We start from the raw sequence: 56,390 nt of genomic DNA on the forward strand, positions 1-56,390 counted from the left end.
CGGCGGCGGCGTCGCCGGCGGCAGGCGCCGGGGCAGCGGCGGGCGCGGGAGCCGGCTCGGCAGCGGCAGGGGCGGGCGCCGGGCTCGGCGATGCGGCTGCGCCGCCGCCTTCACCGACCGTGGCGATCACGGCGCCGACCGCGACGGTGTCGCCGATCTTGACCAGCTGATCGCCCATCACGCCCGCGACGGGGGAGGGAACCTCGACCGAGACCTTGTCGGTCTCGAGGCTGGCGATCGGCTCGTCGAGCTTCACGGCGTCGCCGGGTTTCTTGAGCCATTCGCCGAGCGTCGCTTCGGTGATCGACTCACCCAGAACTGGAACCTTGACGTCTGCCATCTTGTCTACCCTCGTCATCCCGGCGGAAGCCGGGATCTCCTGGTGTGGTACTTCATCGCCCGAGATCCCGGCTTTCGCCGGGATGACGGGATATTACGACTTCCGGGTCCGGCGAATCTCTTCGCGGACGCTGTGGCCGAGCGCTTCGGCGACGAGCGCCCCCTGCTCGGCGGTGTGGCGCTTCATCAGGCCGGTGGCGGGCGATGCCGCCGCGGCGCGACCGGCATAGCGCGGGCGCTGCGGCTTGACCTTCGCGTCGATCAGGCACTGTTCGATGAACGGCTCGACGAAGAACCAATAGCCGTTGTTCTTCGGCTCTTCCTGCGCCCAGATCACCTCTTCGAGGTTGGTCATTCGCTTGAGGCGCACGGTGAGCGGCTCGCCCGGGAAGGGATAGAGCTGCTCGATCCTGACGATCGCGGTGTTCTTGTCGCCCGCCGCGTCGCGCGCCTCGATCAGGTCATAGGCGACCTTGCCGGTGCACAGCACGAGCCGCTTCACGTCGGCATCGGCCGGTGCGTTGGGGTCCGACAGGATGCGCTTGAAGTGGCTGTCGCCGAGGAAATCCTCGGCCTTCGACACCGCCATCTTGTGGCGGAGCAGCGACTTGGGCGTCATCTGCACCAGCGGCTTGCGGAAGTTGCGGTGCATCTGGCGGCGCAGCAGGTGGAAATAATTCGCCGGGGTGGTGATGTTGACCACCTGCATATTGTCCTGCGCGCACAGTTGGAGGAAGCGCTCGGGGCGCGCCGAGCTATGCTCGGGACCCTGGCCTTCATAGCCGTGCGGCAGCAGCATCACGAGCCCGTTGGCGCGCAGCCACTTGGCCTCGCCCGACGCGATGAACTGATCGATCATGATCTGCGCGCCGTTGACGAAATCGCCGAACTGCGCCTCCCACAGCACCAGCGCCTTGGGGTCGGCCGAGGCATAGCCATATTCGAAGCCGAGCACGCCGTACTCGGAGAGCGGGCTGTCGAGCACCTCGAACGATCCGTGCGGGATGGTCTGGAGCGGCACATATTTGTGCTCGTCCTTCTGATCGACCCAGACGGCGTGGCGCTGCGAGAAGGTGCCACGGCCCGAATCCTGACCCGAAAGACGGACGCCGAAGCCTTCGGAGAGCAGCGCGCCGAACGCCAGCGCCTCGCCGGTCGCCCAGTCGAAATTCTCGCCGGACCTGAACATCTCGCGCTTGGCGTCGAGCACGCGGCCGAGCGTCTTGTGGATCTCGAGATCGCCAGGGATCTCGGTCAGCGTGCGACCGAGGCTGTCGAACAGCTTCTTCTCGATGCCGGTATCGACGCTGCGCCGCGCGGTCTCGGGATCGGCCGGGGCGCCGAGGCCCGACCAGCGGCCGGCGAACCAGTCGGCCTTGTTGGGCAGATACGACTTGCCCGCCTCGAACTCGCCTTCGAGCAGATTGGTGAACTGGTGGGTCTTCTCGTCGACGAAGCCCTGATCGGCGACGCCCTCAGCGGCGAGACGCTTCGCATAGACCTCGCTCACCGGCGGATGCTGCTTGATCTTGGCGTACATCAGCGGCTGCGTGAAGCTGGGCTCGTCGCCTTCGTTATGGCCGAAGCGGCGATAGCACCACATGTCGATCACGACGTCGCGCTTGAACTTCTGGCGGAACTCGATCGCGACCTTGCACGCGAAGGTCACCGCCTCGGGATCGTCGCCGTTGACGTGCAGGATCGGCGCCTGGACGCCCTTGGCGACGTCCGACGGATAGGGCGAGGAACGCGCGAACTGCGGGCTCGTCGTGAAGCCGATCTGGTTGTTGATGACGAAGTGGATGCAGCCGCCGGTATTGTAGCCGCGGATGCCCGAGAAGCCGAGGCACTCCCAGACGATGCCCTGGCCGGCCATCGCGGCGTCGCCATGGATCAGGACCGGAAGCACCTGCTCATGCTCGGCGAGATCGCTGCGCAGCGTCTGCAGCGCGCGAACCTTGCCGAGGACGACCGGGTCGACCGCCTCGAGATGCGATGGGTTGGCGACCAGCGACATATGGACGCTGATCCCGTCAAACTCGCGGTCGGTGCTGGTGCCGAGGTGATACTTCACGTCGCCCGATCCGGCGACGTCGTCGGGATTGGCCGAGCCGCCGCCGAACTCGTGGAAGATCACGCGGAACGGCTTCGACATCACGTTGGCGAGGACGTTCAGACGGCCGCGATGGGCCATGCCATAGACGATCTCGCGGATGCCGAGCTGGCCACCATATTTGATCACCGCCTCGAGCGCGGGGATCATCGCTTCGCCGCCGTCGAGCCCGAAGCGCTTGGTGCCGACATATTTCTTGCCGAGGAAGCGTTCCCACTGCTCGGCTTCGATCACCTTGGAGAGGATCGCCTTCTTGCCGTCGGGCGTGAACTGGATCGCCTTGTCCTTGCCCTCCATCAGCTCCTGAAGGAAGCGGCGCTCCTCGACATCGGCGATGTGCATATATTCGAGGCCGACATTGCCGCAGTAATTGGCCTGCAGGATCGCGACGATCTCGCGCACGGTCGCCTTTTCGAGGCCGAGCACGCCGCCGAGATAGATCGGGCGATCGAGATCGGCGCCGGTGAAGCCGTGATATTCGGGCGTCATGTCGGCGGGCAGATCCTGCCGCGCGATGCCGAGCGGATCGAGATTGGCGGCGAGATGGCCGCGCACGCGATAGGTGCGGATCAGCAGCATCGCGCGGATCGAATCGCCCGCGGCCTTGACGATATCGGCTTCGGACGCCGCCGGCGCCGCAGCCTTGGGTGCCGGGGCGCCGCCCTTGGCGGGCTTGGGCGCGGGCTCCATCTGGGTCGGGTCGAGCCCGGCGGTGAGCGCGTCGGTCTCGGTCAGCGGCCAGCGCGGATTGGCCCAGCTCGGGCCCGAGGCGGTGTTGTCGAGGCCTTCGAAGAACTGGCGCCAGCCGGCTTCGACCGCATTGGGGTCGGCCTTGTAACGGCGATACAGCGTCTCGATGAAGGCGGGGCTCACCCCGCCGGCGATCTGCTCGAAATCCAGGCCTTCGTAGCCCATCATCTTCTTCCTTCTTTTCCCTCTCCCACCGGGAGAGGGAGGGGCCCGCTCGGCGAAGCCGAGTGGGAGGGTGAGGGTCGAAAGGTGGGGCTGCCCTCACCCTTCCGCCACCTTCGGTGGCTCCCTCCCGCTCCCGGCGGGAGCGGGATTTTTAACCCTTCAACACTTCGACCAGCGTCTCGCCGAGCAGCGAGGGGCTGGCCGAGACGCGGATGCCGGCAGCTTCCATCGCCGCGATCTTGCTCTCGGCATCGCCCTTCCCGCCCGACACGATCGCGCCGGCATGGCCCATGCGGCGGCCCGGAGGCGCGGTGCGGCCGGCGATGAAGCCCGCCATCGGCTTCTTGCGGCCCTTCTTCGCCTCGTCGATCAGGAACTGTGCGGCCTGCTCCTCGGCGTCGCCGCCGATCTCGCCGATCATGATGATCGACTGGGTCGCCTCGTCGGCGAGGAACAGCTCGAGCACGTCGATGAAGTTGGTGCCGTTGACGGGATCGCCGCCGATGCCGACCGCAGTGGTCTGGCCGAGCCCGGCATTGGTGGTCTGGAACACCGCCTCATAGGTGAGCGTGCCCGAGCGCGAGACGACGCCGACCGAGCCCCTGGAGAAGATGCTGCCGGGCATGATGCCGATCTTGCATTCGCCGGGGGTGAGAACGCCGGGGCAGTTCGGGCCGATCAGCCGCGACTTCGAGCCGGTCAGCGCGCGCTTGACGCGGACCATGTCGAGCACCGGGATGCCCTCGGTGATCGCGACGATCAGCGGGATCTCGGCGTCGATCGCCTCGAGGATCGAGTCCGCGGCGAAGGGCGGCGGGACGTAGATCACCGACGCGTCGGCGCCGGTCTTCGACTTGGCTTCGGCGACGGTGTCGAACACCGGCAGGCCGAGATGCTCGGTGCCGCCCTTGCCCGGCGTCACGCCGCCGACCATCTGCGTGCCGTATTCGAGCGCCGCCTTGGTGTGGAAGCTGCCGGTCTCACCGGTCATGCCCTGGGTGATGACCTTGGTGTTCTTGTTGACGAGGATGCTCATCGGTCCGCCGTTCCTTCTAAACCTGCTCACCCCGGCGAAGGCCGGGGCCCAGTCTGGAAGCGCTCAAGGTGTCGCGATGCGGTCGTAAAGATCTTCCCATTCGGGGTTCATCCCTTCGATCTCTCGCAACTTCCAAGCGCGCTGCCACTCCTTCATTGGCCGCTCGCGTTGACGCGCGGCTTCCAAACTCGAATGCGGCTCGTACCAGACGAGCAACTTGCACCCGTACTTCTTCGTGAACCCGTCGACCACGCCATTGCGGTGCTCCCAGGCACGCTTGGCAAGGTCGAACGCGGAGCCGGTGTAGAGCGTGCCATTTCGCCCGCTCGCCATGATGTAGACATAGCCCTTGTCTTCCATCGCGGCCGCTCCGCAACTGGGCCCCGGCCTTCGCCGGGGTGGAGTTCACTCCTTTAGATTGTCAATTCAGCGAGCTATCGATGCCCTTGCACGCCACGAGCAGTTCCTTGACAGCGTCGACCGAGACCGAAAGGTTGGCCTTGGCTTCGTCGTTCAGCTTGATCTCGACCACCTTCTCGACACCGCCGGCGCCGATGATCACGGGCACGCCGACATAGAGATCGTCGACGCCGTACTGGCCGGTCAGGTGCGCCGCGGCGGGCAGGACGCGCTTCTGGTCGTAGAGATAGCTCTCCGCCATCGCGATGCCCGAGGTCGCCGGCGCATAGAAGGCCGAGCCGGTCTTGAGCAGGCCGACGATCTCGCCGCCGCCCGAGCGGGTGCGCTGGACGATCGCGTCGATGCGCTCCTTCGTCGAGAAGCCCATCTCGATCAGGTCGGGGACGGGGATGCCCGAGACGGTCGAATATTCGATTACCGGGACCATCGTGTCGCCGTGGCCGCCGAGCACGAAGCTGGTGACGTCCTTGACCGAGACCTTGAACTCGTCGGCGAGGAAGTGGCTGAAGCGCGCCGAATCCAGCACGCCGGCCATGCCGACAACCTTCTGGTGGGGCAAACCCGAGAATTCGCGCAGCGCCCAGACCATCGCGTCGAGCGGGTTGGTGATGCAGATTACGAACGCGTCGGGGGCGTTGGCGGCGATACCTTCGCCGACCGCCTTCATCACCTTCAAATTGATGCCGAGCAGGTCGTCGCGGCTCATGCCCGGCTTGCGGGCGACGCCGGCGGTGACGATGATCACATCGGCACCGGCGATATCGGCATAGTCGTTCGAGCCGATGATCTTTGCGTCGAAGCCCTCGACCGGGCCGCACTGGCTGAGGTCGAGCGCCTTGCCCTGCGGCACGCCTTCGACGACGTCGAACAGGACGATGTCGCCAAGGCCCTTGAGTGCTGCGAGATGGGCGAGCGTGCCGCCGATGTTACCGGCGCCGATCAGCGCGATCTTCTTGCGGGCCATGGAATCTCCTTAGCGTAGTCAAGCAGCCGCAGACGCAACTGGGGCGCCCTGAAATCCGGGGCGGCTTAGACCCATGATAGGAGGGTCGCAACCCGGGAATCGCTGTAGATCCGGATTATCTTTGCGACTAATTCGCAAGTGCAATAAGCGACGCGCACGCCGGCGCGGGTCAGCGGTTGGACCCGGCGCGGCGGCGATATTCCTCCGCGAGCACATAGAACGCCTGTTTGCGTGCGCCGGTTTCCGAGATCAGTCCCTTGCGGTTCCAGCCCTGCTGGAACACCGGATGCTGGCGGCGCGGCGAGCGGAAATCCTTGAGCAGCCACGGGCTCATCCCGGCGAGGAAGGGCACCTTGGCAGCCATCGCCAGCGTCTGGCGGAAATACTCGGCCTGGAATTCCTCGCTGAACTTGTGCGGCCGGCTGGCGGCGTCGTGATAGCCGGCCTGGGCATCGGCGCCGAATTCAGAGAAGATCAGCGGCTTGTCCGTCGGCGAGCGCCATTCGAACCCGGGCAGATCGGCGAGCGGGTCCTGCGAGTACCAGCCGTTATAGGTGTTGATCGCCATCACATCGAGATCGGCGACCAGCGGGTCGTCGATGCTCATCACCTTGCCCTCGCGCTTGCTGAGCAAGGCCGCGGTGACCAGCCGGCTGTCGTCGAACCCGCGGACGTCGGCGATCAGCGTGCGCAGGAACGCATTGCGCGCGTCGCCGACCGGGGTTTCGTTGGCGACGCTCCACAAGGCGATCGAGGCGCGGTTGCGGTCGCGCAGGATGTTCTCGCGCAGCTGCGTGCGGGCGTCGGCGAGCGTCTTCGGGTTTTCCCAATTGACGCGCCAATAGACGGGAACCTCGCTCCACACGAGCAGTCCGAGCTCGTCGGCCATCCGCGTCATCACTTCGCTGTGCGGATAGTGCGCCAGGCGGACGAAGTTGCCGTTGAGGCCGAGCTTGATCTCGGTGAGCAATGCGCGGGCGGCGGCGGGGGTGATCGCGCGGATCGGATTGTTGCCGAGTTCCTCCTCGTGCATCGAGATGCCGCGCAGGAAAACGGGCTTGCCGTTGAGCAGGATCTGCGTGCCGCGGGTCTCGATCGTGCGAAAGCCGATACGGTCGCGAAGCACGTCGTCGCCCGACGCGGTCTCGACGTCGTAGAGCGTCGGCGCTTCGGGTGACCAGCGCTTGAGGGCGCGGGGGGCGGGGGCGCTGCCGGTCCATTGGCCGTCCTGACCGGTTCTGCCCGAGAGCGTGAGGCCGAGCGCGGGGATGCGGACGCTGAAATCGCGGTTCGACGCCTGACTGCCATAGATCCGGATATCGGCATGGATGCGCCCGTCGCGGCCGAGGCGAACCCATGCATTGTCGACGAAGGTCTCGGGCACGGTGATCAGCGTCACCGAACGCGTGATGCCGCCATAGGTCTCCCAATCGGTGACCGGCGGGGGAACGTCGTCGTCGGTGCGCGCGGAATCGACGCCGACGGTGATCTGGTTGCTGCCGTCGCGGAGCAACTCGGTCACGTCGAAGACGAAGGGGGTGAAGCCGCCGCGATGGTTGCCGACCGACTTGCCGTTGAGATAGACGTCGGCGGTATAATCCGCGGCGCCGAAGCGCAGGAACACGCGGGTGCCGGGCGCGGGCTTGCGCGCTTCGAAGTTACGCTGGTACCAGACGAGCCCCTGATAATAACGCATCTCGGCGGCGTGGCCGATCCAGCTGCCGGGAAGGTGGACCACCGGCGAGCGCTGCATGTCGAATTCGTAGAGCGCGCTCGGATTCTTCTCGAGCGCATCGGCCTGGTTGACCTCGCTCCAGCGCCGGCTGCTCTCGCCGGGCATGCCGCCATGGAAGCCGGCCTTGCCGTCGCGATAGGGATCGACCGACCAGTGCCACGCGCCATCGAGGCTCTGCGAGGGGCGCATGTCGGCGCCGGTGAGCAGCGCCTGGGCGAGCGCGGGAGGGGCGAGGAACAGCGCCAGCAAAACCAGCACGCGCGACAACAGCCTCATTATGCCCTCCTTTGTGCTCCGGCCTTCGCCGGGGCAATGCCGTCAGCCTAATGCTCGCCGTGGCCCTCGGCCAGATATTCGTCGGACGCCATTTCATGGAGCCGCGACGCGGTGCGCTCGAATTCGAAGGCGCCGTCGCCGGCGATGTAGAGATCGTCGGGCAGCGCATCGGCGGCGGCGAGCAGCTTGACCCGGTTCTCGTAGAGCGCGTCGACCAGCGTCACGAAGCGCGCCGCCTCGTTGCGGTTCTCGGGGCCCAGCCGCGGGATGCCGACGAGGATGACGGTGTGGAAACGGTGCGCGATGGCAAGATAGTCAGGCGCGCCGCGCGCCTCGCCGCACAGCTTTTTGAACGAGAAGACCGCGACGCCCTTCACGCAGCGCGGGACATGGATCGTGCGGCCGCCAGGTACGGGCAGATCGCAGGCGGGCACGCGCGCCGCATCCTCGACCGGATAGTCGGTGAGGCGGAAAAAGGCAGCGGAGAGCGTCGCGGTCGCCTCTGGGCCGTTGGGCACCAGCCAGGTCTTCATGCTGCCCAGCCGATCGAGCCGATAGTCGACCGGGCCGTTGAGCGTGAGCACGTCCATTCGGGCTTCGATCAGCGCGATGAAGGGCAGGAAGAGCTGGCGGTTGAGCCCGTCCTTGTAGAGGTCGCCCGGCGCGCGGTTCGACGTGGCGACGACGGTCAGGCCATGCCCCATCATCTCGATGAACAGCCGCGAGAGGATCATCGCGTCGGCGGGGTTGTTGACCACCATTTCGTCGAAAGCGAGCAGGCGGATGTCCTCTGCCATCGCCTCGGCGACCGCGACCACCGGATCGGCGGTGTTTTTCTGGCGCTCGAGGTTGAGCCGCTGGTGCACCTCGAGCATGAACTCGTGGAAATGGACGCGACGTTTGCGGCGAATGTCGACGCAGTCGAACAGCAGGTCCATCAGCATCGATTTGCCGCGACCGACGCCGCCCCACAGATAGACCCCGCGCGGCGGCTCGGGGGCGCGACCGAGCGCGCGCCACAGGATGCTGCCTTTCTTCGGCACGGCCTCGAGTTCCTCGGCGAGCCGATCGAGCCGCGCGGCGGCGGCGGCCTGTTCGGCATCGGCACGGAGTTCCCCCGCGGCGACCAGCGCATCGTAGCGGGCGAGGACCTTGCTCAACGCCGCCCCTCGTCATCCCCGCGAAAGCGGGGACCCATCTCGCGCGCGATCCCCAGGCGCACCGGATGCATTTCGCTGCGCCTTCCGGAGATGGGCCCCCGCTTTCGCGGGGGTGACGCAATACGGGAAAGGCGTGTCATTTGGCCGACGGTTTCCGGATCGTGCCGAGGAAGCTGGCGACCATCACCTCGTCCTGCACCACCACGCCGCGCAGGAAGAGCAGCCGGCCGGTCTCGCGGAGCAGCTCGACACGCGCCTCGGTCGCCACGCCGATCGCGCCGCCGGTGATGAACTGGATCGACATGTCGAGCGTCGACGCCGGCCCACTGAGCACGCCGAAGCTGCGACCCGCGGCGAACAGCGCCATGTCGATGAAGCCGGCCAGCGCGCCGCCATGGATATGGTCGCGCAGATTCGAATGTTCGTGGCGGAACGTCGTGCGGACGCGCGCGATCCGCTCCTCGCGCTTGACCGAGAGCGCGCCGATGAAGCTGTTGAAGCGGCCGGAGTCGAGGATCTGCCAGCGCTTCCAGCCCGGCAGATCGGGATCGTCGTCGTAGCGGAAATGCTGCTCGACGAACTCGCTCAAAGGGCGCGCTCGGCTTCCATCTTCTTGATCTCGGCGATCGCCTTGGCGGGATTGAGGCCCTTGGGGCAGACGTTCGCGCAGTTCATGATCGTGTGGCAGCGATAGAGGCGGAACGGATCCTCGAGCTGGTCGAGCCGCTCGCCGGTCATCTCGTCGCGGCTGTCAGCCAGCCAGCGATAGGCCTGGAGCAGGATCGCGGGCCCGAGGAACTTGTCGCTGTTCCACCAATAGCTCGGGCACGAGGTCGAGCAGCAGGCGCACAGGATGCACTCGTACAGGCCGTCGAGCTTCTCGCGGTCCTGCGGCGACTGGAGCCGCTCCTTGCCCGAAGGCGTGGTCGACACGGTCTGCAGCCACGGCTTGATCGAGCTGTACTGCGCGTAGAAATGGGTGAAGTCGGGAACGAGGTCCTTGATCACGTCCATGTGCGGCAACGGGGTGATGCGGATGTCGCCCTTGATGTCCTCGATCGCCGTGGTGCAGGCGAGGCCGTTGCGGCCGTCCATGTTCATCGAGCACGACCCGCAAATGCCCTCGCGGCACGAGCGGCGGAAGGTGAGCGAGCTGTCCTGCTCGGATTTGATCTTGATCAGCGCGTCGAGGACCATCGGGCCGCAATCGTCGAGATCGATCTCGAAATTGTCGTAGCGCGGGTTCTCCCCGCTACCGGGATCATAGCGGTAGATCTTGAACTTCTTGACCCGCCTTGCGGACGCGTCGGCCTTGTGGTCCTTGCCCTTGGTGATGCGGCTGTTCTTGGGCAGGCGAAAGTCGGCCATTCCTCGGAGTCCTTGAGCGACGGTGTTCGCTGCGCGGGCTATGCCTTTCGCAAACGCAGCGCAACCCCGTAGGATGCGCGCGCGTCAGGCTTTGTTGGCGAGCACCGTGGCGAGCAGCCCGGGAAAACGGGCATCGAAATCGGTGCAGCGCAGGCGGTTGATCCGTTCGCGCCCCTCGACCGAGGTCTCGATCAGCCCCGCGGCGCGGAGCACGTTCAGGTGATTGGAGATCGTGCTCTTGGGCGTGCCCTGCGCGCAGGCGGTGCTGGCGTTGAGGCAGGGGCATTCGACCAGCTTGGCGACGATGTCGAGCCGCACCGGATCGGCGAGCGCGTGCAGCGCGGCCGCGAGGCTGACGTCCTTGAGGTCGGGGTGCACCAAGCGATCCATGGCACCGATATAGAAACACTTCGTCGTTTCCATAGTTCGGGAATGTTGAACTATCCTTGCCGCTCCCCAAGTTGCGCTTCGTCCCGGCAGCCGGCGAAGCGATCGGCTGGGGACCGGAGATTTGAGCAATGTCGAAGAAGCTTCAGGGCAAGCGCGCGCTGGTCACCGGCGGGTCGCGCGGAATCGGCGCGGCGATCGCGAAGCGGCTGGCCGAGGACGGCGCCGATGTCGTGATCACCTATGCCGGCAATCATGATGGCGCGAGGGCCAGCGTCGCCGCGATCGAGGCGCAGGGCGTGAAGGGCAAGGCGATCCAGGCCGATGCCGCCGATCCCGCCGCAGTGAAGGCGGCGGTCGACGAAGCCGCGGCGACGCTGGGCGGTATCGACATCCTCGTCCACAATGCCGGCGTGGCGGGCTTTGTCGGGGTCGATCAGGAGAGCGTCGACAGCTTCCGCCGGGTGTTCGCGGTCAACGTCGACGGCGTGGTCGCGGGGACGGTGGCGGCGGTGCCGCATCTCGCCGATGGCGGGCGGGTGATCATCACCGGCAGCGTGATGGGCGACGCATCGATGTTCCCCGGCGCGGCGAGCTATGCTGCGAGCAAGTCGGCGGTGCAGGGCCTCGCCCGTGGCTGGGCGCGCGATCTCGCGCCGCGCGGCATCCTCGTCAACGTCATCCAGCCCGGGCCGATCGATACCGACATGAACCCCAAGGACGGCGAGATGGCCGCGCAGTTGCTGCCGACGATCCCGCTCGGCCGCTATGGCCGCGGCGAGGAAGTTGCCGCGCTCGCCGCGTTCCTCGCCAGCGACGACGCGTCGTACATCACCGGCACGACGATCGACGTCGACGGCGGAACCACCGCCTAGATCAGATCGAGCACGAGGCCGAGGTCGCGCGCCTCCTCGGCCTCGATATACCAGTTCGACGGCGCGCGCTCGCGGACCTCGTCGAAGCGGATCTTCGATCCGGCGACGAGGTCGCGAAATCCCTCCTCCTCGATCCGCACCGATTCCTCGATCTCGTGGAGATCGGCCTTGAGCCCCGCCACCACGCTGCGCAGCGGGCCCGAGAGATTGACGGTCTTGGTCAGGATCCGCTCATGGACCATGATCCGCGTGCCGCGGGTGAGGAAGCGCTTGTCGACCGGGAAGGTTGCCATGAAGGTGGCGCCTGCCGAATAGACCGCGACCTTGCCGAGGAAGAGCGTCTCGCGGCCGGTATAGTCACGCAGCAGGCGCAGCTCGTCGCCCATCAGCCGGGCGACTTCGGGATCGCCGCCCAGCGTCGACAGCGCGACGACCAGCGTCCCCTCGGCGGGCGCGTTGCCGAGTTGCTGGCGGAAGCTCTCGTACATGCCATGGTCCACCGTGCCGTGGAGCAGGATGTGCGGCTGGCTGAGCAGCGGATAGCGCGCGGCGCGATTTTCGGGCGTGTCGGTCATCGCCTGCGCAACCGTCACCGGCGTCCGCGGTTCCCGCAGTCAGGGCTTGAGCGCGTCGGTCGCCGGCGCGCCGACCGGAGCGGTAGCGGTTTTGGGCATCCGCGCCTCGAGCTGCGCGAGCCAGGCCTCGACGCCTTCGCCGACCGTCACTTGCGGATTCGACGCGGGCAGTCGGTTCGACATCTCCCAATCGCTGATCGTCTCGCGCGCCTCGACCAGCGCATCGCCGAGCGACTGGGGCTTGCGCAGCGCGTGGTTGACCAGCGCGTCGCCGAAGAACGTCCAGTCATTCTCGGCACGGCAGCCGAACGAAGTGCGATCCGAGGAGGCCGCGGTGAGCAGGGCAGTGTCGTCGCTGGTCAGGACGGGGACGAAAATACCCGAATAGCAGGCGCTGAGGATCAGCACGCGCTTCCGGATTCCGAGATCGTCAAGCAGCGCGGCGAAGCGGCGCGGAGTGATCAGCCCGAAACCCTCGTCGCCGTCATGATAGGCGATACCGACCTGCGCGCCGTGACTGGTGAGGTACAGGACGAGCACGTCCTCGCTTTTGTCCATCACCGCGGCGACGCGTGCCAGCGCGAGAGCGAGTGAACGCGGCGTGCCCATGGCCAGCGCGCTGGGGCCGCGGCCATCGGCGCCGGCAAGGACGATGCTCCGCCCGACGGCGTCGTAGCGGCGCGACAGCACCTTGCCCGCCTCGCGCGCCTCGCGCCCGAACACCGGATCGCTGTCGAGCGCGGCCGCGACGATATAGGCGTCGATCACACCCTTGCGCTGCGGCCGCAGCGCGGCGAGCGCCGCGGTCAGCCTGCGTTGCTGGTCGAGCTCCCAGCTCGCCGGACGTCCGCGTTCGAGATGCGGCCCGAGCGGGCTTCCGCCATCGGGCAAATTGGGCCAGTCGGTGGTGTGCCGCGGTGGATTGTCGCTTTGCCGGGCGCCCGACTGGCCCGCGGCCGAAGCGGTGATCGCTACGGGCAGCAGCAGGACCGCGAACACGCGCAGACCGACAGGCAATCGCATCAGCCACCCCTTCGCCGAACAGGGCTTCAATCTGGGGCGGTGGCGACAGCTGTCAAGCAGGCCGACTCCCGGCGCGCCAGAAATCGTGCACTGCACGGCGCGAGGCAGACAAGCCTGCCGTGATCACCTTGTCGCTGGAGCCGGCGAAGACCTGTCTTAGTACACCCGCTTCTTCGGCTTGATGTACTCGATCTCGTCGGTGAGCGTGTAGTCGTGCACCGGGCGGTAGTCGATCGACACCGCGCCGCCCTTGCCGCCCCAGCCGTCGAAGGTCGCGACGGTGTGCTTCATCCAGTTCGCGTCGTCGCGGTTGGGGAAGTCCTCGTGCATGTGCGCGCCGCGGCTTTCCTTGCGGTTGGCGGCGCACTGGATCGTCACCACGGCCTGGCCGATCAGATTGTCGAGCTCGAGCGTCTCGACCAGATCGGTGTTCCAGATCAGCGAGCGGTCCGAGATGCCGACGTCCTGGAAGCCCTGATAGACCGCGTCCATATGCGTGACGCCTTCCGCCAGCAGCGCGCTGTCGCGGAACACGGCGCAATGGCGCTGCATGGTCTTCTGCATGTCGGCGCGGATCTGCGCGGTCGGCTTCGCGCCCTTGGCGTTGCGGAAGTGATCGAGCCGGGTGAGCGCGAACTCCTCCGAATTGGCCGGCAGCGCGTCGTGCTTGGTGTTGGGCTTGAGGATCTCCTTGAGGCGGAGACCCGTCGCGCGGCCGAACACGACCAGATCGATGAGGCTGTTCGAGCCGAGGCGATTGGCGCCGTGCACCGAGACGCACGCCGCCTCGCCGACCGCGAACAGGCCGGGGACGACGCTGTCCGGGTTGCCGTCCTTCAGATGGACGACTTCGCCGTGATAGTTGGTCGGGATGCCGCCCATATTATAGTGAACGGTCGGAACCACCGGCAGCGGCTGGCGGGTCAGGTCGACGCCGGCGAAGATCTTGCCGGTCTCGGTGATGCCGGGCAGGCGCTCGTGCAGGATCTTCGGGTCGATATGGTTGAGGTGAAGGAAGATGTGATCCTTCTCCTTGCCGACGCCGCGGCCTTCGCGGATCTCCATCGCCATCGAGCGGGCGACGACGTCGCGCGAGGCGAGGTCCTTCGCGCTCGGCGCATAGCGCTCCATGAAGCGCTCGCCCTCGGAGTTGGTGAGGTAGCCGCCCTCGCCGCGCGCACCCTCGGTGATCAGCACGCCGGCCCCGTAGATGCCGGTCGGGTGGAACTGGACGAATTCCATGTCCTGCAGCGCGATGCCCGCGCGCAATGCCATGCCGTTGCCGTCGCCGGTGCAGGTGTGCGCCGACGTCGCCGACTGGTAGACGCGGCCGCCGCCGCCGGTGGCGAGCACCACGGCATGGCTGCGGAAGCGGTGGATGCTGCCGTCTTCCATGCAGAGCGCGATCACGCCGCGGCACTTGCCGTCTTCCATGATCAGGTCGAGCGCGAAATATTCGACGTAGAAGTCGGCGTCGTACTTCAGGCTCTGCTGGTAGAGCGCGTGGAGCATCGCGTGGCCGGTGCGGTCCGCCGCGGCGCAGGTGCGCTGGACGGGCGGGCCTTCGCCCATATTCTGCATATGGCCGCCGAACGGGCGCTGGTAGATCGTGCCATTGTCGTTGCGGCTGAACGGCACGCCGGCATGCTCGAGCTCATAGACTGCGGCGGGCGCCTCGCGGACCATATATTCGATCGCGTCCTGGTCGCCGAGCCAGTCCGAACCCTTGACGGTGTCGAACATGTGCCACGACCAGTGATCGGGGCTGTTGTTGCCGAGGCTCGCCGCGATGCCGCCCTGCGCCGCCACGGTGTGGCTGCGCGTCGGGAACACCTTGGTGATGCACGCGGTCTTGAGGCCTGCCTCGGCGCAGCCCATCGTCGCGCGGAGGCCCGAGCCGCCGGCACCGACGACGACGGCGTCATAGCTGTGATCGATGATCTTGTACGCGGCGGACATCAGAGCGCGGCTCCGGCGGTGAAGGCGACCTTGAGGATCGAGAAGATCGCCAGCGTGGCGGTCGCGATGGTGAAATACTTCAGGAGGAGCAGCAGCACGAAGCGCGTGTGATCGTGCTGATAGTCCTCGATCACCACGGTGAGGCCGTGGTGAAAGTGATAGAAGACGCTGACGACGAGGAGGATCAGCGGCACCGCTACGAGCGGCTGCGCGATCCATGCGGCGAGCGTCGCGGAATCATAAGCGGGCAGCAGCGCCAGCGAGATCAGGAACCACAGGACGAGGATCAGGTTCGATCCCGCGCTGATCTTGTGGTGCCACCAGCCGTGCGAACCTTCGTGCGCCGAACCGAGGCCGCGGACGCGGCCGATGCTGGTGCCATTACCCATTGCTCTTCTCCAGCAGGAAGGCCCAGAAGCCCGCGGTGAGGATCACCGCGACGAAATAGGTCGCGAGTGCCGTGCGCTTGTTGGCCTTGAGTTCGAAATTGGCGCCCGCGTCGAGGAACAGGTGGCGCACGCCCGAGGCCATGTGCTGGAAGAAGCTCAGCGTCAGGCCGATGCCGAAGACATAGCCGACGATGTTGAGCTTGCCCGAGCTCAGCGTGAACAGATCGACGAACGCGGCATAGGCGGCGGGTCCCGAAGCCAGCGCGCTGAGCCACCAGACGAACAGGATCGTCCCCACGGTCGCCATGCCGGAGCCGGTGGCGCGGTGGGTGATCGAGACCGCCATCGAGGGGCCCCATTTCCAGATCGAGAGATGCGGCGAGAGCGGTCGCGCGGAGTTGCGGACGTTGGCCAAGGAACTTCCTTTCGGGTCGACGCCGCTTCCTTAGTCCCCGGTGCAGGGGATGCAAGTCGCGATGCGCAACCCGTGCCGGGTTCTAACCGCCTCTTAACCAATCTCGCGGCATAGCGGGGAGGAATAGCGGCCGAGAGTTCCCCGCGGCCGCGCAAGGGGACCCAATACGGTGGTATCGACCAACGACTTGCCCGCACCCGGCACGATGAGCGCCCGCATCGACATTCGCGCAAGGCTGCGCGTGTTCGATGTCGAGGGATCGCTGGTGCAATCGAGCCGTGAGGCGTGGCAGACGCTCGAGCCCGAGATCCGTTCGGTGTCCGAAGCCTATTGGCAGCAATGGCTGCATTGCTTCGCCGACGAGCGCAATTGGGCGACCGACGATACCGCCAAGATGATCGATGTCGGGGTGGTGTTCCTCCGGAACCGCTTCCTCGATCTGCAGGGCAATGCCTGGCTCGAATCGATCGAGCGCTCGGTCGCCGCGGCCTATGCTGCCGACGTGCCGCCGATGGCGCTGCTCTCGATGATCAGCGCGAGCGACCGCGCTGCGCTGCAGGTGCTGATGCGCCGCGTCGGCTCGGACGATTCGCGCCTCGCGGGGCTGATCGACACGCTGATGCGCCTCTCGGCGCTCGAGGGCGACATCACCGTCGAGATCTACAACATGTATCGCGAGCATAGCTCGCAGACCGCGCGCGACCGGCTCGCCGCCGACTTCCGCGATTCGATCGGGATGACCGTCGAGCATGCCTCGCGCGAGGGTGACCAGCTCCGCGTCCAGGCGGTGCACACGTCGGCCTCGGCCCGCGGCATGCTCGGCAAGGCTTCGGAAGTCGCCGCGGCGGCCGAGCAATCGGCCGTGGCGATGCGCGAGGCGGCGCAGACCGCCGCCGGGCTGATCCGTGCGATCGAGGATGCGCGTACCGAGGTCGAGGCGGCGGCGGACATCGCGACGCGCGCATCGAGCCAGGCGGGCGCCGCGGTCGGCATGTCGGAGATGCTCTCGGACCATGCCAAGTCGATCGAATCGATCCTCGGGCTGATCCGCGACATCGCCGGGCAGACCAATCTGCTCGCGCTCAACGCGACGATCGAGGCGGCACGCGCAGGCGATGCCGGCCGCGGCTTCGCGGTGGTCGCGCAGGAAGTGAAGAGCCTCGCCAGCCAGACCGCGCGGGCGACCGACGACATCGCCGCCAAGATCGCCTCGATCCAGTCGGCGACGCGCTCGACGGTCGAGACCAATGCCTCGATCCGCGAGACGGTGAGCGAGGTGCAGGAAAGCGCCAACCGCATCCGCACCGCGATGGAAGTGCAGGCGCAGACGGTGACCGCGATCACCGCGGCAGTCGACGAGACCGCGCTCGCCGCCGATTCGATGTCGGCGACGATCGGCGCGATCCGCGAGGATACCGAGGCAGTCGCTTCGGAAATCGACCGGGTGGGGCAGGGTTTCGCCGCGCTCGATAGCCAGCTCGGCACCCTCAAGTTCAGCGCCAGCGACTTCGTGTCGAAAGTCGCGGCCTAGGAGAGCATAAGATGGTGGGACGGCGCGAACCGGGACGTTGGAGCGGGGGTACCCGCTCGGTCGACGAACATCGGCGGGAATATGATTGGGACGGGACGGTGCTGCCGGCCTGTGTCGAGATCAGCGAGTTGCTCGAAGGCCATCACGAAGAGATCGCGCGGGCCTTCTGGAAGCATTTCCTGAGCATGGACGCCAGCGCGCCGATGCGCGCCACCTTCGAGGACCAGCGCGTCTTCGAGGAGCAGGTGAAGATCGGGGCGCGCTACGCGAAGCTGAAATTCGGTCATCCCTTCACCGAGGAATGGGTCGAGATGGCGTGCGGCTATGCCGCGCAGACCTATAAGGGCGGCGTGCCGCTGCCCGCGGTGCTCGCTTCCTTCGCCTATGCGCACAGCGCGACGATGGGCGTGCTGCGCGCCAAGGTGACCGATGCCGAGCAGCTCGGCCGCTATTGCGACGTCGTCCAGCGGTTGGCGATGGCCGAGGCCGATCTGATGGCCGGCCATCTCGGCGCCACCGACGCGGCGCATGTCAGCGAGGAACGGCGCGACAGCTCGGCGCGGTTCCGCGCGAGCATCAGCGAATCGATCGAAGGCGCGACTGCACTGGGCAACCGCATCCGCGTCCAGGCGCAGGGCGCGTCGAGTTCGGCCCGCGGCATGCTCGGCAAGGCTTCGGAAGTCGCCGCGGCGGCCGAGCAATCGGCCGTGGCGATGCGCGAGGCGGCGCAGACCGCCGCCGGGCTGATCCGTGCGATCGAGGAAGCCCGCAACGAAGTCGAGGCGGCGGCGGACATCGCTACGCGCGCGTCGAGCCAGGCGGGCGCCGCGGTGGGCATGTCCGAAATGCTCAGCGATCACGCCAAGTCGATCGAATCGATCCTCGGGCTGATCCGCGACATCGCCGGGCAGACCAATTTGCTCGCGCTCAACGCGACGATCGAGGCGGCACGCGCGGGCGATGCCGGCCGCGGCTTCGCGGTGGTCGCGCAGGAAGTGAAGAGCCTCGCCAGCCAGACCGCACGGGCGACCGACGACATCGCCGCCAAGATCGCCTCGATCCAGTCGGCGACGCGCGGCACGGTCGAGACCAACGCCTCGATCCGCGAGACGGTGAGCGAAGTGCAGGAAAGCGCGATTCGCATCCGCGCGGCGATGGAAGTCCAGGCGCAGACCGTGACCGCGATTACCGCGGCGGTCGACGAGACCGCGCTCGCCGCCGACTCGATGTCGGCGACGATCGGCGCGATCCGCGAGGACACCAAGACGGTGACCAGCGAGATCGACACGCTCCAGCACGACGTCGCCGAAGTCGACGATCGCCTGAACCAGCTACGCGCCGCGGCCGAAACCTTCTCGACCTCGGTCGCCGCCTGATCTTGGCGCCGCCCCGGCCTTCGGGCTAGGGCGGGCCATGACCAACATTCTTCTCACCGGCGCCAGCCGCGGAATCGGCGCGGCGATCGCCGGCGCGCTGCACGGCGAAGGGTTGCGCTGCGTCGGCCAGGGCACACGCAGCGGCATCCCGGCCGATTTCACCGATCCCGCCGCGCCACAGGCCTTGTGGAACACCGCGCTCGACGCGCTCGACGGCCGGATCGACGTGCTGATCAACAATGCCGGCATCTTCGAGAGCAATCCGCTCGATCTCGATCACGACGATTGGGTCGCCGGCTGGGAGAAGACGATGCGCGTCAATCTGACCGCGTCGGCGGAGCTTTGCCGTCTCGCGGTGCGCCACTGGCAGGCCGAGGGGCGTCCCGGGCGGATCGTCAACATCGCCAGCCGCGCGGCCTATCGCGGCGACAGCCCCGCGCATTGGCATTATGCCGCGTCCAAGGCAGGGATGGTCGGCATGACCAAGTCGATCGCGCGCGGCTATGCCAGCCAAGGCATCCTCGCCTTCGCGATCTGCCCGGGCTTCACCATGACCGGCATGGCCGAGGATTATCTGGCCAGTCGCGGCGGCGACAAATTGCTCGCCGACATCCCGCTCGGCCGTGTCGCCAGCCCCGAGGAAGTCGCGACGCTGGCGCGGTTCTGCGCGCTCGAGGCGCCGCCCTCGATGACCGGCGCGGTGCTCGACATCAACGGAGCCAGCTATGTCCGCTGAAATCGACAGCTGGAAGACCAGCTTCCCCTGCACCCGCGCCGAGGCCGAGGCGATCGACGCCGGCGACGATCTCGCGATCGACGCGGTGCTGATGACCACCGAGGAAGTCGAGGACGATGTCGAGCGCTGGCGGCTCGACGCCTATACCGAGAACGAGCCCGATGCGGCGATGCTCGCGGCGCTGCGCGCGCTGGTGCCGAGCGCGGCGGGAGTCGCGCCGGTGATCGAGGCGCTGACCGACGAGGACTGGGTGGCGATGAGCCAGCAGGGGCTCGAGCCGATCCGCGAGGGACGCTTCGTGGTGCACACCAGCGCGCACCCGGTCGATGTACCCGAAGGGGGGCGCGCCTTCCTTATCGACGCGGGGCGCGCCTTTGGCACGGGGCACCATGCCACGACCTCGGGCTGCCTGCGCATGCTCGATGCGATGGCCGACCAAAGCTTCGGCAACGTCATCGATGTCGGCACCGGTACCGGGCTGCTCGCCTTCGCCGCAGCCGAGCTCTGGCCTGATGCGAAGATCGTCGCGACCGATATCGATCCGTCGGCGATCGACGTGACGCGGGAAAATGCGGCGGCCAACGCGATTGCGGGGATCGCGCTGATCGTCGCCGATGGTGCGCTGAGCGACGCGATCACCGCGCGAGCCCCCTATGATCTCGTCATCGCCAACATCCTCGCCGGGCCGCTGGTGTCGATGGCGCCCGAGCTGGCTGCGATTGCCGATGCGGATGCGACGATCGTGCTCGCGGGATTGCTCGAGACCCAGCGCGAGCAAGTGGTGGCGGCGTTCGCAGGCTGCGGCTGCACGCTTGCGGAAGTCGACCGCCGCGGCGACTGGACGATTCTGCGGCTGCAGGCCGGCGCGGTCCGCTATGTGCCGAGCACGCCACCCGACCCCAAGGGCCGCGACGGCTGGGCGCTGGATATTTGATGAAGGCGCTCAGCCCTTCGATCGCGCATATGCCTGCGTGCCGCGGGTGATCACTTCGTCGCCCGGCAGGATCTCGGCGATGGGAATGTCGGGCAGCGGCAGTATCTTTTCATAGAGCGGCGCGAAATCGGTCTCGATCGTCACCCGCAGCAGTTCCTCGAAGCTCGGGATGACGAAGTAGTTCTGCTGGAAATCGTCGATCCGATAGTCGGTGCGCATCACCCGCTCGAGATCGAAGCCGATCCGGTTGGGGCTCGGATCGTCGAGCGCGAAGTGGCTCTCGGCCGAGCTCGACACGATGCCCGCGCCATAGATGCGCAGGCCCTCGGCCTCCTGCACCAGCCCGAACTCGACGGTGTACCAATAGAGCCGGCCGAGCTGCTTCAACGCGCCCAGCTCCATCGCGCGGACGCCGCCGCGGCCATAGGCGGCGAGATAGTCGGCAAACACCGGATCGGCGAGCATCGGCACATGGCCGAAGACGTCGTGGAAGACGTCGGGCTCCTGCAGATAGTCGAGCTGGTCGGGACGACGGATGAAATTGCCCGCGACGAAACGGCGATTGGCCATGTGATCGAAGAACACGTCGTCGGGGACGAGTCCGGGGACCGCGACGACCTGCCAGCCGGTGAGCTTCAGCAGCCGCTCGGAGAGTTCCTCGAAATTGGGAATGCCCGATTCGGAGAGGCGCAGCGCGTCGAGCCCCTTGAGATAGGCCTCGGAGGCGCGGCCGGGGAGCAGCTTCGCCTGACGCTCGAACAGCGTGTCCCAGGTGGCATGTTCCGCGGCGCTGTACGCCTGCCAGTTCTGCGGTATCGTCCAGTCGGCGGCCGCGCCTTCGGGCGGGCGCTCCAGTACGTGTGTGTCCTTGCTCATCGGAATCGGCTTAGCATTGTTGCAAATGATACGAAACGGCCTCGTACGGGCGCGGCGCTGGCTGCTGAGGCTATTGCTCGGGCTCGGCGCGGTGCTGCTATGCTATCTCCTCGCCGCGCTGGTGGGAAGCGCGATCCCGGTCAATCGGGACTGGAAGCCGCCTGCGCAGGGCGTGACGATCTATGTCGCGGACAACGGCATCCACACCGATCTGGTGCTGCCCGCCGCCGACTTCGCCGATATGGTGCGTCCGGAGCATTTCGCCGATCCAAACGCGGGGGCGCAGCCGATGCGGATGTTCGGCTGGGGCGACCACGATTTCTATCTCAACACTCCGACCTGGTGGGACGTGAACCCGGTCCGCGTGCTGCGCGCGCTGGCGGGAAGGGGCGTGACAGTACTGCACGTCTCGGCGGCCCCGGCGCCGCAGCCCGGCGCGAAAATCCGACGACTGGTGCTGCGGCCCGAGGAATATGCCCGGCTCGTCGCCTATGTTCGGAATGGCTTCGCGCCGGGGGCGCGGATCCGCGGCTATGGCGCGCATGATGTGTTCTATCCGGCGCGGGGCGGCTATAGTGCGCTGAGGACCTGCAACGAATGGACCGCGAGCGGCCTGCGTGCCGCTGGGGTGCGGATGGGCGCCTGGACGCCCTTCCCCTTTGGAGTGATGCGGTGGCTTTGAAATTCGCAACGCCGGATTCGGCGAATGTACCCCCGCCGCGGCTCGCGCTGCTTTCCGAATGGCCGCGCGCGGCATGGGGGCTGGGGCGGCTTATCGCCGAGTGGAAGACGCTCGACGGCGTGCCGCGCGGCGACGGGCATCCGGTGATCCTGCTGCCCGGGCTGGTCAATTCGGACCGGTCGAACTTCGTGATGCGGCGCTATCTCAATCGCCTCGGCTACCGCGCCGAGGGCTGGGATTTGGGGAGGAACCTCGGCGTGCGCGCGATCGGCCCCGAGGGCGAGCGGCTGATGGCGCGGATCGCCGCGCTGCACGAAGAGACCGGCGAGAAAGTCACGCTGATCGGCATCTCGCTCGGCGGGATCATGGCGCGGATCGCCGCGCACCGGCACCCCGAGCTGGTACGCGAGGTGATCACGATCAGTTCGCCCTTTGCCGGCCCGCCGACCTGCACCAATGTCTGGCGCCAGTTCGAATGGCTGACCGGGGAGAAGATCGACGATCCGGCAGTGAGCGCGCGGCTCAAGGAGGCGGCGAGGCCGCTGCCTGTGCCGGCCACCGCGATCTGGAGCCGCAACGACGGGTTGGTCAACGGACTGATCTGTCGCGAGCCCGAAGGCTCACCCGGCCGCGCGATCGAGATCAGCAGCAGTCACTTGTTCGTGCAGATGCGGCCCGAAGTGCTCCGCGCCGTGGCGCAGACGCTCGGCGGTCAGTCGGGATCCGAGGCGCGATAGCCGTCATAGGATTGCTGGCAGCTCTCGGGGTGCTTGCGGCACTCCTTCTCGCGCTTGCGGCGCTCCTTGCCCTCGCGCGCTTCCTTCTCGCGCATCTTCTTGCCGTAGTTGCGGTCCGATTCTTCCTGGCTGGTCGTGGTCCAGTCGACCGCCTGCGCGCCTGCCTTGACCGGCAGCGTGGCGACGTCCCACGCGGTCTTGGCGATGCAGCCGCCAGACAGCAGCGGCAGCATGGCGACGATCGGAACGAGCAACTTGCGCATGAACTTCACTTTCGATGGGCAGGCGAAGCCGAAGCATCGCGCGCGGATACGCCTATATATGGGTAATCGCTGAAGAATCCGTCGATACCAAGTCCGATGAAATACGCGATTTCTTCGGCGAGCCGACCATGGTCGCCGGGAGCGCCGCCGGATCGATAGGCCGGCAGGAGGAAGAAATTCTCGGCGCGGAAGGTCCAGGGGTGGACTTTCAGGCCCACCGCATGCGCGTCGGCGACGAGGCTGGTCGCGGCGCCCGAAGGCGGGACGATCATCGTCCGCTCGGGGCCGATGCCCGTGGCGTAGGCGGCGACGCGCTTCAGGCCCTCGGGAGTCGCCATCGCCGCATAGCTGGGCTCGGCGCCGTCGGCAGGGCGGCCGCTCGCGCTCATCAGCTGAATGAGCGGAACGCGGGTCATGCTGTTGAGCGCCTTGAGATTGGCGACTTCGAACGACTGGATGAACACCGGCGCATCGGCGCGGTCCCAGCCCGCCGCGTGCAGCTTTGCGACCAGCCGCGCCTCGAGCGGCAGGCCGATCGAGGCGAAATAGCCGGGGTGCTTGGTCTCGGGATAGATGCCGATGGTGCGGCCGGTCTCGCGCGACGCCTGTTTCGCGAGCGCGATAATCTCGTCGAGGGTCGGGATCTCGGCCTGCCCGTCGAACCGCGTATTGCCGGGGCGGAGCTGGGGCAAGCGCTCGCGTGCGCGAAGCGTCTTCAGCTCGGCGAGGGTGAAGTCCTCGGTGAACCAGCCGGTCACCGCCGCCCCGTCGATCGTCTTGGTCGTCTTGCGCGCGACGAATTCGGCGTGGTTCGCCACATCGGTGGTACCCGAAATCTCGTTCTCGTGGCGCGCGACGAGCACGCCGTCTTTGGTCGGCACCAGATCGGGCTCGATGAAATCGGCGCCCTGCTCGATCGCGAGCCGATAGGAGAGCAGCGTATGCTCCGGGCGTTCGCCGCTGGCACCGCGATGCGCAATGACGATGGGCGATGGGGCGGATCGAACGGCCATGCTGCTCTCCTGCACGCCCACGCAGCCCTGCGCCAGCAGCAACGCCGCGATTGCCAACGATCTCGTCACGGAACCTCTCACGGGCTAGGCGTTATCTCGCAGATGTGACGGAAGCGAGGCGAGGCTTGGCGGATAATGACAGCGTGCTGGCGGCGGCGCGGAGCTGGGCAGGCGCGCCGATGGCGCTCGCCACGGTCGTCTCGACCTGGGGTTCGGCGCCGCGGCCGCGCGGAAGCCATATGCTGGTCCATGAAGACGGGCGGTTCGAGGGGTCGGTGTCGGGCGGCTGCGTCGAGACCGACATCCTCGCCACCGCAGCCGACGTTATCGCCGGGGCGCCCGCGGTGGTGAAGACCTATGGCGTCGCCGATCCGGCGGCATGGGAAGTCGGGCTGCCCTGCGGCGGCGAGATCGCGGTGCTCGTCCAGCAGGTCTCGACCGGGGGTTTCGATCCGCGGCTGTTCGACGCGATCGCGACGGCGCAGGCGGAAGGACGTTCTTTCGACGTCGCCAGCGATCTCGCGAGCGGCCGAAGCGCCGCCGGTTCGCAGGGGGAGTTCGTCAATCGCTACGATCCGCCGCGGCGGCTGCTGATCGTCGGCGCCGTGCAGATCGCGCAGCGTCTCGCCGGGCTCGCGCGCGAACTTGGGATCGTCACCCACGTCATCGATCCGCGCGGACGGTTTCTCACCGAAGCGCGTTTCCCCGGCGTTGTGCTCGACGATCGCTGGCCCGACGAAGCGGTGACCGCGCTGCGTCCCGATCCCGCCACCGCCGTGGTGACGCTCAGCCATGATCCCAAGATCGACGATGCCGCGCTGACCGCTGCGCTCGCGCATCCGACCGGCTATGTCGCGGCGCTGGGATCGCGCAAAAGCCATGCCGCGCGGCTCGAGCGGCTGCGCGTCGCAGGCGTCGCGGAGGCGGCGCTGGCGCGGATCGACGGGCCCGCCGGGCTGGATATCGGCGCGATCGGCCCCGCCGAGATCGCGCTTTCGATCGCGGCTGCGATGGTGAGGAGTTTCCATGCTGACGCCTGAAAATACCGCGCTGGTGCTGCTCGCTGCGGGGCGTTCGCGCCGTTTCGAGGGCGACAAGCTCAGCGAGCCGTTTCTGGACAAGCCGCTCGCCTATCACGTCGTCACTGCGCTCGCGAAAATCCCCTTCCTGACCCGGATCGCGGTGGTCTCGGACACTCGGCTCGATTTCGCGGCGCTCGGCTATCAGGTCGAGGAGAATCCCGATCCGTCGCGCGGCCAGGCGCGTTCGCTCTGCCACGGGGTGAGCGTGGCGAAGCAGGCGGGCGCCGAGGCGGTGCTGGTCGCGCTCGCCGACATGCCCCGGGTCACAGCGGCGCACGTCTATCGGATGTTCGATGCGGCCGACGGGGCGGAGACGATCGTGGCGTCGAGCGACGGGGTTCAGCCGCGGCCGCCGGCGCTGTTTGGCAAGGGCATGTTCGACGATCTGCTCGATCTCGACGGCGACGAAGGCGCGCGCCAGCTGATCCGCCACGGCCACCATGTCGTGACCAGCCCCGCCGAGCTGGTCGATGTCGATACCCGCGCCGATCTCGAGGAGCTGCGCCATCTCTACGGGCTGGAGACCGACGGGAAGTAACCGCCGCGCGCGGCGCGATCGCTATTCGTGCCGAAGCGCGTCGATCGGGTTGAGGCCGGCGGCGCGTTGCGCGGGGAAATAGCCGAACACCACGCCGATCAGCGCCGAGACGAGGAAGGCGATCACGTTGATCTGCGGCTCGAACAGGAATTCGACCTGCATCAGCGGCGCCAGCCCGATCACGACGAGCTGCGCGACGACCAGCCCGACCAGCCCGCCGAGGCAGGAGAGCACCACCGCCTCCATCAGAAACTGCAGCAGCACTTCGCTGGCCACCGCGCCGATCGCGAGGCGGATGCCGATCTCGCGCGTCCGCTCGGTCACCGAGACGAGCATGATGTTCATGATCCCGATGCCGCCGACGACGAGGCTGATCGCCGCCACCGCGGTGACGATCTGGGTGAGCAGGGTGGTGATGCCGGTGAGCGTCTGGCTGATCTGGGCGGTGTCGAAGATGTTGAAATCGTCTTCCTTGCCGCCGGTGATGCGGCGGCGCTCGCGCAGCACCTGCTTGATCGATTCCTGGACCTGCGCCGAATCATAGGCGGGGTCGACTCCGACCATCATCAGCCGGATGTCGCGATTGCCGGTGAAGCGGCGCTGGACCTGCTTGATCGGCATGATGATCACATCGTCCTGATCGCCGAACCCGCCCTGGCCGCGGGTCGACAGCACGCCGATGACGTCGCACGAGACGCCGTTGACGCGGATCCGGTCGCCCACCGCCTCGCCGCCGCGGAACAGGTTGGTGCGGATCGTGTTGCCGATGATGCATACGGCGTTGCCCGCCTGCTCCTCGTTGCGCGAGAAGGTCCGTCCCGAGACGAGCGGCCAGGGCTGGACCTGGAAGAAGGCGTTGGTGGTGCCGTTGATCGTCGTCGACCAATTGGCGCCCTGATAGATCACCGTCGCGGTCGACTGGGCCTGCGGCGCCACCGCCTTCACGCCGGCGACCTGCCGGGCGATCGCCTCGACATCGGCTTCCTTGAAGTCGGGCGGGCGGGGGCCGCCGCCGCCGCGGCCGAAGCCTTGGCCCGGGCGGATCTGGAGCACGTTGGTGCCGAGGCTGGCGACCTGCGCCTGCGCCGCCTTGGTCGTCGCCTTGCCCAGCGTCACCATCGCCACCACCGCGGCGACGCCGATGATGATGCCGAGCGTGGTCAGGAACGATCGCAGCTTGTGGCGGAAGATCGATCGGATCGCGAGCATGAAGGTGGTGCCGAACATGCTACGCCACCGCCTCGCCCGATTTGTGCCCGGCCTCGATTCGCTCGACCAGCCCGTCCTTGAAATGGACGATCGTGTGCGCGAACGCCGCCATGTCGGGCTCGTGCGTCACCATCAGCACGGTGATCCCGCTGGTCTTGTTGAGCTCGGTCAGGAATTCCATGATCTCGATCGAACGCTCCGAATCGAGATTGCCGGTAGGCTCGTCGGCGAGGAGCACGTCGGGATTGGTGACGATCGCGCGGGCGATCGCGACGCGCTGCTGCTGGCCGCCCGAGAGCTCGCCGGGGGTATGGTCCCACCAATCCTTGAGCCCGACCTTGTCGAGCGCCTCCATCGCCGCCTCGCGCCGCTGTTTCCGCGGATCGCCGCGATAGAGCAGCGGCAGCTCGACATTCTCCAGCGCCGAGGTGCGCGCGAGCAGATTGAACCCCTGAAACACGAAGCCGAGATATTTGCGGCGCAGCAGCGCGCGTTGATCGCGGTCGAGCCGCTCGACATGCACGCCCTTGAACAGGAATTGCCCGCCGGTGGGCACGTCGAGGCAGCCGAGGATGTTCATCGTCGTCGACTTGCCCGAGCCCGAGGGGCCCATCACCGCGACGAAATCGCCGGCGGCGATGTCGAGATCGACTCCCTTCAGCGCCTGAAACGCCGTCGGGCCCTCGCCATAGACCTTGGTGACTCCGCGCAGCCGGATGATCGGCGGGTCACTGTCCGCCACGCTGGCCTCCCGCGCCACCCTGCGCGCCGCCTTGCCCGCTGCCACCCTGCCGACGCTGGCCGCCCTGGCGACGCTGACTGCCGCCTTCGGCGGTCAGCTGACCGGTGATCACCTTCATCCCCGGCTTGAGATCGCCGCCGGTGACCTCGGTAACCGTGCCGTTGGTGTCTCCGGTGGTGACCTGAACCGGCTTGGGCTGGCCGTCCTCGCCGAGGACATAGACGGTCTGCTGCGCGCCGCGGCTCATCGTTGCCGATTTCTGCGCGGCGTTGTTGCCGCCGCGGCGGCCGCGCGGGACCAGCGCGCCGGCGATGCCGCCCTGGCCGCCGCTCGCGGCCTGGCCGTTCGCCGCGCCGGGGCGGAAGCGAAGCGCCGCATTGGGCACGAGCAGGACGTTGGGCTTGGCGCGGGTGATGATCTCGGCGGTCGCGGTCATGCCCGGGCGCAATTGCTGGTCGGCATTGGCGACGCTCAGCGTCGCGGCATAGGAGACGACCTGCGACTGGGTGGTGCTCGCCGTGCTCGTCGTGCTCGACTGCGCCGAGAGGTTCGAGCCGAGATCGACGCGCGTGATCGTCGCGGGGAAAGTCTTGCCGGGAAACGCATCGACGGTGAAGCTGGCGAGCTGGCCGTCCTTGACCGAGCCGACATCGGCCTCGTCGATCGCGACCTGCAGCTCCATCGCCGAGAGATCCTCGGCGATCACGAACAGCGTCGGGGTGTTGAACGAGGCGGCGACGGTCTGGCCGGCATCGATCTGGCGCGCGAGCACCACGCCGTTCACCGGCGAGCGGATCACGGCCTTGAAGCGCTGGGTCTGGTTCGACGACAGCGCGGCGCGCGCGGAGACGACATTGGCCTCGGCGACCTTTTGCGCCGCGACCGCGCGCGCGGCGGCGGCCCGCGCCTGCTCCATCTCGACCTTGGCGGGAACGCGCCCGCCCGACAGCCGGCTGACTTCTTCGAGCCGCGCCAGCTGCGCGCGCGATTCGCTGACGGTCGCCTGCGCCTGCGCGACCTGGGCGAGATTGGCGTTGAGCGCGGCCTGGCTCTGCGCGATCGAATCGTCGAGCCGCGAGGTGTCGAGCACCGCGAGCGGCTGGCCCTTCACGACGCGGTCGTTGACGTCGACGGTGACGGTCTCGACGAGGCCCGAAAGCTCGGAGCCGACCTGCACCTGATTGGTCGGCGCGAGCTTGCCCGTCGCCGAGACGGTGACCGTCAGATTGCCGCGCGCCGCCTCTTCGGTGGCATATTGCGGCGTGGTCGCGGCGCCGAAGAAGAAGCGCGACAGCGCCAGCACGGCGATCAGAACGACCGCGCCGATGATGATCCATTTGAGCCAGCGCCGCCACCACGGCCGCGCCGGCGTGCCGAGGAAATCGTCGAGATTCTTGCTGGGATCAGTTGCCATCCGCGGTGCCGCCTGTGGTCGATGAGGTCCGCGCCGGGGCCTCGGGAGTGACGTTGCTGTCCCAGCCGCCGCCGAGCGACAGATAGAGCTGGATCAGCGCGGTCGATTGATCGGATTGCGCATTGACCACGCCGTTGCGTGCCGAAAGCAGCGCGTTCTGGGCCTGGTTGAGCGTGGTATAGTCGGTGAGGCCCGAGCGATATTGCATCCGCGCGAGGATCGCCTGGTTGTTCGCGGCCTCGAGCGCGATGCGGAACTCGGCCTCGCGCCGCCGCGCCGAATCGAGCGCGACCACCGCGTTCTCGATGTCCTCGAGCGAGGTCAGCACAGTCTGTTTGTACGCGAGGAAGGCGCCGTCCGCCGCGGCCTGCGCCGAGCGGACCTGGCTGCGCGTGCGCCCGGCGTCGAAGATCGTCTGGGCGATGTTCGCGAACAGGCGGCCGGTGATCACGTCAAAGATCGAGCTGAGCGCGCTGCTGCCTGCGTCGATGCTGCCGCCGATCGCCAGCGAGGGATAGAGTTGCGCCTCCGCGACGCCGATCCGCGCGGTCGCCGAGGCGAGGTTGCGTTCGGCAGCGCGGATGTCGGGACGCTGGCGCAGCGCCTCGGCGGGGATGCCCGCGGCAACCTGACCGGGGCCCCTGGGGATCGGCCTGACCGCCTCGAGCTCGCCCTTGAGCGCACCCGGTGCCTGGCCGGTCAGCACGCCGAGCCGCGAGACGAAGCCGTTGTAGCTCGCCTCGAGCGAGGGGATGCCGGCCGCCGTCTGGGCACGCTGCGCACGCGCCTGCTCCTGATCGAGCGACGAGACCAGTCCCGCCTGGACGCGCCATTGCGCGATCTGGAGATCGTCGTCCTGCAGCGCCAGCGCCTCGCGGGCATTGGCCAGCTGCGCCTGCGCGGAGCGCGCGAGGACATAGTTGCGCGCGGTCTCTGCCTCGATCGAGATCAGCACCGTCGCATAGTCGAAACCCGCGGCCTGATAATCTGCGCGCGCCGATTCGACGCCGCGGCGCACCCCGCCGAACAGATCGACCTGATAGTTCGCGTCGGCGCCGAGCGAGAAGCTGTTGCGCCCGCCGGTCGAGAAGGAGGTGACGCTGCCATCGGGCAGCGTCGTGGTGGTCGTGCCGCCGCGCAGCGATTCGCTGCGCGAGGCGCCCGCCGAGGCGCTGACGCTCGGCAACAGCGAGGCGCGTTGCTGGACGAGGGATTCGCGCGCCTGGCGCAGCCGGGTGACCGCCTGCGCGATGTCGAGATTAGCCGCCTGCGCGCGCTGGACCAGCGACGCGAGCTGCGGATCGTCGAATTTCTCCCACCAGCGCGTCAGGTCCTCGCGGGCGCGCTGGTCGACGGGCACCGAATAGCCATCGGGCACGCCGAGCTCGGGCGCGGTGCGCGGGCGGTAGTCGGGCCCCGCGGCGCACGCGGCAAGCGGCAGGGCTACGGCGAGCGTCAGGACAAGCGGGCGTCGGGCCATAGCGGGCAAGATGGTCCGCGATACCGATCGGTTCCATCGAAATTTTGTCGCAGTTTGTCGCAGGGGCACCCCGAGCGTGCCGTTGATCGGACCTGAGAGATCGGGCAGACTGTCCCCGTCGAGCCTGCGGGGGCGGGCCGGCGCAGGGGGGGTATTATGGAACTGGGGCATTTTCTTGCCGCGCTGGCGTTGGCCGGCGCGCCACTTCTCGAAGACAAGCTGACCAACGATTCGGTCGTCGCGCTGAGCGCGGCGGGGCTCGGCGATGAAGCGATCATCGCGAAGATCAAGTCGTCCGAAGTCGCTTTCGATCTCTCGACCGAGCAGATGATCGCGCTCAAGCAGCGCGGCGTGAGCGGACCGGTGGTCGCGGCGATGCTCACTGCGACCGGAGCGGGGCAGCCCGCGCCCGTGACCCTGTCGATGGATTCGCCGGACCCGATGCGGCCGCATCCCGCGGGCCTCTACATGCTCGTCGACGATCCATCGGGGGGCAAGATGACGCGCATCGACGCGACCGTCTCGAACCAGGCCAAGACGGGGGGCATGTTCGGCTACGCGCTGACCGGCGGCATCGCCTCGATGAGCGTCAAGGCGTCGATCCAGAACGAGACGGCCCGTGTCGCCTCGCAGACCGCGACACCGCATTTCTATTTCTTCTTCGACGAATCCAACGGTGTCGGAACGGGCGCGTGGACGGCGGGCACCGCGGCGACGATCGTCTCGCCGAACGAGATGACCCTGATCAAGCTGAGCCGGAAAAAGGGCCGCCGCGAGGCGCGCGTCGGGAGCGTCAACATCGGCGGCGCGAAGACCGGCGTGATGGACAAGGACCGGCTCGGCTTCAACTACGAGATGGTTCGGCCGGGCGTGTTCAAAGTGACCCCCACCGCGCCGCTGGCCGCGGGCGAATATGGTTTCATCTATTCGATCAACGGCGGCGGCGGCGGGGGCGCGCTGACCGCACGCATCTTCGACTTCTCGGTCCGCTAGCCGATGCTGCGCGCCGGCCTTCTCGCGATGCTGCTGGTGGCGAGCGGGCAGGGCGCGCAGGAGGCCGCGCCGGCCACCGGCAAGGGGCGCGTGCTCTTCTATCGTACCGGCGGCTTCTACTATGCGCTGCGCGACTGCCCGCTCTTTGCCGAAGCGGCCGGCGGCCCGGTCCGGTTGGCGGCGCTGGGCGGCGGTCGATACTTCGCGACGGAGGTCGATCCGGGCACGCATCGCTTCGCGGCTTCGGACAAGCTCAGGCGCGCAGTCGCGGTCGAAGTCGAAGCCGGGCGGACGCATTATGTCCGCTGCCACTTCTCCGGCTTTCCGGGCAGCCCCAGGCTGGTCGAGACGCACCGCGGCGAGTTCGAGCGCGTTTCCGGAGATCTCGCCCCCGCGCGATAGCCGCAGGCGCTTGCGCATCCTCCGTCGCCCGACCTAAACGCTCCCGCGAGGGAGAGGCTGATGTCCGAGAATCTGTACCCGGTATCCGAAGCATGGGCGGGCGGCGCGCGCGTCGATGCGGCCGGATACGAGAAGCTCTACGGGCGCAGCATCGCCGATCCGGGCAGCTTCTGGCTCGAGCAGGCGCGCCGGCTCGACTGGATTCGCCGCCCCGAGCTCGCCGGCGACTGGTCGTTCGACGAGGAGGATTTCCACATCAGCTGGTTCGCCGACGGCAAGCTCAACGTCGCGGCCAACTGCATCGACCGTCACCTCGCCAGCCGCGGCGACGATATCGCCATCCTCTGGGAGCCCGACGAGCCGAGCGAGGAGCCGCGCCGCTTCACTTATCGCCAGCTTCATCAGGAAGTCTGCCGCTTCGCCAATGTGCTGAAGGCCGAGGGGGTCCAGAAGGGCGACCGCGTCACCATCTACATGCCGATGATCCCCGAGGCGGCGTTCGCGCTGCTCGCCTGTGCGCGGATCGGCGCGGTCCATTCGGTGGTGTTCGGCGGCTTCTCGCCCGAAGCGCTCGCCGGTCGGATCACCGATTGCGACAGCGCCTTCTGCATCACCGCCGACGAGGGCCGGCGCGGCGGCAAGCGCGTGCCGCTCAAGGCCAATGTCGATGCCGCGGCGAAGCACGCACCGGCGCTCCGGAAGGTGATCGTGGTTCGTGCCACCGGCGGCGAGATCGCGATGCAACCCGGGCGTGACCTCTGGTATCACGAAGCCGCGGCGCAGGTTTCGGTCGAATGCCCCGCCGAGCCGATGGGCGCCGAGGACCCGCTGTTCATCCTCTACACCTCGGGCTCGACCGGCAAGCCCAAGGGCGTGCTCCACACCAGCGCGGGCTATCTGCTCTGGGCCAGCTACACGCACGAGCTCGTCTTCGATTACCGCCCCGGGCAGGTTTATTGGTGCGCCGCCGATATCGGCTGGGTCACCGGGCACAGCTATATCGTCTATGGGCCGCTGGCGAACGGTGCGACGACGCTGATGTTCGAGGGCGTGCCCAATTGGCCCGACGCCTCGCGCATCTGGCAGGTCGTCGACCGGCACCGCGTCGAGATCCTCTACACCGCGCCGACCGCGCTGCGCGCGCTGATGCGCGAGGGCGACGACCATGTGAAATCGACCTCGCGGCAGTCGCTGCGGCTGCTCGGCACGGTCGGCGAGCCGATCAACCCCGAGGCGTGGCGCTGGTATCACGACGTGGTCGGCGAGGGGCGCTGCCCGATCGTCGACACCTGGTGGCAGACCGAGACCGGCGGCCAGATGATCAGCCCGCTGCCCGGCGCGACCGCGCTCAAGCCGGGCTCGGCAACGCTGCCGCTGCCGGGCGTCGATCCGCAGATCGTCGATGCCGAGGGCAATGTCCTGCATGGCCCAACCGAGGGCAATTTGTGCATCGCGCGCAGCTGGCCGGGGCAGATGCGCACCGTCTGGGGCGATCATGCGCGCTTCTTCCAGACCTATTTCACCACTTATAAGGGCAAATATTTCACCGGCGACGGCTGCCGCCGCGACGAGGACGGCTATTACTGGATCACCGGGCGGGTCGACGACGTGATCAATGTCTCCGGACATCGCATGGGCACCGCCGAGGTCGAGAGCGCGCTGGTGCTGCACCCCAAGGTCGCCGAGGCGGCGGTGGTCGGCATGCCGCACGACATCAAGGGGCAGGGCATCTACGCCTATGTCACGCTCAACGCCGGCTGCGCGGCGAGCGAGGAACTGCGCAAGGAGCTGCGGGACTGGGTGCGGACCGAGATCGGCCCGATCGCCACCCCCGATGCGCTCCAGTTCGCCCCCGGCCTGCCCAAGACCCGTTCGGGCAAGATCATGCGGCGCATCCTGCGCAAGATCGCCGAGGGCGACGTGTCGAGCCTCGGCGACACCAGCACGCTCGCCGATCCCGCGGTTGTCGACGATCTGGTGGCGAACCGGGTGGGGTGACCGAAGCGCAGTTGCAATTTCTGCAACTTGCGCCCGGAATCATTGCATTTGCCGAAAACACCGCTGCGCACCAAATGGCGTCTATGCTGCATTGCAGCACAGTCTTCCCAAAAGGATCGCCCGATGTTCTCGCTGATCGCGCTCTTCATTGCGCAGCGCCGCAAGGCCGCCTGAAGCAATCGCTGATTGCTGAAGACAAAGAGGGGGAGCGGTGACGCTCCCCCTTTTCGTATCTAGCCCACGGCGGTCCGCGGGAAATGCGGGACCTCGGGGTTCGAGCGGATCCACGACAGCCGCTCGCCGGTCCAGATCTCCTTCTGGGGCGGGAACAGCTCGGGATCGTCGAGCGTCGCGGTGGTCACATCGTGCAGCCCCGGCCGGCTCGCGCGGCGATAGGTGAGCGTGCTGCCGCAGTTTGCGCAGAAACCCCATTCGACTCCCGGCGAGGTCTCGTGGATCGTCGGGGCACCGGCGACGATCGCCACCCTGTCCTCCGGAAAGATCGCCCAGGCGAGCGTCGGCGCGCCGGTCATGCGGCGACAGTCGCTGCAATGGCAATGCGAGGTGGCGGCGGGTTCGCCGGTGACGCGATAGCGCACCGCGCCGCACCGGCAGCCCCCTTCCGCCACGCGCTCCATCAGATCTGCTCGTTCGCGGTGCGCGTGCCCGGCGCCGCCGGCTCGGCGAGCTGCTTCTCGCCGGCGAGCCCGTGTCCGACCTCGTCGGTGCCGATCGTATCGAGGTGCATCAATTTGGTGATCAGCCAGCTCACCGGAATCGACACCACGCCGATCAGCACCGTGCCCCAGCCGATCCAGTTGTAGACGTCGAGCACCTGATCGGGATTGGCGCCCTCGGTCGCCTTGGCGATTTGCGCGGCGAGGAAATTGCCCGCCGCGGTGCCGAGGAACCAGGTGCCCATCATCAGCCCGACCATCGAGCGGACCGACAGCCGGGTCATGCTCGAAAGCCCCACCGGCGAGAAGCACAGCTCGGCGGTGGAATGGAGCAGATAGAGCAGGATGATGAAGCTCATCGGGGTGAGCGCGTCGCCGCGGCCCGCGCCCCAGACGAGCACGATGAAGCCCAGACCCACCTGGAGCAGGCCGAGCGCGAACTTAAGCGGCGCGCTCGGCTCGAGCCCGCGCTTGCCGAGCCAGACCCAGAGCATCCCGAACAGCGGCGCGAGGGTGATGATCCAGAAGCTGTTGACCGACTGGAACCACGAGGCCGGCATTTCCCAGCCGAGAAGGTGGCGGTCGACGCGCTCGTCGGTGAAGACGTTGAGCGACGAGCCGGTCTGCTCGAACAGCGCCCAGAACAGCGGGCAGAGCAGGATCAGATAGAGCGCGGCGAAGACGCGGTTGCGCTCGACCTTGGGCAGGGTGAACAGCGAACGGTAGAAGATATAGAGGAAGGTGATCCCGAAGCAGGCGAGCAGCAGCGTGCCGACGAGGCTCTCGTCGCGGATCAGCCACCACGAGACGAGCACGCCGGCGAGCGAGCCGAGATAGATCAGCCATTCGCGCGAGAGCCCGATCGGCGTGCGCTGGGCGAGCAGCGCCGGATCGTTGGGCATGCCGGCGTCGTGCAGCTCGTGGCGGAGCAGCACGAAGACGACGAGGCCCAGCAGCATGCCGATGCCGGCGGCGCCGAAGCCCCATGACCAGCCCACCCGTTCCCCGAGATAGCCGACGAGAAGCGGCCCGACGAACGCGCCGAGATTGATGCCCATGTAGAAGATCGAGAAGGCGCCGTCGCGGCGCACGTCGTCGCGGCGGTAGAGCTGGCCGACCAGCACCGAGATATTGGCCTTGAGGAAGCCGGTGCCGACGATGATGAAGGCGAGGCCGAGATAGAAGCCGTTGAGATGCCAGTCCTGCTGGCCCTGCGGCCCCTCGACCAGCGCGATCAGCAAATGACCCGCCGCGATGAACAGGCCGCCGGCGAGCACCGCCTTTCTGGCGCCGAGATATTTGTCGGCGAGATAGCCGCCGATCACCGGGGTGATGTACACCATCGAGGTGTAGGCGCCGTAGATCGCATAGGCGGGATCCTTGGCGAACAGGAAGTGCTTGGTCAGATAGAAAACCAGGATGGCGCGCATGCCGTAGAAGGAGAAGCGCTCCCACATCTCGGCGAAGAACAGCATGAACAGGCCGCGCGGATGGCCGAGAAATGTCTTCGCCGTCGCGGGTACGCCCCCGCCTGCAGCTGTGGATGCCATGCGCCCGTATGTCCTTTTGAAATTTCCGTGTGCCCACAAGGGGAAATGCCGCGCAGACTAGCGGCGAATCACCGGCTGTGAAGCCCGGTTGTTGCGAACGTTACCAGTTGCCCCGCGCACGCCGCGCGCAACGTCGATCGCCCACGCGCGCGTCGCCATTTGCGGCGGCGCAGGTGGCACCCTAGATGCGCGCCATGTTCAACGATCGCTCCACGCCCCTCGCCTTTCTCCAGACCCGCCGTTCGGGCAAGCCGCGCGACATGGTCGCGCCGGGACCGACCCCCGCGCAACTCCACGACATGGCCGCGATCGCGGCGCGGACGCCCGATCACGGCAAGCTCGCGCCGTGGCGCTTCGTCATCGTCCCCGACGAAGCGCGCCAGGCGCTGGCGCAGCGGCTGGTCGAGATCCAGCGGGTCGAGAAGGCCGATTGCACCGCGCGCGACGAAGAGGCGACGATGCAGTTCGTCCTGCAGGCGCCGGCATTGGTGGTGGTGCTCTCGGCGCCGGTGATCCCGCACAAGATCGCGCTCTGGGAGCAGGAGCTGTCGGCCGGTGCGGCGTGCATGAACCTGCTCCATGCGGTGCACGCTATGGGTTTCGTCGGCGGCTGGCTGACCGGCTGGGCGGCCTATTCGGACGCGGTTCGCGACCTGTTCGGCCCGCCGCCGCAGCGGATCGCCGGCTTCGTCTTCATCGGCTCGCCGGGGCGCGATCTCGAGGAACGGCCGCGCGGCGAACTGTCCGAAATCGTACACGAATGGAATCCGGGGTATGGACCCGCGCGCTAATTGGTGTATTATAGCACCATGACAGCGCTCGAGCACGATGACTCACCCGTATATCTGAAGCTTCGTGCGAGCATTGCTGCAGCGATATTGCGCGGCGAGTATCGGGCGGGCGATCAGCTCCCCTCGGTTCGCGCGCTCGCCGCCGAGCACGGCGCCAACCCGCTGACCGTCGCCAAGGCGTATCAGAGCTTCCAGGACGAGGATTATGTCGAGGTCCGTCGCGGCGTCGGCATGTTCGTGCTGCCGGGCGCGGTTGAACGCCTGCGCGTCGCCGAGCGCGAGCGCTTCCTGACCGGTCATTGGCCGCGGGTGCGCGAGCATATCGCGCTGCTCGGGCTCGACGTGAACGAGCTGCTCGACCGCGAGATCGCCTAGCCCATTATCCGTCATTCCGGCTTTGGGCCGGGATCCACTGGGCCGCGCTCGAGAAGCCTGAGGCTCCAGCTTCTCGTTCGGACGCGTAGTGAACCCCGGCACAAGGCCGGGGTGACGGGTGGGGACGACGTCAGCCGGCCTTCGCGCTCGGCGTGTTGACCCCCATCGACTGAAGATACTTACGCACGTTGCGCGCCGCCTGACGCAGGCGCTGCTCGTTCTCGACCATCGCGATGCGGACAAAGCCCTCGCCATTCTCGCCGTAACCGACCCCCGGCGCGACCGCGACCTTGGCATGGGTGAGCAGCTGCTTCGAGAATTCGAGGCTGCCGAGATGCGCCAGCGCTGGCGGCAGCGGCGCCCAGGCGAACATCGACGCGGGCGGCGAGGGGATGTCCCAGCCGGCCCGGCCGAAGCTCTCGACCAGCACGTCGCGGCGCTTGTGATAGAGTTGGCGGTTCTTCTCGACGATGTCCTGCGGTCCGTTGATCGCCGCGCACGCAGCCGCCTGTACCGGCGTGAAGGCCCCGTAATCGAGGTATGACTTCACGCGAGTCATCGCCGCGATAAGCTCCTTGTTGCCCACTGCGAAACCGATCCGCCAACCCGCCATCGAATAGGTCTTCGAGAGGGAAGTGAATTCGATCGCGACGTCCTTGGCGCCCTTGACCTGCAGGATCGAGACGGTCGGATTGCCGTCATAATAGAGCTCGGAATAAGCGAGGTCGGATATGATCCAGACCCGATTCTCCTTCGCCCACGCAACGAGCCGCTCGTAAAAGGCGAGGTCGACGGTCTCGGCGGTCGGGTTCGACGGATAGTTGACGACGAGGATCGACGGGCGCGGCACGGTGAAGTTCATCGCGCGCTCGAGGCTCTCGAAATAATGCTCGTCGGGCGTGGTCGGCACCGCGCGGATCGTCGCCCCGGCGATGATGAAGCCGAAGGTGTGGATCGGGTAGCTCGGATTGGGCGCGAGGATCACGTCGCCCGGCGCGGTGATCGCGGTGGCGAGGCTGGCGAGCCCCTCCTTCGATCCCATCGTCACCACCACTTCGGTCTCGGGATCGACGTCGACGCCGAAGCGGCGGCCATAATAATTGGCTTGGGCGCGGCGCAGGCCCGGAATGCCCTTGGACTGCGAATAGCCGTGCGCGTCGGGCTTGCGCGCGACTTCGCAGAGCTTCTCGATGACATGGTCGGGCGGCGGCAGATCGGGATTGCCCATGCCGAGATCGATGATGTCCTCGCCCGCCGCGCGCGCCGCTGCCCGCATGCCGTTGACCTCGGCGATGACGTAAGGCGGCAAACGCTTGATGCGGTAGAACTCTTCGGACATTCCCACTTCTCTCTCGGGGTTGGGCGCTGCATTGCGCCGTGAAGCGTTCCTACGCGATTCCTGCGTGTCCGGGAATGACGTCTTGGCTTGGCGCCGCTAAAGGGGCCGTACGCGCGCTGGAGAGAAACGCATGGACGATAGCACGAGCTCGATCCCCAGCCCCAGCCTCGAGGACCTTCAGCACTGGACCTGGGTGCTCGGCCGCGCGCAGCAGATGATGCTCGAGCACGGCTTCGATGCGATGGTGAGCATGAACGCGGCGCCGATGATGGACCCGACCGGGGCGTTCCGCGCCGGGGCCGGCTTCTGGGCCGATACGATGCAGCTGTGGCAGCGCTTTCTCGATCCGGCCAACGCGACGCCGTTCGAGGAAACCCCCGAACAGGCGCGCGACAAGCGTTTCAAGGCGCCGCAATGGCGCGAGGAGCCGGTGTTCGATTTCCTCCGCCAGAGCTACTTCGTCATCGCCGACAATCTGCTGAAGGGCGTCGATGCGATCGAGGGTGTCGACCCGAAGCAGAAGGAGCAGATCCGCTTCGCGACGCGCGGTTTCATCGATGCGATCAGCCCGACCAACTTCCCCGCGACCAACCCGCAGGTGATCGAGAAGATCGTCGAGACCAAGGGCGAGAGCCTGCTCAAGGGCCTGCAGAACATGCTGGCGGACATCTCCAAGGGGCAGATGACGCAGACTGCCGAAGGCGCGTTCGAGCTCGGCAAGAATCTGGCGATGACTCCGGGCAAGGTGGTCAAGCGCACGCCGCTCTATGAGCTGATCCAGTATTCGCCGGTCACCGAGCAGGTCTATGCGACGCCGCTGATCATCTTCCCGCCCTGGATCAACCGCTTCTACATCCTCGATCTCACCCCGGAGAAGAGCTTCATCCGCTGGGCGGTCGAGCAGGGGCTGACCGTGTTCGTGGTGTCGTGGAAATCGGCCGATGCAGAAATGAAGGATGTCGTCTGGGACGATTATGTCGAGCGCGGCCAGATCGACGCGATCGACACGGTCCGCGATCTGCTCGGCGTCGAGAGCGTCCATGCGATCGGCTATTGCGTCGCGGGGACGACGCTCGCGGCGACGCTCGCGGTGCTGGCGGCGCGCGGCGAGAGCGCCAAGGTCAGGAGCGCGACCTTCTTCACCGCGCAGGTCGATTTCAGCGAGGCGGGCGATCTGACCATGTTCGTCGACGACGACCAGCTCGCGCTGATCAAGAGCCTTGGCGGCGAGGGCTTTCTCGACGGGCGCTACATGGCCGCGACCTTCAACCTGCTGCGCGGCCGCGATCTGATCTGGAACTATGTCACCAACAATTATCTGATGGGGCAGGATTATGTGCCGTTCGACTTGCTCCACTGGAACTCGGACGTCACCAACCTGCCGTCGAACTGGCATCTGAGCTATCTCACCGACCTGTATCGCGACAACAAGCTGGCGGTGCCCGGCGCGCTGACCATCGACGGTACGCCGATCGATCTCGGCAAGGTGACGACCCCCACCTATGTCCAGGCCGGCCGCGAGGATCATATCGCGCCCGCGGCGAGCGTCTGGAAGATCACCCACCACTTCAAGGGACCGCTCAAATTCGTGCTCGCCGGATCGGGGCATATCGCCGGGGTGGTCAATCCGCCGGCGGCGGGGAAATACCAATATTGGGTCAATGACGCGAAGGTCGAGACGCTCGCCGCGTTCATGGCGGGAGCCCGCGAGACCAAGGGCAGCTGGTGGCCCGACTGGATCGGCTGGATCGACGGTGTCGACGCCGCGAAAGTGGATGCAAAAGCTGCACGCGTGCCCGGCAAGGGCAAGCTCAAGGCACTGGAGGACGCGCCCGGCAGCTATGTGCGCACGCGCTGAATGTCTCGTTCCGTAGCGTAAACGAGATTTGTGCAGCGCACAAAATTCTTCTTGCAGCGCACGCAACTAGTCCCTATATGCTGCATTGCAGCAATAGTCAGGGGACCGAGTCACATGGCCACCAAGGGACCAAAGGCGCCGGCCAAGCCCGTCGCTTCGAAGCCTGCGGCGCGCGCCAGCAAGCCGGCCGCGCCCAAGGCAGTCGCTGTCGCAGCCAAGGCTGAGAAGAAGCCCGCGCCGGAAACCGTCATCGAAGCTGCCGCTCCGGTGAACGCCTCCGGACCGGATCCGGTCGTGGAAGTCGCGTCGCAGGAAGCAGTCGAAACCGTTCAAGCCGCGGCAGAGCCGGCCGAAGTCGCCGTCGCGGATATCGTCAACGCACCCGAGGCCGTCGCCGAGACCGTCGCGGAGCCCATCGTCAAGGAAACCATCACCATGGCTACCACTTTCGAGAACAACACCGCCGCCAACACCGCCAAGGCCCAGGCGCTGTTCGCCGACTGGAACGACCGCACCAAGGCCGCCGTCGAGAAGTCGACCAAGCTGGTCGAGGAAGCCAATGACTTCGCCAAGGGCAATCTCGAGGCAGTCGTCGAGTCGGGCCGCATCGCCGCCAAGGGCTTCGAAGCGCTGGGTCAGGACGCCGCCGAATATGGCCGCAAGTCGTTCGAGAGCGCGACCACCGCGCTGAAGACGCTCGCGACCGTCAAGTCGCCGACCGAATTCTTCAAGCTTCAGAGCGACTTCGTTCGCGGCGCGTTCGACGCCTATGTCGCCGAAGCCTCGAAGAACACCGAAGCCGTGATCAAGCTCGCCGGCGACGCCGCGCAGCCGATCTCGAACCGCTTCGCGGTTGCCGCCGAGAAGGTGAAGACCAACGCCTGAGCGTTTCGCGCTCCAGTAACTGCGTAACGGGGCGGCTGCCGAAAGGCGGCCGCCCTTTCGTTTTGGCGGGACGCGCCTCTTTTTGAAGATTAATGGCGCCGCTGCGGCCTTGCCTCGACTCCGGCGAACCCATATTTTCAGCAGGATGGCCGAAATCAGCAATTTCACGATCCGGATGGCCGAAGACGGCGATGACGATACCGGCACGCGCGATCCCGCAGTGGGGCTCGCGACGCGAACCCGCACCCGCACCAAGAAGCCCACGCCTTATCGCGTGCTGATGCTCAACGACGATTATACCCCGATGGAGTTCGTCGTGCTGTGCCTGCAGCGCTTCTTCCGCATGGACATGGAGGAAGCGACGCGGGTGATGCTCCACGTTCACCAGCGCGGTGTCGGCGTGTGCGGCGTGTTCAGCTACGAGGTCGCCGAGACCAAGGTGGCGCAGGTGATCGACTTCGCCCGGCAGAATCAGCACCCGCTCCAGTGCACGCTGGAGAAGGCGTAGGAACAGCTTTCCTCAGCCGGTCCACCCATGTGCTCCGGCCTGCGCCGGAGCACGGACCGCTGATCGCTCAGCTCCGCGGCTGCGGCAGCCAGCCTAGATCCAGCCCTTCGTACCGGTTCACGTAATTCGCCGCGCGCGCCAGCGCATGCTCGTCCTCGAGCGTGACGCGGCCCGAGCCGCGCGTGATCAGCCCGTCCTCGGCGAGCTGGCGGAGCATACGGTTGACGTGCACGGCCGTCAGCCCGGTCGCGTCGCCCACTTCCTCCTGCGTCAGTCCGAGCGCGAAGACGTTGGCGATGCTCCTGTCGGTGGCGCGCAACCGGTTGCGCAGCTCGAGCAGCAAGGCGGCGACGCGCGCCTTGGCGCTGGTCCGGCCGAGCGCCGCGAGCCGGTCGGTCAGCGCGACGCGCTCGATCTGCGAATAGACCAGCACCAGCGCCGAGAGCCGCGGATGCTCGCGCATGATCTCGGCCAGCGCGGCGCGATCGAACGGTGAGACGACGCAATCGGACAGTGCCGCCAACGTCTCGGGCGCCTCGCGATAGATCGCGCTCGACACGCCGAGCATGTCGCCGGGGAACAGGAAGCGCAGGATCTGCCGGCTGCCATCGTCGAGCAGCACATAGCTCATCATCAGCCCCTTGCGGAGGACGAAGAGCTCGTTGCACGCCTCGTTCTCGCGCAGCAACACCGCCCCGCGGCGCAGTGGCCGCTGGCGTTCCTCCAATTTTTCCAGAGCCGTCCGCTCGCCATCGGTCAGATCGACGAGCTCGCCCAGAATGTCCGCGAAACAACTACCCGACACGCTTTTGCATTCCCCCCGCGCACCGTGAAAGCAGTGCCGTGGAATCAATGCATTAAAGTCGATCAATCGAATTCACGGACTGCAGCGCTTGCGCGTGCGTGGCGAGCGGCTAGAAGCTCCGCCATGGACCGTATCCTCATCCGCGGCGGCAAGCGCCTTTCGGGCAAAATCGCCATTTCGGGCGCCAAGAACGCCGCGCTCACGCTGATGCCCTGCGCATTGCTGACCGATGAGCCGCTGACGCTCAGAAATCTGCCGCGCCTCGCCGATGTCGACAGTTTCGGCCATCTGCTCAACGAGCTCGGTGCCTCGACTGCGATCGAAGGCACCCGGCCCAATGATTTCGGCCGGGTGCTGACCACCCGCGCCGGCAAGCTGACCTCGACCGTCGCGCCCTATGACATCGTGCGCAAGATGCGCGCGTCGATCCTCGTGCTCGGCCCGCTGCTCGGCCGCGCCGGCGAGGCGACGGTGTCGCTCCCCGGCGGCTGCGCGATCGGCAACCGCCCGATCGACCTGCACCTCAAGGCGCTCCAGGCGATGGGCGCCGAGATCGACGTTGCTGCCGGTTATGTGAAGGCGAGCGCGCCGGGCGGGCGCCTAGCGGGTGGCCGCTTCAGCTTCCCGGTGGTGTCGGTCGGCGCGACCGAGAACGCGCTGATGGCGGCGGTAACGTGCAAGGGCACCACCGTGCTCGACAATGCCGCGCGCGAGCCCGAGATCGTCGATCTCTGCAATCTGCTCGTCGCGATGGGCGCGCAGATCAGCGGCATCGGCACCGAGCGTCTGGAGATCGAAGGCAAGGATCGCCTGCACGGCGCGACCTATGCGGTGATGCCCGACCGGATCGAGGCGGGCAGCTACGCCTGCGCCGCGGCGATCACCGGCGGCGATGTCGAGCTGGTCGGCGCCGCGGCGAACGACATGCGCGCGACGCTCGATGCGCTCACCCAGGCCGGCGTGACGGTCGAGGAGAAGAAGAGCGGGATCCGCATTGCGGCGGAGGGCTCGCTCAAGCCGCTCACCTTGTCGACTGCGCCGTTCCCGGGCTTCGCAACCGACATGCAGGCGCAATTCATGGCGATGCAGCTCGTTGCCGAGGGCGCCAGCGTGTTCACCGAGACGATCTTCGAGAACCGCTACATGCACGTGCCCGAGCTGGCGCGCATGGGCGCGCATATCGACGTGCGCGGGCGCACCGCAGTGGTGCATGGGCCGACCAGACTGGTCGGCGCACCGGTGATGGCAACCGATCTGCGCGCATCGATGAGCCTGATCATCGCCGGCCTCGTCGCCGAGGGCGAGACCCAGGTCAGCCGCGTCTATCATCTCGATCGCGGGTACGAGCGGCTCGAGGAGAAGCTCCAGGGCGTCGGCGCCGATATCGAGCGCGTCGGCGACGGCTGAGCCGGGAAACGCGGTATTGGGCCTGAGCGGCAAGATCGGCGCGGGCGTCGGCGCGGTGCTGCTGCTCGGTATCGCCGCAAGCTGGGGCGTCGGCTCGCTGCTCGTCCACGGCACGGCTTCGCCAGTGGCGCCACCGCAGGCGCCCGCGCACGAGGTTGGGCTTCGCGCGCGCGACGGCAGCGCGATTTCGGGAAGCTATTGGCCGGGCCGCACCGCGAATGCCCCCGCGATCCTGTTCCTCCACGGCGTCGGCGCCTCGCGTGAGCAGACGGCGCCTGTCGCCGCCTGGTTCGCCGCGCAGGGCTATGCCGCGCTGGCGATCGATCTGCGCGGTCATGGTCGTTCGGCGATCACCGATCACAGTTTCGGGCTCGACGAGGGGCTCGATGCGCGTGCCGCATTCGACTGGCTCAAGAAGCAGCAGCGCGGCGCGCGGGTCGGCGTGGTCGGCGTCTCGCTCGGTGGCGCGGCGACGTTGGTCGGGCGGGACGGGGCCGTGCCGGCGGATGCGCTGGTGCTGGTCGCGGTATTCTCCGACATTCGCCGCGCGATCTACAACCGCCTCGCCACGCAGTTGACCCCGGTGGGCGGCGCGATCGGCGAGCCCTTTCTCAGCCTGCAGTCGCTCCCCCGCTTCGGCGTCTGGCCTTCGCGCATCTCTCCGATCGCCGCGATCGCAGACTATCACGGCCCTGTGTTCGTCGTCGGCGGGGCAGAGGATCGGTTCACGCCGGGCGACGAAACGCGTGCGCTCTACGATGCTGCGCCGGGACCGAAATCCCTATGGCTCGTGCCAGGCCGCGATCATGCCCGCGTCACCAACATGCACGACGCCGAATGGTATCGCCGGCTCGCTGACTTCTTCCGCGCGACGATCGGTTCGCCGTAGCGCGCTATGCCCGTCGAAAATGGCGGGCGGCTGCAAGCGATAGCCGCGCCGGCGTGCCGCAACACCCGGCCCCCGGCCGGTGGCGCTGGCCCGACCCTTGGATTGGGGCGGCTCGTCGCGCGGTGGTGGACGATGCCGCCGAGCAGTGACAGCCTGTCCCGGGGAGGCCTTTGTAGTATGAAAGGCTTGCTATGCGTACACTCAAGCTCGTGGCGGCATCGGCGCTGACGTTCGGCGCGGCCTCGGTGCCCGTCGCTCAGGCATCGACATCGATGCTGTCGCTGCAACGCGCAGCGACCGCCGGCGAAAAATCGAGCGATCTCAACGGATCGGTGGCCATCATCCTCATCGCCACCGCCGCCATCATCGGAACGGCCATCTACGTTTCGACGAACGACGACGACGAACCCGACAGCCCCTGATCGCGTCCCCGGCCAAATGCCGGGGTGACGGCAGGGCGAGGCTCTAGCGGGCGGCGCTCGTCGAGAATGGGCGGGCCGCCTTGCCGGTTGCCCAGCTCCGGTTCGGCTTTGCCTGCATCGTGAAGCGCAGCTCGCCGCCCGCCGTCACCTCGTCATGGGTGATGTAGCTGCGCGCCAGCGGCTTGCCGTTGAGCGTGACCTTGCCGACATAGCGATTAGCGTCCGACAGGCCGTCGGTGACCACAGTGAAGCGCTTGCCGTTGGGCAGCGTCAGCGCGGCGCGGTTAACGAAGGGACGGCCGAGCACATATTGGTTCGATCCCGGCGCGACCGGGTAGAAGCCCAGCGCCGTGAACACGAGCCATGACGACATCTGGCCGAGATCGTCATTGCCCGACAGGCCCTCGGGGCCGGTCTTGTACTGGCTCTCGACGATCTGCTTGAGCCGCTCCTGCGTGCGCCACGGCTGGCCGGCGAAATTGTAGAGATAGGCGACGTGGTGGCTCGGCTCGTTGCCGTGGATATATTGGCCGATCAGCCCGGCAATGTCCTCGGCATGGCTGTAATCGAGCTTCGAATTGTCGAAGTCGAACATCGCGTCGAGCTTCTTGACCGCGGCTTTGTCGCCGCCGAGCAAGGCGAACATCGCCGCCTGGTCGTGCGGCACGAACCACGAATATTGCCAGGCGTTGCCCTCGGTATAGTCCGAGCCATAGTTGATCGCGGTGGGATCGAACGGCACGCGGAAGCTACCATCCGCCTTGCGGGCGCGGAGGAAGCCGGTCTTCGCGTCGAAGCTGTTGCGCCAGTTGCCGGCGCGTTTCTCGAACGCGGCGGCGACATCGTCCTTGCCCAGCGCGCGGGCCATGCGGGCGATCGTCCAGTCGTCATAGGCATATTCGACGGTCTTGGAGGCCGCCTCGGGCTCCTTGTCGATCGGCACGTAACCGAGCTTCATATAGTGATCGAGCCCGCCATAGGCGCCGTAGCTGGCACTCTTGACCATCGCGTCGAGCGCGGCGTTGGCGTCGAAGCCGCGCACGCCCTTCAGATACGCGTCGGCGATCACCGGGACGGCGTGATAGCCGATCATCGTCCATGTCTCGCGGCCGTGGAACTGCCAGACCGGCAGGATGCCGAACGGGCTCGCCTGCTGGCTGGCGATCAGCGACTGGACGAAGTCGGCGTTGCGCTGCTCGGGCTGGACGAGGAGCAGCAAGGGATGCTCGGCGCGGAACGTATCCCAGAGCGAGAAGGTCGAGTGGAAGGTGAAGCCTTCGGCCTTGTGAACCTGATCGTCGGGCCCGCGATAGCGGCCGTCGGCGTCGGAGAAGACGCTCGGCGCCATCAGCGCGTGATAGAGCGCGGTCTGCACCTTGGTCTTGATCGGTGCGGGCGCGTCGAGCTCGATCGCGCCGAGCGCCTGCTCCCAAGCGGCGCGGGTCTTGGCGCGGACCGTGTCGAAATTGCCGCGTTCGGTGTCGAGATTGGCGATCGCGCCGTCCTCGTCCACCGCCGAGATCGCGACCTTGAGCTCGAGCGGCCGATCGAGCTTGCCGAAGTCGAACCGGGCGACGAGCGCGCGACCTTCGAGCTGGTCGGCATCGTCGCGGCCGCGGCTCGGGCCCTGGAAGCCGCGATACTCGACCTTCTCCTCGCGGTTGAGAAAGCTGTGGCCGGTGAGCGGCGCCGAGGGACGCATCGCGAAGAACAGCTTGCGCGCCGGCGCCCAGCCGCGCGTCTCGCGCATGCCGGTGATCGTGCCGTCCGGGCGGATGCGGATCGACGACCAGAGCGTCTTGCCGGGGTAATTGTACAGGCTGGAGCGCAGGTCGAGGATCAGATGCGCGGGCGCACCGGTGGGGAAGGCATAGCGATGCACGCCGACGCGCGTACCCGCGGTCAGCTCGGCGCGGATCCCCGAATCGGCGAGCGTGACGCCGTAATAGCCGGGCTGCGCGGTCTCGCTGTCATGGCTGAAGCGCGAACGATAGCCCGAGCCTGGCTGCCTGGGGTCGCCGGGTTCGAGCAGCACTCTCTCGCCTGCCGCGGGCATGACGAGGAAGTCGCCGAGGTCCGAATGGCCGGCGCCCGAGAAATGGGTGTGCGAGAAGCCCTGGATCGTCGGATCGTCATGGCGATAGCCGGCGGCATGGCCATAGCATTCGCGGATCTTGCAGCCGGTGTCGGTGTCGGGGCTCAGCTGCACCATCCCGAACGGCGCGACCGCGCCGGGGAAGGTATGTCCCTCGCCGCCAGTGCCGATGAACGGATCGACGCTGTCATACGCGGTCTGGGCGAGAAGGGGGGCAGTGGTGAGCGAAAGGGCGGCGAGCGCGGCAAGCGCGCGGCGGAAGCGACTGGGCATGGGCGCGGGTTAAAGCATGGGAATGCGCTGCGTCCAACCGCTTCCGCACCTATCTGTCGCATAAGACGGCAATCCTCTCCCGGAGGGAGAGGGGAACCAGCGAAGCTGGTGGAGAGTTAGTCTCCGCGAGCGACGCTGCCGCCTTGTGGCGACTACCCCTCCGCCGCTTCGCGGTCCCCCCCTTCGGGGGAGGATTTAAGTTTCAGCGCTTCCCCAGATCGATCGCCGCTTGCACCAGCGCGATATAGCTCGGGCTCATGTTCACGACATATTCGTTCTCGCCCCAGAAGAACGGCCAGTTCTCGCTGTTCTCGGGGAAATCGGGCTTGAGGATCAGCGCGCCGGGGACCACGCCGCCGGCGATGAACGAGAAGTCGGCGCGGTTGCTGCCATAGGCGACTTCCTTCGAGCGCGTGCCCACTCCCGACACGAACGACAGATCCGATCCCGGGTGCGTGCCGTGGAGATAGTCGAGCGCGCGGAACACCTGGCTGCCGTCGCTCAGCGCCGGGAACGCCTTGTGGATGGCATAATCGGTGAGGCCGGACTGGATCACCGCGCCATTGCCCGCCCAGCCACCGGTGGTGATCGGCACGCCGTACGGATTGGCGCCGGTGAAGGGCGTGCTGCTCGCCTTGAGCTTACGCACTTCGGCCTCGGCCTTGGCGCGATACGCCCCGTCCATGAACGGCAGCGCCTGCAGCGCGGTCTGGGCATATTGCGGGAAGCGCGGCGCGATCTCGGGCCAGAGCGCGGTCACCCGCGCGGCATATTGCGGATCCTTCGTCGTCGCGAGCAGCTCGACTGCGGCGGTGAATTCCTCGCCGGGCAGCCAGCCGCCGGTGGTGTTGCCATGGCTGAAAGTGTTGGGCGCATGGCCATGCTCCTCGTCCCAGACGGCGCGCGCGCGCCGGAGCGCCTTGTCGGCGAGCGCGTCGTCATAGCCGCGCAACGCCCGGCTCGCCGCCGCCAGCGCCGCCGCCGAGCCATAGTTGAGCGCGCTCGATTTGCTGGTGAACACCCAGCGGTCGTCGGGGGTGCCGCTGCGATTGCCCTTGCGCTCGCCGAACTTGAGATCTGGATCGTAGAGCAGCCCGTCGGTCTTCGAGGCGGCGTCGCCCAGGTGCGTATATTGCGCGACATCGGGCTCGACCACGCCGTGCACCGCATAGCCGACCGCGTCGTACATCGAGGCGAGGTAGCGCACGCCATGCTCGATCTGCTGGAGCAGGTCGGGCTTGCCGTCGGGGACGTGCATCTCGACGCGGCGGAGGTCCTGATCGACGAGCGTCTGGTCGCGCGTCGGCTTATGCTCCTCCCAGATGCCGACCAGCGTGCGGACCACGGCATATTGGGTCTGGGTGCGGATGTCGAAATCGCCCGCGTCGAGCCAGCCGCCAACGTCGAGCCCGGGGATATGCTCGCCCGGCCTGAACCTCGTGTCGGTGGTCGGCCCTTGCCGATAGAGATCGATATGCTCGTGGTCGACCGGCGCCTGCCGCGCATCGTCGCGGTGGCTGTCGCCGTGCCAGACGCGATAGGCCTCGTTGACCAGCATATGGTCCATCTGGACGGGCAGATAGACGTCGAGGCCCGGATGCCACGCATCGGCATAGACGTCGTCGGCGATGCGGAAGCTGTGGGTGCGCTTGCCGCCATAGTCGAGCTGGTAGAGCCCCGGCTGGCGGACGGCGCTGAAGTCGAAGCTGAGATAATTGTAGCGCAGATATTTGCCCCATGCTCTGGGCACCGCGGAGAGCGCGGGGGTGGCCTTGCCGGTCGCATCGATGCGCAGCAGCCGCGCCGGGCCGGCGGGCCTGGCGTTGGCGTCGAGCTCGATCACCGCGACCTTGGCCTGCGCGGGCGTGTAGCCGAGCTGTGAATGGCCGATCACCGGCGCGCGGAGCCAGCCGGGCACGCTGTTGGGCGCCACGATCCATTCGATCACCCGGCCCGTCCGCTCCGACGGCAGCAGGCTGCGCACCACGAACCAGCCATTCTGCGCCTGGTTGCGCCCGTCGAAGAGCTGCAGCTCGCCCGTCGCCGCGCGCAGCGTGACGCGCCGCGTCGCGTCTTCGGGCGCGAGCACCAGCGTCTTGCCGGAGGCCATCGGGAGCGGCTCGGCGCCGGGGCCGAAATCGCGGCCGCTCGCCGCGTTGCGCGCGCCGCCCGCGATCATGTCGCCCGCGGGATAGATCGGGAAGGCGCCCGGCTTGCCGTCGGCGAGGAAGCTCTTGTGGAAATAGGCCGAGGGCAGGAATTCGAGATTGAGACCCGCCTTGCCGGCGAGCGTCGCGGGCAAAGGCTGGTCGAGGATCACGGCGATGTGCACGCCGTCCGCCTTGCGCTCGGCGCGGATGTGGTACTGGAACTTGTAGTCGGGATATTCGAGCAGCGCCTCGATCGCGCCGGTCTTCGCATCGACGTCGCGCTTCACCATTCGGCCGATCGGATCCCATTGCCCCGGCGTGGCGGAGAGGCGGACATCGCCATTGGTCGCGGTGCGCTCGCCTTGCTGGATGATCTCGACGCCGCTGATCTTCGCATCGGCGAACAGCCCGTCATACCAGTTGGAGAAGACGAGAAGGTTGACTCCGCGCGCTTCGAAATAGCCCGAATCGTTCAGCCGGAGATCGTCCTGCGCCACCGCGGCGCGGGGCAGCGCCGCCGCGCCCGCGAGAAGACCGATGCCCAGCAGCCGGCGTCCGATTTTGCCCTTCACGTCGCTCTCCTCTATGCCCGGGGTTGGCCCCGGCGCGGTATGAAGTTAGCGCTAACACAAGCAAATGGGGCAGGGGAAGAGGCGGGGGAATGGGCGTTCAGGCCAGCAGCACTTTCATCGATCGACGCGGCGTCTGGCTGTTCGTGCTCGGCTGCGCGGCGGTCACCGCCGGGGTGCTGATGCACATCCCGATGTTCCTGATGGGCCGGCACATGCACTTCATGCTGGTCGGCATGCCGATGGGCTGGGACATGGTCGGCGGGATGGCGCTGATCATCGCTGGCTGCCTCGTCGCCGCGTGGGGGCTGCTGCCGCGCGACGTCTCGGCGCAGCTGGCGGCGCGCGAGAATTTCGAGATCGCCGCGCCCGAGGACGCGCATCTCGGCCCGGCGCACTGGACGCTGATGTTCGTGCTGGTGGTCGCGCTGGTCATCGACATCATGAAGCCCGCTGCATTGGGCTTCACCGTGCCGGGCATGATCGTGGAATATGGCGTGCCCAAAGCGACCGTGTCGCTGGTGCCCTTCTTCGCGCTGCTCGGCACGGTCACCGGCTCGGTGGTCTGGGGCGTCCTCGCCGACATCTATGGCCGCAAGGCGACGATCCTGCTCTCGGCGGTGATGTTCGTCGGCACTTCGATCTGCGGCGCGATGCCGAGCCTCGCCTGGAATATCGGCATGTGCTTCATGATGGGCGCCGCGGCGGGCGGCATGTTGCCGGTCACCTATGCGCTGCTCGCCGAGATGATGCCGAGCAGGCATCGCGGCTGGAGCCTCGTGCTCGTCGGCGGGCTCGGCGCGGTCGGCGGCTATTTCGCGGCGAGCGGCGCATCGGCGCTGCTCCAGCCGATTTTCGGCTGGCGGATATTGTGGCTGCTCAACCTGCCGACCGGGCTGCTGCTGGTGATGCTGGGCGTGCTCATCCCCGAATCGGCCAAGTTTCTGCTGGCCCGCGGGCGCCGCGCCGAAGCGGCGGCGGTGATGGCGCGGTTCGGCGCGACGGTCCGCACCGTCGCCCCGCCACGTTCCGCGCTGCCCCAGGCGGCGGGGGTGCATGCCCCGCTGACCGGCGCGAAGCTGATCGGCAAGCTGGTCGCGCTGTCGACCGCGGCGATTGCCTGGGGGTTGATCAATTTCGGCCTGTTGCTCTGGCTGCCGGCCGATCTGGTGAGCAAGGGCTATTCGGTCGCGGTATCGAGCAAGCTGCTCGCCGCCTCGGCGCTGATCGCGTTTCCGACGGTGTTCCTCTGCGCCTTTATATACAGCCGCTGGAGCACCAAATGGTCGCTCGTCACGGTGATCGGCATCACCTTTCTCGGGCTCGTCGGGGTGATGTGGCTCGAATTGGTCGGCGGGATGAGCCCGGTGCTCCCGGTGGCGTTGCTGATCGTCGGCTCGAACGGGATCATCGCGATCGTGCTGCCCTATACCGCCGAGAGTTTCCCGATGCGGGTGCGCGGGCGGGCGACCGGCTGGGTGGCGGCGTGCACCAAGGCGGGCGGCGTGCTCGCGCAATTGCTGTCGATCACCGCGCTCGTCCCCGCGATGGGCTGGGCGGCGGCGGCGATCATGGTGCCGACGCTCACCGCGCTCGGCCTCGTCGCGTGGTTCGGGCGCGAGACTCGCGGCGCCGATTTGCGGCGGCTCGACGAAGCACTGGACGAGCCGCTGATCGCCTGATTGGTTTGGGTTAAAGATCAACGGCTTGTGCCCGAAGCTAGCCGCGCGTTCGGGAACCTTCGCGCGGCCCTGCCGGTTGAGACACCGGCAGGAGATCATCCCGATATGGCGACACGGCTACGAAGCTTCGCGAACGACGCGGGCTCGCAATTTCTTACGGACAGCTTCCAGCGGGGGCTCGCGCACTGGAACCGCGAGCGGCTCGAGCCCGGGTTTCCGGGCGAGGACTGGAGCCGCGTCTTCGAGCGCGACCTGCGCATGCAGCGACTGGAGGGCGCGTTCCTTGAGGAGCTGCGCGCTGAAGTCGCCGAGGAGGCTGCGGCGGCGCCTACCGATGTCGAAGGCTTCATCGCCTGGTTCGAAGGACTGAAGGAACGCGGGCCCGGGCAGGGCGATCCGCTGTTCCCGTGGCTGGCCGAGCGCGCGGACCGCGACGAACTGCGCTGGTTCTTCGAGCAGGAAGCCGCGGGCGAGGCCGGGTTCGACGATCTTGTCGCGATGACGCAGGTCAAGCTGCCCGTGCGCCCCAAGCTCGAGCTCGCCCGCAATTATTGGGACGAGATGGGCCACGGCACCGCCAAGGGCATGCACGGCCCGATGCTCGATGCGCTGGTCGAGACGCTCGACGTCGATCCCGTCATCGAGAGGACCGTGTGGGAGAGTCTGAGCCTCGCCAATGCAATGACGGCGATGGCGACCAACCGGCGCTATGCCTGGCATTCGGTGGGCGCGCTCGGCGTGATCGAATTGACCGCGCCCGGCCGCGCGGCGCTGGTCGCCGAGGGGCTCAAGCGCGTCGGGCTCAGCCCGAAGGAGGCGCGCTATTTCACGCTCCACGCGGTGCTCGACATCAAGCACAGCGAGGATTGGAACCGCGAGGCGATCCGCCCCGCGGTCGAGGAGGATCCGCGCCGCGCCACCGCAATGGCCGAGGGCGCGCTGATCCGGCTCAACTGCGGCGCGCGCTGCTTCGCGGCCTATCGCGCGCGGTTGTGGGGCTGACGCGCGCGGAAATTACGCGGTAACATCTCCCCGCCACGGGCGTGGCGGACGGAGGTGGGGCAATGCGGTTCGTGATCTTGACGCTGGCGGCGGCGGCGCTCGCCGGATGCGCAGGGCGTGTGGCGGAGCCGGGCGCAGCGCCCGCGGCGGCGCCGGTCTCGGTGCAGATCATCGCATTCAACGATTTTCACGGCAATCTCGAGCCCGGCAAGCTCGCGGTCGACCTCCCCGGCGAAGGCGGCGCCAGGCAGCGCATCGCGGCGGGCGGCGCGGCCTATTTCGCCTCGGCGGTGGCGAAATTGCGCGAGGGCCATGCCAACAGCATCACCGTCTCGGCGGGCGATATGATCAGCGCGAGCCCGCTGGTGTCGTCGATGTTCCTCGACGAGCCGACGATCCATGCGATGAACCTGATCGGAGTCGACTTCAACGCTGTCGGCAACCATGAATTCGATCGCGGGCAGAAGGAGCTGCACCGGCTGCAGGACGGTGGGTGCGAGAAGAACACGCGGCGCCAGCCCTGCGCGGTCGAGCCGTTCACGGGCGCGAAATTCCGCTATCTCGCCGCCAATGTCGCGAAGGAAAACGGCGGCACGCTGTTCCCGGGCACCGGGATCCGCAGCTTCGGCGAGGGCAAGCGGCAGGTTCGCATCGGCTTCATCGGCATGACGCTCAAGGGCACGTCGACATTGGTGATGGCGAGCGGAATCGAGGGGCTGAGGTTCGAGGACGAGGCGGACACGGTCAATGCGCTGGTCCCGAAGCTCAAGGCCGAGGGCGCCGACGCGATCGTCGTGCTGATCCACCAGGGCGCCGACACCAGGACCGCGTTCGACGCGAACAGCTGCGACGGGCTGGGTGGCGACATCTTCCTGATCCTGCAGCGGCTCGATCCGCGCGTCGATCTCGTCGTGTCGGGGCACACGCACCAGGCCTATGTCTGCGACTATGGCAGCATCGATCCGAGCCGGTCGCTGCTGCTGACCAGCGCGGGCTATGGCGGCACGCTGCTGACCGACATCGCGCTCGACATCGATCCGGTGGCAAAGCGCGTGGTCGCGAGGCGCGCGAACAACATCCTTGTCCAGGCCGAGACATTTGCCGGACCCAGGGGGAGCATGCCGAGCGATCGCTACCCGCGCTTCGCGGCGGATCCGCGGATCGCGGCGTTGGTGGCGCGCTATGCCGCGGCCGCGAAAAGCTATGCCGAGCGACCGATCGGCAAGCTGACCGCCCCCGCGCCGCGCAGCGAGGAGGTCATGCACGAGCAGGTGCTGGGCAATCTCCTCGCCGACGTCCAGCTCGCCGCGACGGCGGCGGCGGACAAGGGCGGCGCCGAGATCGCCTTCATGAACGCCGGCAGCGTGCGGACATCGCTCACGCCGCGCGCCGACGGGACGATCACCTTCGGCGACATCTATGCCGCGCAGCCCTTCGCCAACATGCTCGTGGTCAAGAGCCTGACGGGCGGGCAGCTGCGCGCGGTGCTCGAGCAGCAGTTCGACGAGAACAAGGCGGGCGGACGCAATTTGCTCCTGGTCTCGCGCGGCTTCACCTTCGGCTATGATCTGGGCAAGCCGGTGGGGCAGCGCGTCGTCGACCCGCGGCTGAACGGCGCGCCGATCGACGAGGCGCGGACCTACCGCGTGGTGGTCAGCAACTTCCTCGCCAATGGCGGCGACGGCTTCACCACGCTGACCGCCGGCACCGAATTCCTGACCGGCATTGGCGATCTCGAAGCGATCGAAGCCTATTTCGCGGGCGGGCCGGTGACCCCTCCGGCCACCGACCGCACCCGCGATTTGACGCTGCGCTGAGATCGATATCCTCCCCTCAGGGAGAGGATATCGGTGCTCACACCGTCTTCAACGCTTCCTCGAAATCGGCGATCAGATCGTCGGCATCCTCGACTCCGATCGAGATGCGGACGAGATTGTCGGTGATGCCGAGCGCCTGCTTGCGCGCCTCCGGAACCGAGAGATGGGTCATCCCCGCGGGGTGGCTGGCGAGCGTCTCGGTGCCGCCGAGGCTGACCGCGAGCTTGGCGATCTTGAGCGCGTCGAGAAATGCGAAGGCCTCCTTCTCGCCACCTTTGAGATAGAGCGAGAAGGTCGATCCGGCGCCGGTGCAATGGCGCTTGTAGATATCGGCCTGACGGCTGCCATCCTCGAGGAAGCCGAGATAGCCGACATGCTCGACCTTGGGATGCTGGCGGAGGAACTCGCAGACCTTGGCGGCATTCTCGCCGGCGCGGCTCATCCGCAGCTCGAGCGTCTCGAGGCTGCGGAGCAGCATCCACGCGGTGTTGGGATCGCAGATCGTGCCGATCGTGTTGCGCATCAGCCGGATCGTGTTGATGTGCTCCTTCGAGCCGAGCACGCCGCCCGCGACGAGATCCGAATGGCCGCCGGCATATTTGGTCAGCGAATAGACGACGATGTCGGCACCCTGCTCGAGCGGCTTCGCCCAGAGCGGGCCGAGAAAGGTGTTGTCGATCGCGATCGGCGGCTTGTTGGCGCCGGTGAAGATCGCGTCGCGGCTGGCCGCGACCGCCTCGACATCGACCAGCGCGTTGGTCGGATTGGCAGGCGATTCGAGATAGATCAGCGCGACATTGCCGCTCGCCGCCTTGCCGAGCACCGCATCGATCTCGGCGCGGGTGGCGCCGGCGGGGAAGTCGAGCCAATGCACCCCGAAACGGCCGAGGATGCGCGCGATCAGCGTCTCGGTCGCGGCGTAGAGCGGGCCCGAATGGACGATCGTGTCGCCGGGCTTGACCATCGACAGGAACAAGGTGGCGATCGCCGACATGCCGCTGGAAAAGGCGAGCGCATCCTCGGCCTCTTCCCAAACCGACAGCCGGTCCTCGAGAATCTCCTGATTGGGGCCGTTGAAGCGCGAATAGACCAGCCCCTCGGCGCCGCCCGGGCGCTTGCCGGTGACGCCTTCGAAGTGGCGCTTGCCCGCCGCGGCATTGGGGAAGACAAAGGTCGAGGTCAGGAAGATCGGCGGCTTGAGCGAGCCTTCGGAGAGCACCGGATCATAGCCATGGCCCATCATCATCGTCGCGGGCTTGAGCTTGCGCGCGCCGACCTTGTCGACGCTCGCCTTGGGGCGGCGGCGCGGCGTGGCGCCGGTCAGCTCGGCTTCGGTCTCGT

Annotated in this window: 53 protein-coding genes (1 of these 53 running past the window's edge); 24 read left to right on the plus strand and 29 right to left on the minus strand. The window is 67.3% G+C overall.

Annotation, left to right across the window (positions count from 1 at the left end):
* The 10 genes from E5A74_RS15305 to E5A74_RS15350 form a co-directional block, all read right to left on the minus strand.
* The coding region (locus tag E5A74_RS15305; RefSeq protein ID WP_338111989.1) for a biotin/lipoyl-containing protein at positions 1-340 on the minus strand (340 nt) is incomplete at its 3' end.
* A gap of 93 nt (positions 341-433) precedes the next feature.
* Positions 434-3,367, minus strand: a complete 2,934-nt coding sequence (locus E5A74_RS15310) for a 2-oxoglutarate dehydrogenase E1 component (protein ID WP_135986707.1) — start codon at positions 3,365-3,367, stop codon at positions 434-436.
* A 151-nt stretch (positions 3,368-3,518) separates the two neighbouring features.
* Positions 3,519-4,403 (minus strand): succinate--CoA ligase subunit alpha, encoded by an 885-nt coding sequence (gene sucD, locus E5A74_RS15315; protein WP_135986504.1) that lies wholly within the window; start codon positions 4,401-4,403, stop codon positions 3,519-3,521.
* A 63-nt stretch (positions 4,404-4,466) separates the two neighbouring features.
* The gene (locus tag E5A74_RS15320; protein WP_135986505.1) at positions 4,467-4,763 is read right to left on the minus strand and encodes a GIY-YIG nuclease family protein; all 297 of its coding nucleotides are present in this window, start codon (positions 4,761-4,763) and stop codon (positions 4,467-4,469) included.
* Positions 4,764-4,824: 61 nt separating this feature from the next.
* Entirely contained in the window at positions 4,825-5,787 is a 963-nt protein-coding gene (gene mdh / locus E5A74_RS15325) for a malate dehydrogenase (protein WP_135986506.1), read from the minus strand.
* Positions 5,788-5,956: 169 nt separating this feature from the next.
* Entirely contained in the window at positions 5,957-7,798 is a 1,842-nt protein-coding gene (locus E5A74_RS15330) for a glycoside hydrolase family 2 protein (protein WP_135986507.1), read from the minus strand.
* A gap of 47 nt (positions 7,799-7,845) precedes the next feature.
* Entirely contained in the window at positions 7,846-8,958 is a 1,113-nt protein-coding gene (gene zapE, locus E5A74_RS15335) for a cell division protein ZapE (RefSeq protein ID WP_135986508.1), read from the minus strand.
* Positions 8,959-9,094: 136 nt separating this feature from the next.
* Positions 9,095-9,547, minus strand: a complete 453-nt coding sequence (locus E5A74_RS15340) for a PaaI family thioesterase (protein ID WP_135986509.1) — start codon at positions 9,545-9,547, stop codon at positions 9,095-9,097.
* Positions 9,544-10,326, minus strand: coding sequence for a succinate dehydrogenase iron-sulfur subunit (locus E5A74_RS15345; protein WP_135986510.1), 783 nt, complete (start codon positions 10,324-10,326; stop codon positions 9,544-9,546). The genes E5A74_RS15340 and E5A74_RS15345 overlap by 4 nt, the downstream gene beginning before the upstream one ends.
* An 84-nt stretch (positions 10,327-10,410) precedes the next feature.
* On the minus strand, positions 10,411-10,716 hold the full coding sequence (locus tag E5A74_RS15350; protein WP_135986511.1) for an ArsR/SmtB family transcription factor: 306 nt from the start codon (positions 10,714-10,716) through the stop codon (positions 10,411-10,413).
* A gap of 128 nt (positions 10,717-10,844) precedes the next feature.
* Here E5A74_RS15350 and E5A74_RS15355 point away from each other — a divergent pair, with 128 nt between their 5' ends.
* A complete protein-coding gene (locus E5A74_RS15355; RefSeq protein WP_135986512.1) occupies positions 10,845-11,588 on the plus strand; it encodes an SDR family NAD(P)-dependent oxidoreductase in 744 nt (247 codons plus the stop codon).
* Here the strand turns inward: E5A74_RS15355 and E5A74_RS15360 are convergent.
* The 5 genes from E5A74_RS15360 to sdhC all read right to left on the minus strand — a co-directional run bounded on the left by E5A74_RS15360 (position 11,585) and on the right by sdhC (position 15,949).
* On the minus strand, positions 11,585-12,163 hold the full coding sequence (locus E5A74_RS15360) for an ATP-dependent Clp protease proteolytic subunit (protein ID WP_135986708.1): 579 nt from the start codon (positions 12,161-12,163) through the stop codon (positions 11,585-11,587). The two genes, E5A74_RS15355 and E5A74_RS15360, sit on opposite strands and share 4 nt — an antisense overlap.
* Positions 12,164-12,202: 39 nt before the next feature.
* Positions 12,203-13,186 (minus strand): C13 family peptidase, encoded by a 984-nt coding sequence (locus tag E5A74_RS15365; RefSeq protein ID WP_135986513.1) that lies wholly within the window; start codon positions 13,184-13,186, stop codon positions 12,203-12,205.
* A gap of 156 nt (positions 13,187-13,342) precedes the next feature.
* The gene (sdhA, locus tag E5A74_RS15370) at positions 13,343-15,145 is read right to left on the minus strand and encodes a succinate dehydrogenase flavoprotein subunit (RefSeq protein WP_135986514.1); all 1,803 of its coding nucleotides are present in this window, start codon (positions 15,143-15,145) and stop codon (positions 13,343-13,345) included.
* Positions 15,145-15,534: a succinate dehydrogenase, hydrophobic membrane anchor protein gene (sdhD, locus tag E5A74_RS15375; RefSeq protein WP_135986515.1), complete on the minus strand. Its 390-nt coding sequence runs from the start codon at positions 15,532-15,534 to the stop codon at positions 15,145-15,147. The genes sdhA and sdhD overlap by 1 nt, the downstream gene beginning before the upstream one ends.
* The gene (gene sdhC / locus E5A74_RS15380) at positions 15,527-15,949 is read right to left on the minus strand and encodes a succinate dehydrogenase, cytochrome b556 subunit (RefSeq protein ID WP_135986516.1); all 423 of its coding nucleotides are present in this window, start codon (positions 15,947-15,949) and stop codon (positions 15,527-15,529) included. Before sdhC ends, sdhD begins: the two co-directional genes overlap by 8 nt.
* 205 nt (positions 15,950-16,154) lie before the next feature.
* On the opposite strand from sdhC, the gene E5A74_RS15385 reads away from it, so the two are divergent.
* The 4 genes from E5A74_RS15385 to E5A74_RS15400 are packed head-to-tail and all read left to right on the plus strand — an operon-like array spanning position 16,155 to position 20,526.
* Positions 16,155-17,480 (plus strand): methyl-accepting chemotaxis protein, encoded by a 1,326-nt coding sequence (locus E5A74_RS15385; protein WP_206365895.1) that lies wholly within the window; start codon positions 16,155-16,157, stop codon positions 17,478-17,480.
* Between the two features lie 11 nt (positions 17,481-17,491).
* Positions 17,492-18,856, plus strand: a complete 1,365-nt coding sequence (locus E5A74_RS15390; protein ID WP_135986517.1) for a methyl-accepting chemotaxis protein — start codon at positions 17,492-17,494, stop codon at positions 18,854-18,856.
* Between the two features lie 37 nt (positions 18,857-18,893).
* Positions 18,894-19,592 carry an SDR family NAD(P)-dependent oxidoreductase gene (locus E5A74_RS15395; RefSeq protein WP_135986518.1) on the plus strand — a complete coding sequence of 233 codons (699 nt, stop codon included), beginning with the start codon at positions 18,894-18,896 and terminating at the stop codon, positions 19,590-19,592.
* Positions 19,582-20,526: a 50S ribosomal protein L11 methyltransferase gene (locus tag E5A74_RS15400; RefSeq protein ID WP_135986519.1), complete on the plus strand. Its 945-nt coding sequence runs from the start codon at positions 19,582-19,584 to the stop codon at positions 20,524-20,526. Before E5A74_RS15395 ends, E5A74_RS15400 begins: the two co-directional genes overlap by 11 nt.
* 9 nt (positions 20,527-20,535) lie before the next feature.
* On the opposite strand, the gene phhA is transcribed toward E5A74_RS15400, so the two are convergent.
* Positions 20,536-21,402: a phenylalanine 4-monooxygenase gene (gene phhA / locus E5A74_RS15405; RefSeq protein ID WP_135986520.1), complete on the minus strand. Its 867-nt coding sequence runs from the start codon at positions 21,400-21,402 to the stop codon at positions 20,536-20,538.
* A gap of 25 nt (positions 21,403-21,427) precedes the next feature.
* Between phhA and E5A74_RS15410 the strand changes: the two genes are divergently transcribed.
* Entirely contained in the window at positions 21,428-22,084 is a 657-nt protein-coding gene (locus E5A74_RS15410) for a TIGR02117 family protein (RefSeq protein ID WP_135986521.1), read from the plus strand.
* Positions 22,075-22,821, plus strand: coding sequence for an esterase/lipase family protein (locus E5A74_RS15415; protein ID WP_240699838.1), 747 nt, complete (start codon positions 22,075-22,077; stop codon positions 22,819-22,821). Before E5A74_RS15410 ends, E5A74_RS15415 begins: the two co-directional genes overlap by 10 nt.
* Here the strand turns inward: E5A74_RS15415 and E5A74_RS15420 are convergent.
* Positions 22,797-23,084: a hypothetical protein gene (locus E5A74_RS15420; RefSeq protein WP_135986523.1), complete on the minus strand. Its 288-nt coding sequence runs from the start codon at positions 23,082-23,084 to the stop codon at positions 22,797-22,799. The two genes, E5A74_RS15415 and E5A74_RS15420, sit on opposite strands and share 25 nt — an antisense overlap.
* Positions 23,085-23,089: 5 nt before the next feature.
* Positions 23,090-24,097, minus strand: coding sequence for a glycerophosphodiester phosphodiesterase (locus E5A74_RS15425; protein WP_135986524.1), 1,008 nt, complete (start codon positions 24,095-24,097; stop codon positions 23,090-23,092).
* A 125-nt stretch (positions 24,098-24,222) separates the two neighbouring features.
* Between E5A74_RS15425 and E5A74_RS15430 the strand changes: the two genes are divergently transcribed.
* Both E5A74_RS15430 and E5A74_RS15435 read left to right on the plus strand, forming a co-directional pair.
* Positions 24,223-25,137, plus strand: coding sequence for an XdhC family protein (locus E5A74_RS15430; protein ID WP_135986525.1), 915 nt, complete (start codon positions 24,223-24,225; stop codon positions 25,135-25,137).
* Positions 25,124-25,717, plus strand: coding sequence for a nucleotidyltransferase family protein (locus E5A74_RS15435; protein WP_135986526.1), 594 nt, complete (start codon positions 25,124-25,126; stop codon positions 25,715-25,717). Before E5A74_RS15430 ends, E5A74_RS15435 begins: the two co-directional genes overlap by 14 nt.
* A gap of 21 nt (positions 25,718-25,738) precedes the next feature.
* On the opposite strand, the gene E5A74_RS15440 is transcribed toward E5A74_RS15435, so the two are convergent.
* From E5A74_RS15440 to E5A74_RS15455, 4 genes are read right to left on the minus strand one after another with little or no spacing between them, the layout of a single operon-like run.
* Positions 25,739-26,944: an ABC transporter permease gene (locus tag E5A74_RS15440; protein WP_135986527.1), complete on the minus strand. Its 1,206-nt coding sequence runs from the start codon at positions 26,942-26,944 to the stop codon at positions 25,739-25,741.
* A gap of 1 nt (position 26,945) precedes the next feature.
* Positions 26,946-27,668 carry an ABC transporter ATP-binding protein gene (locus E5A74_RS15445; RefSeq protein ID WP_135986528.1) on the minus strand — a complete coding sequence of 241 codons (723 nt, stop codon included), beginning with the start codon at positions 27,666-27,668 and terminating at the stop codon, positions 26,946-26,948.
* Complete coding sequence (locus tag E5A74_RS15450) at positions 27,655-29,082, minus strand: efflux RND transporter periplasmic adaptor subunit (RefSeq protein WP_135986529.1); 1,428 nt, start codon at positions 29,080-29,082, stop codon at positions 27,655-27,657. Before E5A74_RS15450 ends, E5A74_RS15445 begins: the two co-directional genes overlap by 14 nt.
* Positions 29,072-30,562, minus strand: coding sequence for an efflux transporter outer membrane subunit (locus tag E5A74_RS15455; protein WP_135986530.1), 1,491 nt, complete (start codon positions 30,560-30,562; stop codon positions 29,072-29,074). Before E5A74_RS15455 ends, E5A74_RS15450 begins: the two co-directional genes overlap by 11 nt.
* A gap of 156 nt (positions 30,563-30,718) precedes the next feature.
* Between E5A74_RS15455 and E5A74_RS15460 the strand changes: the two genes are divergently transcribed.
* Genes E5A74_RS15460 through E5A74_RS15475 form a run of 4 tightly spaced genes read left to right on the plus strand, consistent with a single transcriptional unit; the run spans position 30,719 to position 34,170 of the window.
* Complete coding sequence (locus E5A74_RS15460) at positions 30,719-31,555, plus strand: hypothetical protein (protein ID WP_135986531.1); 837 nt, start codon at positions 30,719-30,721, stop codon at positions 31,553-31,555.
* 3 nt (positions 31,556-31,558) lie between these two features.
* Complete coding sequence (locus tag E5A74_RS15465; RefSeq protein ID WP_135986532.1) at positions 31,559-31,957, plus strand: hypothetical protein; 399 nt, start codon at positions 31,559-31,561, stop codon at positions 31,955-31,957.
* Positions 31,958-32,017: 60 nt separating this feature from the next.
* Positions 32,018-33,955, plus strand: a complete 1,938-nt coding sequence (gene acs, locus E5A74_RS15470; protein ID WP_135986533.1) for an acetate--CoA ligase — start codon at positions 32,018-32,020, stop codon at positions 33,953-33,955.
* Entirely contained in the window at positions 33,952-34,170 is a 219-nt protein-coding gene (locus E5A74_RS15475; RefSeq protein ID WP_135986534.1) for a hypothetical protein, read from the plus strand. The genes acs and E5A74_RS15475 overlap by 4 nt, the downstream gene beginning before the upstream one ends.
* Positions 34,171-34,188: 18 nt before the next feature.
* Here E5A74_RS15475 and E5A74_RS15480 read toward each other — a convergent pair whose 3' ends face one another.
* Positions 34,189-34,593 carry a GFA family protein gene (locus E5A74_RS15480; RefSeq protein WP_135986535.1) on the minus strand — a complete coding sequence of 135 codons (405 nt, stop codon included), beginning with the start codon at positions 34,591-34,593 and terminating at the stop codon, positions 34,189-34,191.
* Entirely contained in the window at positions 34,593-36,182 is a 1,590-nt protein-coding gene (locus E5A74_RS15485; RefSeq protein ID WP_135986536.1) for a peptide MFS transporter, read from the minus strand. Before E5A74_RS15485 ends, E5A74_RS15480 begins: the two co-directional genes overlap by 1 nt.
* Before the next feature lie 194 nt (positions 36,183-36,376).
* On the opposite strand from E5A74_RS15485, the gene E5A74_RS15490 reads away from it, so the two are divergent.
* Positions 36,377-36,973, plus strand: coding sequence for a nitroreductase family protein (locus tag E5A74_RS15490; RefSeq protein ID WP_135986537.1), 597 nt, complete (start codon positions 36,377-36,379; stop codon positions 36,971-36,973).
* Positions 36,974-36,991: 18 nt separating this feature from the next.
* A complete protein-coding gene (locus E5A74_RS15495) occupies positions 36,992-37,348 on the plus strand; it encodes a GntR family transcriptional regulator (protein WP_135986538.1) in 357 nt (118 codons plus the stop codon).
* A 130-nt stretch (positions 37,349-37,478) separates the two neighbouring features.
* On the opposite strand, the gene E5A74_RS15500 is transcribed toward E5A74_RS15495, so the two are convergent.
* Positions 37,479-38,687: an LL-diaminopimelate aminotransferase gene (locus E5A74_RS15500; protein WP_135986539.1), complete on the minus strand. Its 1,209-nt coding sequence runs from the start codon at positions 38,685-38,687 to the stop codon at positions 37,479-37,481.
* A gap of 130 nt (positions 38,688-38,817) precedes the next feature.
* On the opposite strand from E5A74_RS15500, the gene E5A74_RS15505 reads away from it, so the two are divergent.
* From E5A74_RS15505 to clpS, 3 genes are all read left to right on the plus strand, one after another.
* On the plus strand, positions 38,818-40,545 hold the full coding sequence (locus E5A74_RS15505) for a PHA/PHB synthase family protein (RefSeq protein ID WP_135986540.1): 1,728 nt from the start codon (positions 38,818-38,820) through the stop codon (positions 40,543-40,545).
* Between the two features lie 114 nt (positions 40,546-40,659).
* Positions 40,660-41,430: a phasin family protein gene (locus E5A74_RS15510; RefSeq protein ID WP_135986541.1), complete on the plus strand. Its 771-nt coding sequence runs from the start codon at positions 40,660-40,662 to the stop codon at positions 41,428-41,430.
* Between the two features lie 175 nt (positions 41,431-41,605).
* Entirely contained in the window at positions 41,606-41,938 is a 333-nt protein-coding gene (gene clpS / locus E5A74_RS15515) for an ATP-dependent Clp protease adapter ClpS (protein WP_135986710.1), read from the plus strand.
* 67 nt (positions 41,939-42,005) lie between these two features.
* Here clpS and E5A74_RS15520 read toward each other — a convergent pair whose 3' ends face one another.
* The gene (locus E5A74_RS15520; RefSeq protein WP_166745635.1) at positions 42,006-42,743 is read right to left on the minus strand and encodes a Crp/Fnr family transcriptional regulator; all 738 of its coding nucleotides are present in this window, start codon (positions 42,741-42,743) and stop codon (positions 42,006-42,008) included.
* Positions 42,744-42,866: 123 nt separating this feature from the next.
* On the opposite strand from E5A74_RS15520, the gene murA reads away from it, so the two are divergent.
* From murA to E5A74_RS15535, 3 genes are all read left to right on the plus strand, one after another.
* Positions 42,867-44,150, plus strand: a complete 1,284-nt coding sequence (gene murA, locus E5A74_RS15525; RefSeq protein ID WP_135986542.1) for a UDP-N-acetylglucosamine 1-carboxyvinyltransferase — start codon at positions 42,867-42,869, stop codon at positions 44,148-44,150.
* A 16-nt stretch (positions 44,151-44,166) separates the two neighbouring features.
* A complete protein-coding gene (locus E5A74_RS15530; RefSeq protein WP_166745634.1) occupies positions 44,167-45,039 on the plus strand; it encodes an alpha/beta hydrolase in 873 nt (290 codons plus the stop codon).
* A gap of 191 nt (positions 45,040-45,230) precedes the next feature.
* Positions 45,231-45,461 carry a hypothetical protein gene (locus E5A74_RS15535; RefSeq protein ID WP_135986544.1) on the plus strand — a complete coding sequence of 77 codons (231 nt, stop codon included), beginning with the start codon at positions 45,231-45,233 and terminating at the stop codon, positions 45,459-45,461.
* 43 nt (positions 45,462-45,504) lie between these two features.
* Here E5A74_RS15535 and E5A74_RS15540 read toward each other — a convergent pair whose 3' ends face one another.
* Complete coding sequence (locus E5A74_RS15540; RefSeq protein WP_135986545.1) at positions 45,505-47,829, minus strand: GH92 family glycosyl hydrolase; 2,325 nt, start codon at positions 47,827-47,829, stop codon at positions 45,505-45,507.
* A gap of 202 nt (positions 47,830-48,031) precedes the next feature.
* Positions 48,032-50,551 (minus strand): glycoside hydrolase family 9 protein, encoded by a 2,520-nt coding sequence (locus tag E5A74_RS15545; RefSeq protein ID WP_240699839.1) that lies wholly within the window; start codon positions 50,549-50,551, stop codon positions 48,032-48,034.
* An 89-nt stretch (positions 50,552-50,640) separates the two neighbouring features.
* Between E5A74_RS15545 and E5A74_RS15550 the strand changes: the two genes are divergently transcribed.
* The 3 genes from E5A74_RS15550 (at position 50,641) to E5A74_RS15560 (ending at position 55,049) form a co-directional block, all read left to right on the plus strand.
* Positions 50,641-52,230: an MFS transporter gene (locus tag E5A74_RS15550; protein ID WP_135986546.1), complete on the plus strand. Its 1,590-nt coding sequence runs from the start codon at positions 50,641-50,643 to the stop codon at positions 52,228-52,230.
* 105 nt (positions 52,231-52,335) lie between these two features.
* Positions 52,336-53,232 (plus strand): iron-containing redox enzyme family protein, encoded by an 897-nt coding sequence (locus E5A74_RS15555; protein WP_135986547.1) that lies wholly within the window; start codon positions 52,336-52,338, stop codon positions 53,230-53,232.
* A 62-nt stretch (positions 53,233-53,294) separates the two neighbouring features.
* Positions 53,295-55,049 carry a bifunctional metallophosphatase/5'-nucleotidase gene (locus tag E5A74_RS15560; protein ID WP_135986548.1) on the plus strand — a complete coding sequence of 585 codons (1,755 nt, stop codon included), beginning with the start codon at positions 53,295-53,297 and terminating at the stop codon, positions 55,047-55,049.
* 37 nt (positions 55,050-55,086) lie between these two features.
* On the opposite strand, the gene E5A74_RS15565 is transcribed toward E5A74_RS15560, so the two are convergent.
* Positions 55,087-56,390: the 3' portion of a cystathionine gamma-synthase family protein gene (locus tag E5A74_RS15565; RefSeq protein ID WP_135986549.1), read on the minus strand. 7 nt of this gene lie beyond the right edge of the window; 1,304 of the gene's 1,311 nt are visible here — the last part of the coding sequence; its start codon lies off the right edge, out of view — the gene reads right to left on this strand; it ends in the stop codon at positions 55,087-55,089.

Source organism: Sphingomonas naasensis (assembly GCF_004792695.1).
Lineage (GTDB): Bacteria > Pseudomonadota > Alphaproteobacteria > Sphingomonadales > Sphingomonadaceae > Sphingomonas > Sphingomonas naasensis.

Bases quoted from the DNA above. Each gene is read 5' to 3' on its own strand.
- E5A74_RS15410 (WP_135986521.1), top strand. From the start codon at position 21,428: ATGATACGAAACGGCCTCGTACGGGCGCGGCGCTGGCTGCTGAGGCTA.
- murA (WP_135986542.1), top strand. From the start codon at position 42,867: ATGGACCGTATCCTCATCCGCGGCGGCAAGCGCCTTTCGGGCAAAATC.
- E5A74_RS15435 (WP_135986526.1), top strand. From the start codon at position 25,124: ATGCTGACGCCTGAAAATACCGCGCTGGTGCTGCTCGCTGCGGGGCGT.
- clpS (WP_135986710.1), top strand. From the start codon at position 41,606: ATGGCCGAAGACGGCGATGACGATACCGGCACGCGCGATCCCGCAGTG.
- E5A74_RS15500 (WP_135986539.1), bottom strand. From the start codon at position 38,687: ATGTCCGAAGAGTTCTACCGCATCAAGCGTTTGCCGCCTTACGTCATC.
- E5A74_RS15365 (WP_135986513.1), bottom strand. From the start codon at position 13,186: ATGCGATTGCCTGTCGGTCTGCGCGTGTTCGCGGTCCTGCTGCTGCCC.
- E5A74_RS15465 (WP_135986532.1), top strand. From the start codon at position 31,559: ATGCTGCGCGCCGGCCTTCTCGCGATGCTGCTGGTGGCGAGCGGGCAG.
- E5A74_RS15555 (WP_135986547.1), top strand. From the start codon at position 52,336: ATGGCGACACGGCTACGAAGCTTCGCGAACGACGCGGGCTCGCAATTT.
- sdhD (WP_135986515.1), bottom strand. From the start codon at position 15,534: ATGGGTAATGGCACCAGCATCGGCCGCGTCCGCGGCCTCGGTTCGGCG.
- E5A74_RS15355 (WP_135986512.1), top strand. From the start codon at position 10,845: ATGTCGAAGAAGCTTCAGGGCAAGCGCGCGCTGGTCACCGGCGGGTCG.
- E5A74_RS15395 (WP_135986518.1), top strand. From the start codon at position 18,894: ATGACCAACATTCTTCTCACCGGCGCCAGCCGCGGAATCGGCGCGGCG.
- E5A74_RS15420 (WP_135986523.1), bottom strand. From the start codon at position 23,084: ATGCGCAAGTTGCTCGTTCCGATCGTCGCCATGCTGCCGCTGCTGTCT.
- phhA (WP_135986520.1), bottom strand. From the start codon at position 21,402: ATGAGCAAGGACACACACGTACTGGAGCGCCCGCCCGAAGGCGCGGCC.
- E5A74_RS15550 (WP_135986546.1), top strand. From the start codon at position 50,641: ATGGGCGTTCAGGCCAGCAGCACTTTCATCGATCGACGCGGCGTCTGG.
- E5A74_RS15330 (WP_135986507.1), bottom strand. From the start codon at position 7,798: ATGAGGCTGTTGTCGCGCGTGCTGGTTTTGCTGGCGCTGTTCCTCGCC.
- E5A74_RS15310 (WP_135986707.1), bottom strand. From the start codon at position 3,367: ATGGGCTACGAAGGCCTGGATTTCGAGCAGATCGCCGGCGGGGTGAGC.
- E5A74_RS15485 (WP_135986536.1), bottom strand. From the start codon at position 36,182: ATGGCATCCACAGCTGCAGGCGGGGGCGTACCCGCGACGGCGAAGACA.
- E5A74_RS15350 (WP_135986511.1), bottom strand. From the start codon at position 10,716: ATGGATCGCTTGGTGCACCCCGACCTCAAGGACGTCAGCCTCGCGGCC.
- E5A74_RS15360 (WP_135986708.1), bottom strand. From the start codon at position 12,163: ATGACCGACACGCCCGAAAATCGCGCCGCGCGCTATCCGCTGCTCAGC.
- E5A74_RS15510 (WP_135986541.1), top strand. From the start codon at position 40,660: ATGGCCACCAAGGGACCAAAGGCGCCGGCCAAGCCCGTCGCTTCGAAG.
- E5A74_RS15460 (WP_135986531.1), top strand. From the start codon at position 30,719: ATGGAACTGGGGCATTTTCTTGCCGCGCTGGCGTTGGCCGGCGCGCCA.
- E5A74_RS15320 (WP_135986505.1), bottom strand. From the start codon at position 4,763: ATGGAAGACAAGGGCTATGTCTACATCATGGCGAGCGGGCGAAATGGC.
- E5A74_RS15450 (WP_135986529.1), bottom strand. From the start codon at position 29,082: ATGGCAACTGATCCCAGCAAGAATCTCGACGATTTCCTCGGCACGCCG.
- E5A74_RS15540 (WP_135986545.1), bottom strand. From the start codon at position 47,829: ATGCCCAGTCGCTTCCGCCGCGCGCTTGCCGCGCTCGCCGCCCTTTCG.
- E5A74_RS15385 (WP_206365895.1), top strand. From the start codon at position 16,155: ATGAGCGCCCGCATCGACATTCGCGCAAGGCTGCGCGTGTTCGATGTC.
- mdh (WP_135986506.1), bottom strand. From the start codon at position 5,787: ATGGCCCGCAAGAAGATCGCGCTGATCGGCGCCGGTAACATCGGCGGC.
- acs (WP_135986533.1), top strand. From the start codon at position 32,018: ATGTCCGAGAATCTGTACCCGGTATCCGAAGCATGGGCGGGCGGCGCG.
- E5A74_RS15535 (WP_135986544.1), top strand. From the start codon at position 45,231: ATGCGTACACTCAAGCTCGTGGCGGCATCGGCGCTGACGTTCGGCGCG.
- sdhA (WP_135986514.1), bottom strand. From the start codon at position 15,145: ATGTCCGCCGCGTACAAGATCATCGATCACAGCTATGACGCCGTCGTC.
- E5A74_RS15480 (WP_135986535.1), bottom strand. From the start codon at position 34,593: ATGGAGCGCGTGGCGGAAGGGGGCTGCCGGTGCGGCGCGGTGCGCTAT.
- E5A74_RS15495 (WP_135986538.1), top strand. From the start codon at position 36,992: ATGACAGCGCTCGAGCACGATGACTCACCCGTATATCTGAAGCTTCGT.
- E5A74_RS15345 (WP_135986510.1), bottom strand. From the start codon at position 10,326: ATGGCCGACTTTCGCCTGCCCAAGAACAGCCGCATCACCAAGGGCAAG.
- E5A74_RS15425 (WP_135986524.1), bottom strand. From the start codon at position 24,097: ATGGCCGTTCGATCCGCCCCATCGCCCATCGTCATTGCGCATCGCGGT.
- E5A74_RS15440 (WP_135986527.1), bottom strand. From the start codon at position 26,944: ATGTTCGGCACCACCTTCATGCTCGCGATCCGATCGATCTTCCGCCAC.
- E5A74_RS15455 (WP_135986530.1), bottom strand. From the start codon at position 30,562: ATGGCCCGACGCCCGCTTGTCCTGACGCTCGCCGTAGCCCTGCCGCTT.
- E5A74_RS15490 (WP_135986537.1), top strand. From the start codon at position 36,377: ATGTTCAACGATCGCTCCACGCCCCTCGCCTTTCTCCAGACCCGCCGT.
- sucD (WP_135986504.1), bottom strand. From the start codon at position 4,403: ATGAGCATCCTCGTCAACAAGAACACCAAGGTCATCACCCAGGGCATG.
- E5A74_RS15390 (WP_135986517.1), top strand. From the start codon at position 17,492: ATGGTGGGACGGCGCGAACCGGGACGTTGGAGCGGGGGTACCCGCTCG.
- E5A74_RS15400 (WP_135986519.1), top strand. From the start codon at position 19,582: ATGTCCGCTGAAATCGACAGCTGGAAGACCAGCTTCCCCTGCACCCGC.
- E5A74_RS15505 (WP_135986540.1), top strand. From the start codon at position 38,818: ATGGACGATAGCACGAGCTCGATCCCCAGCCCCAGCCTCGAGGACCTT.
- E5A74_RS15560 (WP_135986548.1), top strand. From the start codon at position 53,295: ATGCGGTTCGTGATCTTGACGCTGGCGGCGGCGGCGCTCGCCGGATGC.